Genomic DNA, 56,348 nt, shown 5'->3' with positions numbered 1-56,348 from the left:
TGGCGGTGGCGAACTCGGCGTAGCACATGATGGCGAGGGCGCAGGTCACGGCGGCGATGGCGAAAGACAACGTCACGGCAGGGCCGGAGAAGTTGGCTGCAGCCTTGGCGCCCACGGAGAAGATACCGGCGCCCACGGCCACCGCAACGCCCATGATCATCAGGTCCCACGTGCTGAGGGACCGCTTGAGCTTGCGTCCGGGTTCATCGGCGTCGGCGATGGACTGCTCGATTGATTTGGTCCGGAGGAGGTTCATAGGGGGATCACAATCCTGATTTCTGATGGAAACAGACCTATCAACGATAGTGTCCATCCACTGGACGGTCCCAATTGTTCCGGATGGTGAGACGGGAAAAGCCCGGCCAGTTGTTCGGGCCGGGCTTCTCCCTACGAAATTTTTGCTCCTAAACCGGCCAATCCATCAGTGTGGACCTGATCAGGAAGCGCTTGCCTTCGGGAGCTTCCACCGAGAAGCCGCTGCCCCGTCCCGGCACCACATCAACAGTCAGGTGTGTGTGGCTCCAGTAGTTGAACTGCTCCCGGGACATCCAGAACTCCAACGGCTGCGGCTCCAGTCCCTCGGACACGTCGAACAGGCCCAGCAGAACGTCCGCGTCGCCCGTCAGGAAGTCCCCTGCCGGATAGCACATGGGTGAGGACCCGTCGCAGCACCCGCCGGACTGGTGGAACATGAGCGGCCCGTGCCGGTCCCACAGCACCCGCAGCAGGTCCACGGCCGCCGGCGTGAGCGCCACCCGGGAGAAGTCCTCCCCGGGCAGCGTCACTGCAGCATCGATGCTGTCGGCGGTCATCAGAACCTCAGGACCACGCGGCCGTCGATCTTGGCGTGCTTCATCTCGTCAAACACGGCGTTGACCTCGGAGAGCTCCCGGACGGAGACCGTGGGATGGATCTTGCCTTGGGCGTAGAAATCCAAGGCCTCCTCCATGTCCTGCCGGGTCCCCACGATCGAGCCGCGGACCGTCAGGCCCTTGAGCACAATCTCGAAGATCGGCGCCGGGAAGTCCCCCGGCGGCAGCCCGTTGAACACGATGGTGCCGCCACGGCGGACCATCCCGATAGCCTGCCCGAATGCCGACGGGTGCACTGCCGTAACCAGGACTCCATGGCAACCTCCGGTTTCACGCTGGATGACTTCCACGGGGTCCTCGTGCAGGGCGTTCACTGTCAGTTCCGCCCCGTGGGCTTTGGCGAGGGCGAGCTTGTCGTCGGCGATGTCGACCGCGGCCACCCGCAGGCCCATGGCGACGGCGTACTGCACCGCAATGTGCCCCAGCCCGCCGATGCCGGAGATCGTGACCCACTGGCCGGGCCTGGCCTCTGTCATCTTCAGGCCCTTGTAGACGGTGACACCGGCGCAGAGCACCGGCGCCACCTCGACGGGGTCGGATCCCGCCGGTATCCGGGCGGCGAAGCGGGTATCGACGAGCATGTACTCGCCAAAGGACCCATCCACGCTGTAGCCGCCGTTCTTCTGCGCCTCGCACAGGGTTTCCCAGCCGGTGCGGCAGTACTGGCAGTCGCCGCAGGCGGACCACAGCCAGGCGTTGCCCACCAGGTCCCCGACAGCGAGGTCGGTGACGCCGGCCCCCAGTGCCACCACTTCACCCACTCCCTCGTGCCCCGGAACAAAGGGGGGGCGAGGGCTTGACCGGCCAGTCGCCTTCGGCGGCGTGCAGGTCGGTGTGGCACACCCCCGTGGTGAGTACCTTGACCAGCGCCTCCCCGGCACCGGGGGTCGGGATGGGGAGGTTCTGGACCTGGAGGTCGGTGCCGAATTCGTTTACTACTGCTGCTTGCATTGTCGTCGTCATTGGCGAAATCCTTGCGTCGTTGTAGCGGCGGTGCGGGTTAGAAGAAGCCGAGCTTGTTTTCGTTGTAGCTGACCAGCAGGTTCTTGGTCTGCTGGTAGTGGTCCAGCATCATGGCGTGGTTCTCGCGCCCGATGCCCGAGGACTTGTAGCCGCCGAACGCGGCTCCCGCCGGGTAGGCGTGGTAGTTGTTGACCCAGACGCGGCCGGCCTGGATTTCGCGGCCGGCCCGGTAGGCGATGTTGCCGTTGCGGGACCATACGCCGGCGCCCAGGCCGTACAGGGTGTCGTTGGCCAGGCCCATGGCGTCGTTGTAGTCGCTGAATTTCGTAACTGCCACCACCGGGCCGAAGATCTCCTCCTGGAAGATCCGCATCTTGTTGTGGCCCTCAAACACCGTGGGCTGGACGTAGTAGCCGCCGGCCAAATCGCCGGGCAGTTCGGCCCGTGCGCCGCCGGTGAGCACCTTGGCGCCCTCCTGCTTTCCGATGTCGATGTAGGACAGGATCTTCTCCAACTGGTCGTTGGAGGCCTGGGCACCAACCTGTGTCTCGGTGTCCAGCGGGTTGCCCTGCACCATTTTCTCCACCCTTGCCACGGCGTCGGCCATGAAGGACTCGTAAATGTCTTCCTGGACCAGTGCACGGGACGGGCAGGTGCAGACTTCGCCCTGGTTGAAGGCGAACAGTGCGAAGCCCTCCTGGGCTTTGTCGTAGAAGGCGTCGTTGTCCTGTGCGACGTCATTGAAGAAGATGTTGGGGCTCTTGCCTCCCAGTTCCAGCGTGACGGGGATGAGGTTCTGGCTGGCGTACTGGCTGATCAGGCGGCCCGTGGTGGTCTCGCCAGTGAAGGCGATCTTGCGGATCCGGGGGCTGGAGGCGAGCGGCTTGCCGGCTTCCACGCCGAAGCCGTTGACGATGTTCAGCACGCCTGCGGGCAGCAGGTCGCCGATGAGTTCCACGAGGACCAGGATGGACGAGGGCGTCTGCTCGGCCGGCTTGAGCACCACCGCGTTGCCGGCGGCGAGCGCCGGTGCCAGCTTCCAGACGGCCATGAGGATGGGGAAGTTCCACGGGATGATCTGTCCCACGACGCCGAGCGGCTCGTGGAAGTGGTAGGCGGTGGTGTCGTCGTCGAGCTGGGAGAGCCGGCCTTCCTGTGCACGGACGGCAGAGGCGAAGTAGCGGAAGTGGTCGGCGGCCAGCGGGAGGTCGGCGTTGAGGGTTTCGCGGATGGGCTTGCCGTTGTCCCACGTTTCGGCGACGGCGAGCATTTCCAGGTTTTCGTCGATGCGGTCGGCGATCTTGTTGAGGACGGCGGCGCGCTCGGCCACGGACGTCTTGCCCCAGGAGGGTGCCGCCTTGTGGGCAGCGTCCAGCGCCAGGTCGATGTCTTCAGCGGTTCCGCGGGCTACCTCGCAGAAGGCCTTGCCGGTGACAGGAGTGATGTTTTCGAAGTACTGGCCTTTGACCGGGGCCACCCATTCGCCGCCGATCCAGTTTTCGTAGCGGTCCTTGAAGGTGACCTTCGAGCCCTCGGTTCCGGGCTGGGCGTAAACAGTCATTGCTAGCTCCTTTGCTGTGCAGTGGGCGGCGCTTGCTGCTGGCGGCCGCCGTTGGAAACAGCGTAGGAGCGGGGAGGTTGCAGTCAGGTTGCGCCCCGATTTCAAGTTAGGCGCGCAGTTCGGCCTCCAGCCGTTCGAGGTGCGCGACGACGGCGGCCCGCTTGGGTGAGCGGGCTGGAAGGAGACGCAGGGCGGCGCGGCGGACCTCGACGTCGTCCCTTGCCTCGGGAAGCCCGGCGTACTTGAGCAGGGCTTCGGCGCTGCCGTCGGTGAGGACCGCCTCCCGCAGCAGCGTCGAGACGTTGTTGCGCAGCTCCACGACGCCGGGCGCCTCGGACCTGGGCAGGACTGCCCCCCGGTAGATTTCAAGGGCGATGCGGTGCGCGCCGCGTTGCAGGCAGCTCAGGACTTGCCCGCTGTCCGGCACTACATCCACGGGAAGCCTGTAGGGCCGGGATCCGGGCACGGCGCCAGGGTTGAGCTGCTGGAGGACCTTACGGAGGCGGACCATTTCGGCCCGCAGGGTCATGGTGGAGCCGTCGCCGGGGTAGAGCAGCGCGCTCAGCTCTTCGGCGCTGAGCCCGTCGGGGTGGGTGCTGAGCAGCGCCAGGATTTCGCTGTGCCGGGCGGAAAGAACAACGGTTTTGCCTTCCAGGCTGAGCAGTGCCTGGTCGCGTCCCAGCAGCTGCAGGCTGTTCCGGTAGAGGCTGCCTTCCTTGACCGCCTGTCCCGGTGCGCGGGAAGAAGAAGCCGCGGCCCGGCGTCGTACGGGCCTCTGCGCAAGCTCCGCGGCAAGCTGGAGGCGCTCCACACGCAGCTGTGCCTGGGCGGCCGCTACTGTTGCCTCCACCAGCGAGAGGGTATGCGGCGCCACCGCCGTGGCCGTGCCGGTAATGTCCACCACGCCGAGGACGGCACCGGAATCCGGGTCATGGAAGGGCACTGCGGTGCAGCTCCAGGGATGCACCGCCCGCTGGTAATGCTCAGCTCCGGCGATCTGGATGCCACGGCCCAGGGCAAGGGCGGTGCCGGGCGCACTGGTGCCCACCGTGGCCTCGGACCAGTCGGCCCCGGCAACGAACATCATGCCTTCGGCCCGGCGCTGCAAGGCGGGGTCACCTTCCACCCAGAGCAGCCGGCCCACTTCATCGCCCACCGCCACCAGCAGTCCGCTGTCGTGGCTGGGCTGGACCAGGAGTTTGTTGATGACCGGCATGATGGCGGCCAGGGGGTGCTGGCTGCGGTAATCCTCGAGCTCATCCCGGTCCATCGCCAGCGGGGCGGCGGGATTGTCCGGGTTCGCCTTGAAGCCGGCGGAACGCTGCCACGACTCGCGGATCAGGCTGCGCAGCCCGGGAAGCTCCGGCGTTTCCACCGGCACGGCGCTGTCCGTCAGGCTGTTGTCCAGGTATTCATGTCCGGTAAGGGCGGCGCGCTGGCGCGGTTCAGCGCCGACGGTAACGCCGGGCTGGATCAGGTTCTTCATCGAACTCCTGCTGCTGCCTGCAGGCACGGCGTTGCTCAGCCGGCCAAGGGGTGGTCGCCATTCTAACGCGGCCCTCCTCCCCCACCTAGCGGAAGAGTTTTTGTCCAGATATGCCGATTTCAAGGGCTTTAAGTCGGCATATCTGGACAAAAACTCCCGGGCGGGGTGGAAGCGGGAGGTCAGCCGCGCGAGATGCGGATCATCTCCTCGCGCGGCACCACCTTGATCCGTTCCCGCACTACGTGGTCCAGGCCCTCGGGGCCGGTCCACGCTGCACCCAGGCCCGCTTCGTGGGCATCGAGCTTGTTCCAGCCTTCCCAGGTGGTGTATTCGATGCCGCGTTCTTCCAGCAGGTCGATGATGGCCTGCGGGTCGGGATTCTTGGCGGGCGGCAGGGTGAGCCGGTCCTCAAGCAGGAAGCCGATGGTCTCCAGCGCGTCACCCTTGGTGTGGCCGATCAGGCCCACGGGTCCGCGTTTGATCCATCCGGTGGCATAGATCCCAGGTACCGGGGTGCCTTCGGCGTCCAGCACACGCCCGCCCTCATTGGGGATGACACCGCGCTTCGCGTCGTATTCCAGTTCGTCCAGGGGCGAGCCGTGGTAGCCGATGGCGCGGTATACGGCCTGGACGGGGTAGTCGATGAACTCGCCCGTGCCCTTGGCGTTGCCCGTGCCATCAAGCTGCATGCGCTCAAACTTGATCCCGCCCACTTTGCCCGTGCCGTCGTCGAGCACCTCCACCGGGCTGTACAGGAAATGCAAGTGCAGACGGCGGGAGGAGGGATTCTCAGACTCGGCGTGCTCCTCCACCAGCCAGTTGGTGAGCGTGTTCACCATGGTCTTGATCTGGTTGTTGCTCCGGATCGCCTCGTCCGAGGCCTCATCAAACTCGAAGTCCTCCGGGTAGAGCACAATGTCCACATCGTTCATGTGGCTGAGCTCGCGCAGTTCCAGCGGCGTGAACTTCACCTGCGCGGGGCCGCGGCGCCCGAACACGTGCACATCGGTGACAGGCGAGGCCTTCAGGCCCTGGTAGACATTGTCCGGGATCTCGGTGCTGAGGAGCTCTTCCGGATGCTTGACCAGCATGCGCGCCACATCCAGCGCCACGTTCCCGTTGCCGATGACGGCGATTTCCTTCGCCTCCAGCGGCCAGTCCCGCGGCACGTCCGGGTGCCCGTCGTACCAGGAGACAAAATCAGCACCGCCGAAGGACCCCTGCAGATCGATGCCCGGGATGGCCAGGTCCGCATCCTTGACGGCACCGGTGGAGAAGATCACGGCATCGTAGAAGGCCCGGAAATCGTGGAGGGTCAGGTCCCGGCCGTAGGTGACGTTGCCCAGGAACCGGATGTCGCCGCGGTCCAGGACCTTGTGCAGGGCGTTGACGATGCCCTTGATGCGGGGGTGGTCCGGCGCAACGCCGTACCGGATCAGTCCGTAGGGCGCGGGGTAGGCCTCAAAAAGGTCGATGCTGACTTCGAAGTCGCCGTCCTTCACGCCGCTGGACTTGGTGAGGATATCCGCAGCGTAGACTCCTGCCGGTCCCGCGCCCACAATGGCTACCCGGAGGGGACGTGTGGGGGTGGTTTCGCCGTGGTTGGACACTCGGAGCCCTTCTGACCGATGAGGGTGCGCGGTAAGAGCAGCGCACAATCACTTATTCTAAATGGCCCCGGACCCCCGGCGGCGGAACGGAAACCCGGCCTCAGCCGCTTTTCGCCAGCGGAACCACATCGCCTTCGCGGTAAAGCAGCGCGCGCAATTCTGCTTCTGCGGAGTCCGGCCGCTTGGGGTCGATGGTTTCGCCCTCGTGGTAGTGGTCCACCACCCGGGGGTCCACATAGCTTTTCCGGGCGATCGACGGCGTGTTCCCCAGCACGTCGGCGGCGTCGTACATGGCGCGGCTGATGGCCCGCTTCCGCTTTGCGGCCGTTCTCTGCGGACCGGTCCTGGCCAGGCTCGCGGCTGCCGCCACCGTCCCATGCAGGGTCCGGAAATCCTTGGCCGTAAAGTCAGAGCCGGTCCGCTCCTTCACGTACGCATTGATATCGGCGCTGGTGATGGGCCGCCATTGCCGGCCCTCCTTGTACGCCAGGAGCCGGGCGTTGGGGCCCCGCCGCTTGAGCAGGCGCAGCAGGGCGGCAAGGTCGGCGTCGCGGATTTCCGACTCCCAGTCCTTGCCGCTCTTGGCCGGGAACCTCAGCAGGATCCGGTCCTTGCGGACCTGGACGTGCGCGCAGAGCAGCGTAGCCAGGCCGCGGCTGCCGTTTTCGTTCGTGTACCGCTCGGACCCCACCCGCAGGGATCCGCTGTCCAGCATCCGGAAGGCGGCTGCAAGGACGCGGTCCCGCGTGAACCCTTCGCTTCGCAGGTCCATGGTCACCCGGCGGCGGGCCACAGGCAGTGATTCGGCCAACTGGAGGGACCGGTCGAACTTCACCCGGTCCTTCCGCTCCCGCCACTCCGGGTGGTAGATGTACTGCCGCCGGCCCACGGCGTCCACACCCGTGGCCTGGATATGCCCGTTCTCGAACGGGGCGATCCACACGTCCGTCCAGGCAGGCGGTATCCCGATGCTATCCAGCCGGTCCCGGACCGGGCCCGGGGGCAGGGTGGAGCCGTCCAGGTCCCGGTAACTGAACCCCTTGCCCGCTGCCACCCGGCGGTAACCGCGGCCCGAAGCGTTGCTGCGCCGGAGCCTCATCAGGAAACCTCCGGCCGGTCGGCAATTATCATAAAAGCAAGCCTACTGACTATTTGCTGGAATACCTGCCCCGGAACTGATGTTATGGATGTCGTGCCCTCTCCCGATGGATATTCCGCTCCTGCCCGTGTGCCCGCCCCGTCAGCGGCAACATTCGCACCGGGACCGGCAGCCGCAGCCGGCACCAAGGGCGCGCCGCTGAAGCCGGTGGACAAGGAGACGACGGCGGGAATCCTCTTCGGCATCGGCGCCTACGGGCTGTGGGGGCTGCTCCCGCTGTACTTCTTTGTGCTGATGCCCGCGGGCGCCGTCGAAATTGTGGCCAACCGGGTGGTGTGGTCGCTGCTGTTCTGCGCGCTCCTCATCACGGTGACCCGTTCGTGGGGTGCCTTGGCCAGGGCGCTTCGGGACCGTTCCGTTTTTGGCACGCTTGCCGTGGCCGCCCTCCTCATCGCCGTCAACTGGCTGACCTACACCTACGGGGTCACCACCGGACAGGCCGTGGAGGCGTCGCTGGGCTACTTCATTAACCCCCTGGTCTCCGTCCTGCTGGGAGTCTTTGTCCTGAAGGAGAAGCTGCGACCGCTCCAGTGGGCGGCCGTGGGCATCGGTTTCATCGCCGTGGGGGTGCTTACCTATTCCTACGGCAAGCTGCCGTGGATCGCGCTGACCCTGGCCTTCAGTTTCGGCCTGTACGGCTTTGTCAAGAAGCGGGTGGGACCCAGGGTGGACGCCGTCACCAGCCTCAGCGTGGAAACGATGGTGCTGGCTCCGTTTGCTGCCGCCACCATGATTTACCTCGCAGCGGCCGGAACGGCCACCCTCACCACCCAGGGTCCCGGCCATTTCTGGCTCCTGCTGTCCTCCGGCGTGATCACCGCCGTGCCCCTGGTGTTCTTCGGGGCGGCGGCGCGCAGGCTCCCCATGACCACCATCGGGCTGCTCCAGTATGCCGCACCGTTGCTGCAGTTCATCCTGGCGCTGCTGGTGTTCAAGGAAGTGATGACCACGGACCGGTGGATCGGTTTTGGTGTGGTGTGGGTGGCGCTGCTGGTCCTGACGGTGGATATACTGCGCACCGCCCGCGAAACGTCGGTGGCCCGGCGGCGCGGAAAAGCTTCCGTGAAATCCTCCTAGGCCCCTGTTGCCGGGAACCCCGGTGGAGTAGGTTGCTCGGATGGAGGACTCATATCAGGTCATCGTGATTGGCGCCGGGTTCGCCGGCATCGCCGCAGCCAAGGAACTAGGCCGCAAGGGCGTTCGGTTATTGCTGATCGACTCGAACAACTACCACCAGTTCCAGCCCCTGCTGTACCAGGTGGCAACGTCGCAGATCGGTGTCTCAGCCATTGCCCGGCCGATCAGATCTGTCTTCCGGCGGCGCAGGAACGTGCGCGTCCTGACCGCCGAGGTGGCCGCCGTAGACGCGGCGGACCACACCGTCACCACCGCCGAGGGCGAGACGTTCCGCGCCCAAATCCTGGTCCTTGCCGTGGGCGCCGTCCCCAACTTCTTTAATACCCCCGGCGCCGAGGAGCACGCTTTTCCGCTGTACTCCGTCACGGACGCTACCAGTCTCGGAACCAGCGTGACCCGGCTGCTGGACCGGGCGGACAGGGAGCCCGGGGCAGCAGTGGACATGGTGGTGGTGGGCGGCGGGCCAACCGGCGTGGAAACGGCAGGCGCCCTGGCGGAAAACATCAAATTCGTGGTGGCCAAGTACTTTTCCCCCGACCTCGCGGCGCGGTGCCGGGTGCACCTGGTGGACATGGTCCCGAACGTCCTCACCATGTTTTCCGCCAAGTCGCAGGAATACACGCGGAAACGCCTGGCCAAAATTGGCGTCCAGCTCCACATGGGCGTGAGCGTCAGCCAGGTCCGGGTCGATGGCGTGACACTGGCTGACGGGACGGACATCCCTGGCGGGATAGTGGTCTGGGCCGGTGGCCTGAAGGGTGGCAGCCTGCTGGCCGGCTCCGGGCTGCCGCAGGGAAAGGGCGGGCGGATCGACGTCCGCACCGACCTGACCGTTCCCGACGTCGAGGGCGTCTACGTCATCGGCGACGCCGCCAACATCACCGATTCAACCGGGGCAAAACTGCCCCAGCTCGGCTCCGTGGCCCAGCAGGCCGGCAAGTGGGCGGCCCGCAACATCTACGCCGACCTCAACGGCGGTGCCCGGCAGCCTTTCCGTTACGTGGACAAGGGGTACATGGCGATGATCGGGCGGGGCGCCGCCGTCGCCGAACTCGGCCGCAAACGCCTGCAGCTACAGGGCCCGCTGGCGTTTGTGTCCTGGCTGCTGGTGCACCTGGCGCTCCTCTCCGGATTCCAGCAGAAGGTCCGCGCCCTGTTCTCCTGGCTCAACGGATACGTCCTGCACAGTCCGGCGCAGGTGGTCATCGGCGGGCCGGACAACGGCAACAGACTGCTGCCTTAAAACCCCCGGGCCCCGGAACGGTAGTTCCGGGGCCCGGGTTTTGTTCGCGCCGTTGCGAGGGGACGCTAACTCTGTGCAGTGCTACGCGTTGGCCTTGATGGCCGCGGCCAGGACCTCCAGGCCGTCGTTCAGCAGGTCATCGGTGATGACCAGCGGGGGCAGGAGGCGGATCACGTTGCCATAGGTGCCGCAGGTGAGGATGATGACGCCTTCCTTGAGGCAGGCGGCGGCGACGGCCTTGGTCAGCTCAGGGTTCGGTTCCTTCGAACCTGCCTGCACCAGTTCGATGGCCAGCATCGCGCCACGGCCCCGGACGTCCCCGATCACTGCGGATCCGGCTCCGGCCAGTTCCTCCTGCAGGTCCCGCAGCCGGGAGGTGGCGAGGGCTTCGATGTGGCGGGCGCGGCCGGCCAGGTCGTATTCCTCCATGGTGCCGATGGAGGCAAGTGCGGCGGCGCAGGCCACCGGGTTGCCGCCGTAGGTGCCGCCCAGGCCGCCGGGGTGGACGGCGTCGAGCAGGTCTGCCCGGCCGGTGATCGCGGACAGCGGCATACCGCCGGCGATGCCCTTGGCCAGGGTCATGATGTCCGGGATGACGCCTTCGTGGTTGACGGCGAACCATTCACCGGTGCGGCAGAAACCGGACTGGACCTCGTCAGCGATGAAGACGATGCCCTTTTCCTTGGCCCACGCTGCCAGCGCCGGGAGGAAGCCTTCGGCCGGGACGATGAAGCCGCCCTCACCCTGGATGGGTTCGATGATGATCGCGGCAACCTGGTCGCCGCCGATCTGCTTTTCGATCATGGTGATGGCCCGCTTGGCGGCCTCGGCACCGGTGATCTCCGGGTTTTCCTCGCGGTACGGGTAGCTCATGGGCATGCGGTAGACCTCGGGCGCGAACGGGCCGAAGTTGGTCTTGTACGGCATGGCCTTGGCGGTCAGTGCCATGGTGAGGTTGGTGCGGCCGTGGTAGGCGTGGTCGAAAGCCACGACGGCGTCGCGTCCGGTGGCGAGGCGGGCCACCTTGATGGCGTTCTCCACTGCCTCGGCGCCGGAGTTGAACAGGACGGTGCGCTTCTCGTGGTCGCCGGGGGTGAGTCGGTTCAGCTGCTCGGCGACGGCCACGTAGCCTTCGTACGGCGTCACCATAAAGCAGGTGTGCGTGAAGTGCTCCACGGCTTCCTTCACGGCACCGACGACGGCGGGATCGGAGGCGCCGACGCTGGTCACGGCGATGCCTGAGCCGAGGTCGATGAAGGAGTTGCCGTCCACGTCGTGGATGATGCCGCCGTCGGCGTCGGCAACGTAAACCGGGACGCCGGAGGCGACGCCGGCGGCGACGACGGCCTTGCGGCGCTCGGCCAGGGCCAGCGACTTGGGGCCGGGGAAGTCGGCCTGGACGCGGCGCTTCTGCTCGAGGCGGTAAGTGATGTCTGATGCGGTGGCAGTCATGGGAAAGCCTTTCTTGCTTATTGGGCCCACACCGGCAGGGTTCCCTGGCCGAAGCGGAGCGAGGTGAGGGGGCCGGTGGGGAGGGTTCCCTGGCCGAGCGGAGCGAGGTGAGGGTGCCGGTGGGGACTAGGAGTCGAGTGCGGACATCACGTGCTTGATGCGCGTGTAGTCCTCGACGCCGTACATGGAGAGGTCCTTGCCGTAGCCGGACTGCTTGAAGCCGCCGTGCGGCATTTCGGCGGTCAGCAGGATGTGCGTGTTGATCCAGACGGCGCCGAAGTCCAGGTCGCGGCTCAGTCGCATCGCGGTGCCGTGGTTGGAGGTCCACACACTGGAGGCCAGCGCGTAGTCCACATCGTTGGCCAACTCCACGGCTTCCTGCTCGGTGCTGAACTTCTGGACAGTGATCACGGGGCCGAACGTTTCCTGCTGGACGATGCTGTCCGTCTGCCTGGCGCCGGTGACGATGGTGGGCTCGAAGAAGAAGCCCTTCTCCCCCGCCCGGTGCCCGCCGGTTTCGATCCGGCAGTGGTCTGGCAGGTTCTCCACCACGGAGGTGACCTGCTTGAAGTGGTTGATGTTGTTCAGCGGGCCGAAGTAGTTGTCTTCGTCGTTCTGCGAGCCGGTGTGCAGGGTCTTGGTGTGCTCCACCATGGCAGCCACCACGTCGTCGTGCACTGATTCCTCCACGAGCACGCGGGTGATGGCGGTGCAGTCCTGGCCGGCGTTGAAGAAGGCGAACTCGGCGATGGCCGCGGCACTCTTCTTGATGTCGGCGTCCTTGAACACAATGGCCGGCGCCTTGCCGCCGAGCTCCAGGTGGGCGCGCTTGAGGCTCTTCGCGGCACCGGAAGCGACGGCGATGCCGGCGCGGACGGAGCCGGTGATGGACACCAGGCCGGGGACCTTGTGGTCCACCATCATGGCGCCGGTCTGGCCGGTGCCCAGCACAACGTTCAGGACGCCGGCGGGCAGGATCTCACCGGCCAGGCGGGCCAGGACCAGGGTGGACTCCGGTGTGGTGTCCGAGGGTTTCAGGACAATGGTGTTGCCGGCGGCGAGCGCGGGGCCGATCTTCCAGATGGCCATCAGGAACGGGTAGTTCCAGGGGGCCACCTGGGCCACAACGCCGATGGGTTCGCGGCGGACGTAGGAGGTGTGTCCCTCAAAGTACTCACCGGCGGACTTGCCCTCGAGGATACGGGCGGCTCCGGCGAAGAAGCGCAGCTGGTCGGCGCCGGCGGCAACTTCCTCAGAGGCGATCAGGGAGCGCACCTGGCCCGTGTTGCGGTGCTGCGCCTCCACCAGTTCGTCGCTGTTGGCCTCGACGGCGTCGGCAAGCTTGAGCAGCATCAGCTGGCGCTGGCCGGGCGTGACGTGCTTCCAGCTCTTGAAGGCTTCCTTGGCTGCGGCCATGGCCGCGTCCACATCCTCCTGGTTGGAGATGGGCGAACGGGCCACCACTTCACCGTTAGTGGGGTTCACGATGTCCAGCGTGCCGCTGCCGGCAGGCGTGACAAAAGAACCGTTGATGAAGTTCTGCAAGGTTTGGACCACGGTGTGCAACCTCTTTCCTGGGGGCCATCGGCGTCGAAACTGATGGATCTGACTGCTCTGAGCCTATGCCAGCACCCCTGCCCCGTGAATAGCCACCTGCACACCCTTCCTGCTGCTTTTTAGTGCGGTTGACTAGCGCCCGTTTATCCTTGGTGCATGGCCATTTCCCTTGCTGCGCTCCTGGGTGTCAAATCCCTGAACCTGTCCAAAGTGGGGGTCGCCGAGACCACCTGGCACCAGGACATCAACTGGGTGGCAGTGACCGAGCTGGAAGACCCGCAGCGCTTCATCAATGGCGGCGAGCTCATCCTCACCACCGGCCTGCGGCTGAAATCGGCGCCCGAGCAGCGGCGTTTCGTCCGGCAGGTGCAGCGCGCCGGTGCCGTGGGCATCGGCTTCGGCGTAGGGCTTTCGCACGAGGCGGTGCCGCCGGCCCTGCTCGCCGAGGCCAACCGCTGGGGCCTTCCCGTGGTGGAAGTTCCCTACGAGACACCGTTCATCGCCATCGGCAAGCTGGTGGCGGATGCGCAGTCGGCGGACCACTACGCCAAGCTGGAACGCCTGATCGCCGGGCACCAGGTGCTGGCCCGCGCGCTGCTGACCGGCGGCGGCCTGGCCGAGCTGCTGAAACATCTGGGCGGCATGCTTCGGGCGGACATCGCGCTCACCCAGTTCACCGCACAGCTGTACAACAGCACCAAGGACAATCCGCAGGCCGACACCTGGGCCTCCTACCCCATCCCCACCGGCCGCCGGGATGCCTGCACCCTCTGGGTCCGCAAGCCCTTTGAGGACTCCGGCATCATCGGCTACGCCCAGAACCTGATCAGCGTGGAGCTGAACAACATGGTCAAGCAGCGCCAGGCGGAACGCGCCCTGTGCGGGCAGGTACTGGAGGACGTGATCCACGGGGCGCTGGAAACCAGTGAGGCCCAGCGCCGCCTGGCCGGCGTGGGCATCAACAGCACGCGCAAGAACGTGGTGCTGCTGGCCGTCTCAGCCGCCCATCACAAGGCCCTGGTGAGCACCTCGGTGCCGCGGGAACTGGAGAAGTCCGTTGCCGCCGTCGTGGGCAAGGACCTGGTGCTGGTGATGAACGACGACGGCGGGGCGGCGCCGTCGCTGGCGCGGAAGTTGAGCGACCACCTGGCTGAGGCGGGGATCCATGCGACGATCGGGATCGGCGGCGCGTACACCAAGCCGAACGGCCTGCGCTGGAGCTACTTCGAGGCGCGGGACGCGGCCAGCCACGGACTTCCGGTCAATGAGCCGGAGCGGCTGAGCCTGACGTCGCTGCTGCTGGCCAGTGAGGACGTGCCGCTGGCGGACATGGCCCACGAGTCCCTGAATCCGCTGCGGACCTTCGACGCCGCCCATGGCGCGGAGCTGATGACCACGCTGGAGAGCTACCTGAACAACAACGGTTCCGTGGCCGCCGTCGCCGAGGAACTCACCCTGCACCGGAACACGGTCAGGTACCGGCTGGCGCAGATCACAGAACTGACCGGGTACGACCCCGCGGTCACCACGGACCGGGTTCAGCTCTGGCTTGCCCTGGCGGTGGCCCGGCTGTCCGCCCGGCAGGGCAAGTAGCCCCAACGCGGGGTCAGGAAACGCCCAATAATTGGCGCTGATTGGGCGTCATCTGACCCCGCGTTGCCTTGTGGCCCCTTAGATGACCCCGCGCCGCAGCAGGTCTCGGGACTTCTTCCGGGTTTTGCGGTACTTGGCTTCCGCCTCGCCCATCAGGTCGGCCTGGCGCTTCCCCAGCGCGGCCAGCGCCTCGGCGGTCGACTGGGGCAGGGCGGGGCCGGATTCGAGGTCCTGCAGCAGGTTCCGGGCCATCACGGCGTCGTGGTAATCGCCCAAAACCTTCTGCTGTTTGTGGGCAGCCTTGGCCACCTTCCCCGCGCGTTTGCCCGTCACCAGCGCGGCCGACTCGGCCACATGGCGCAGCCGCTTGGCGTCCTTGCGTACCTGGTGGAGTGCGTTTTCGTGGTCCGTGCCCCGCCGGGCGTGACGGGCGGCCTTGTGCGAGCGACGCAGCCGGCTCGCAGACTTGTCCACGGCCTTGGCCGCCAGCCTCCGGCCCGGCGCCACCGCGTCCGCCCGCACCGGCGGGCGGTCCCGGAAGTCTTCCAGGTTGTCCAGCAGCCGGAAGTAGCGCTCGGACTGCAACGCCTCCTGCACACGGCGGTACCCGGCGTCGAACGCGTCCTTTGCCTTGCGCTCCACCAGGGCCCGGGCGGCGTCCGTACCCTCCCCCGGCGGCAGCTCGTCAAGGTGCCCGCGCAGCCTCTCCAGCGCCACCTCGGCGTCCCGCGGATCACCAAGTACCAGGCCCAGCCAGTCAAGCTCATCGCGCAGGCGCCGCACCGGCATGGCACGGTAAAGCTTCCGGTACGCTGCCAGCACCGAGCGGAGGCGCCGGATGGCAGACCTCATGTTGTGGATTCCCTCGCCTTCCTCCAGCCTCACGGCCGCGTCCTCGGCGAGGAGCCTGCGCAGTTGCTCCCCCAGGTAGACGGTAACGACGGCGGCCGCCGGGGCCTTCTTGCCGGCAATCAGTGCCGGCGCGGTTTCCTGCTCCTGCGCCGCGGCGCCTGATTCCCGGCCGAGGGCGCGGGCGAGCTTGGAGGCGTGGCCGGCGGGCCGGGCGCCCGCGGCGACGAGGAGTTCGGCGGCGGGGGCAAACAGATCCGGCCCGCCGTGGACGAGCTCGAGCTCCCACTCGCGCCAGCTCTGCGACTGTTCCGCAGCCTCCCCCTGGCGCAGGCGGGTGGCTTCCACCTGGTCGTCGGCCAGGTCCGCAAGATGCACTCCGTCCCCGCCGTACAGGGCATGGGTGGTGCGCCGGGTGTGGAGCCGGACAACAGGCTTCACTTCGGCTCCTCGGAGATACCCCTGCACGTGTGCCAGCAGGCTGTCAGGCACGACGCCGGGCTGGCCCAGCGGCGCGTGCACCTCGCGGCGCTGGTGGGGTTCTGTTGCCGCGCCGGCTTCGGGCGGCAACTTGAGGTGCCAGCCGGCATCGGCTCCGCCGGTGCGGCGGCGCAGGGTGATGCGGCGGGAGGCCAGCGTGTGCTTGTCCGTATCGAAATAGACGGCCTCGAGGACGGCAGAGTGGGGAGTCCCGACCCGGGCCACTCCCGGCAGTTGCTCCAGCGCGGGCACTGCGGCGTCATCGCCGACGTCGTACTTCTCTTCGATCTCGATTCCCTGGGAAGCCATCACAGCTGTCCTTCCGTGTTGGTCCTGCACGGGCCGGACGGATTGACGTCCCGGCCCCCGCTGGAAGTCTATTGCCCCGGCCCGGGCAGCCGGGAGAGCTTGCCCACAAAACTGGAAACATCAAACGTCTAACCTTTAGCCTTGAAAAATGCCCGCCACTCCCCCTTCCCCTGCCACCGCCCCCGCCGTCCCGTTCACTGCACCCGCTTCGGCGCGTGCCGCTGCCCCCGCTCCGGCCCGTCCCGCTGCGTCCGCGCCCGCTGCTGCACCCGCCCAGGTGCAGGGCGCAACGAGGCCGCGCTCCGCCGTCGTTTTCGGCGTCATTGCGCTGGTGCTGATCGGGCTCAACCTGCGCGCGGGCATCACGGGGGCCTCCGCACTGCTGCATGACCTGCAGACCGTTCTGGGTTACGGGACGCTCGTGGCCGCAATCATCCCTTCCATCCCCACGCTGTGCTTTGCCGTGGCGGGCGCGGCCACATCCTGGCTGACGGGCAAGCTGGGCGTGGAGAAGGCAATCCTGCTGTCCCTCTCCATGCTGGCCGGCGGCCTCCTGCTCCGCGGCATCCCCGCCACCGGGATGCTGGTGCTGGGCAGCGTGGTGGGAATGTCCGGACTGGCAGTGTGCAACGTGGCCATGCCGTCCTTCATCCGGGAGCACTTCGCGCACCGGACTTCGCTGATGACGGCCGTATATACGGTGACGATGACCACGGGAGCCACCGTGACGGCCGTCGCCGTTGTTCCGCTGGCGCAGGCCCTCGGATCGCCGTCCGCCGCCGTGGGCGCCATTGGTATCACCGCCGTGGCCGCCTTCCTCGGCTTCCTCCCCGTGGCCCTGCACGCACACCGCAACGGCCCCCGCTCCGCCGCCCGGCAAGTGTCCCCTTGGCCGCTGCTGCGGACCCGGAAAGGGCTGCTCCTGACTGCCATCTTCACGCTCCAGGCCCTGCTGGCCTATGCGCTGCTGAGCTGGTTCCCGTACATGCTCACCACCATGGGCATGAATGCTTCGGACAGCGGGCTGATGTTCGGGCTGATGCAGCTGGTGTCCGTCCCCGCCGGCATGTTGCTCATCGCCATCGGCTCCCGGCCCGGCATGCTGCGCCCGGCGTTTTACCTCGTGAGCATCACCATGGCCGTGGGACTGGCCCTGCTCCTGGTCCTGCCCGTGGGGCTGGCTGTTGTTCCGGCCATCCTGCTGGGGTTCGGCCTGGGCATCTTCCCGCTGGTGATGGTGATGATCAGCCGGAGCGGCGCGAGCACGGCCGAAACCACGGCGCTGTCCACGCTGGCGCAGTCCACCGGCTACCTGCTCGCCACCGCCGGCCCCTTTGGCATGGGACTGCTGCACAGCGCCACCGGCGGCTGGGTGCTGCCCCTTGCTCTGCTGCTGGCCCTGTCGCTGGCCCAGATTGTGGTGGCGCACCTGATTACCGGCAGCGCGATGACACGCAGCGTGGCAGGCGCCGCCGTCCGCACGGCCGCTCCGCCGGCCGGCACTTCCGGCGCCGCAGAGAGGAAGTAGGACGCCATGGCCCTCAGCACCTCCCACCGCCCGCCGCTTGCCGAGGAAGTCACCGCCAAGCTGCGCACCATGATCCAGTCCGGCGAATGGCCCCTCCACCAGCGGATCCCCTCCGAGACCGGCCTGATGACCGATTTGGGCGTTTCACGCGGCACCCTTCGCGAGGCCATCAAGGCACTGGCGCACAGCGGCATGCTGGAAGTCCGCCGCGGCGACGGCACCTACGTCCGGGCCACCAGCGAGATCTCCGGCGCCGCCCGCCGCATGTACCAGGATCACACCGAGGCGCACATTTTGGAGGTCCGGCTTGGCCTGGATACCCAGGCGGCAAGGCTGGCGGCGCGGAATGCCACGGCCGACGACGTCACGGCCCTGCGTGCCCTCCTCGCCGAGCGCGTCCACGCCTGGAACAGCAAAGACTTTGAGGCCTGGGCGCGGGCCGACTGGGGCTTCCACGAGCGGGTGGCCCAGGCGTCCGGCAACCCGCTGCTGCACGAGCTCTACATCAGCTTCGGCGCCGTGGTCCACGAGGACATGCTCCAGCAGCTCCGCCGGCCGGGATTCGACGGACTCCAGCACGAGGGGCACGATCTCCTGCTGGTGGCGATCGAGCAGCGTGATGAGGATGCGGCGGTGGCCACCGTGAACCGAAACCTCAACTCGTGCGCAGAGTGGCTCGCCGGCTAGCTCCTCCCCCTTTCGAGTTTTTGTCCATATATGCAGGCTTATTGGCAGGTGAAGTCTGCATATCTGGACAAAAACTCCCCGCACCTGGGGAAGTCAGGCGGCCACGGGGTTTCATCCCTCCCCAATCGGTCAGTAGGCTTACTATCTGACGAAGGTTGTCTCCCTGGGTGCGCACCGCGCTTAGGGCATCCGCCGACGAACGAGGAGTCCCCATGGCGCGAATACGCCTGACCGAACAGGTGCCGGGCACCGACAGCCCGCAGCCGGGACCGGCGCCAGTCGACGGCGGGCAGGGGCCTGCCGCCGCCGTCGAACGATCCCCGCGTGACCCTGCCACGGGCATAAAGAAGCTGGCAGCCAAGCAGCCCAGCGCACTCTGGACGGACGGGCTGGGCAGGGTGGGTACCCGCGCGGCCCAGGTGCTGTTGATCCTCACGGTTGCCGTGGTGTCCGTCTACGCCCTGATGCAGATCAAGCTTCTGGTCATCCCGGTCCTGATCGCGTTGATCCTGGCCGCGGCGATCGGGCCGTTTGTCAACATGCTCCGGCGCCGCGGGGTTCCGGGCGGAGTGGCTACCGGCATCGCCTTCGTCGCACTGCTGGCGTTGCTCGCCGGCATTTCCACCGTGATCTACTTTTCGGTCCGCAACCAGTGGGGCGAGCTGGCGGCACAGGCTTCCTCAGGACTGGACGAGCTGGAGCAGTTCCTGCTGACCGGTCCGATTCCCATCGAGCAGGAACAGCTGAACCAGGCGCGCGAGGGAATCGTACAGTTCGCCACCAGCAGCCAGGTCCGCTCCGGCGCCATCACCGGCTTGTCGGTGGTCACCGAATTCATCGCCGGTGCCAGCCTCATGGTGGTCATCCTGTTCTTCTTCCTTAAGGACGGCGCCAAAATCTGGAACTTCTTCCTCCGGCCCTTCACCGGGCAGCGGGAAGCGAAGCTGCGCCGGGTGGGCAGCCGCACCCTGGAGGTACTGGGCGGGTACGTGCGCGGCACCGCCATCGTGGCACTGGTGGATGCGGTGGCCATCGGCGCGGCACTGCTGATCATGCAGGTTCCGCTGGCCTTTCCGCTGGCCATCATCGTGTTCATTACCGCTTTCATCCCGCTCGTGGGCGCCACCGTGGCCGGCATCCTGGCCGCCCTGGTGGCACTGGTGGCGAACGGCCCGGTGGTCGCACTGATCGTGGTGGCCGTGGTGGTGGCGGTCAACCAGCTCGAAGGCGACCTCCTGCAGCCGGTCGTCATGGGCAAGTCCCTGCAGCTCCATGCCCTCGTGATCCTGATGGCACTGACCGCCGGCACCATCCTGGCCGGCATCATAGGTGCGGTGCTTTCGGTGCCGTTGGCCGCCGTCGCCTGGGCCATCATCCAGGTGTGGACAGCGGAGGATCCCAACCTGCAGGACATGAACCCGGACCTGCCTCCGGCGGGAACCAAACCCGTTTAGCCGCCTCCAAGGGAGGGCACGTACGACGACGGTCCGGCACCTGGGTGCCGGACCGTCGTCGTACGTCTGTGGTTGCGTCAGCTGTAGTTGCGTCAGCTCCGCAGGCCGGCGAATACGTTCTTGGGCCGCTGCATCTCCCCGTGCTTGGCACCGAGGATGACCACCAGGCCGGCGAACGCGGGGATGACCCACTGCAGGACTTTGAGCTGCTGCTGCGCCGCCTTCAGCTCATCCGACGCGTCCGGCCGCGGCTCCGTGGCGCCCTCAGCTCCCTGGTCTGCAAGCTTCTCGACCTTCTTGCCCAGGATGCCGGAGTACAGTGTCACGGCAGCGCCCGCAACTGTGACTGCAGTCTTGATGACAGTGTCCCGTGCAACACCCTCCTGCTTGGCGATGCGTTCCTTGTTCTCCCAGGCGATGGCGAGGTCCGCCACCAGGTGCGAGGCGAAAGCAGCCGTCTGGAAGGGTGCCCACTTCATCCACCCTGCGCTCGAAAGCCGGGTACGTTCCGAAGGATCCTTGGCTGCCGCCGCTGCACCGTTCAGGCCGATCGCGCCCATCAGGGATCCACCGAACCATGCCGCTGCCGTCAGGTCGTGAACTGACCGGGCAATGAGATTTCCTGCCATGTTGTGCATTCCTAACGTTGAACTGAATTCAGATGCCGTGCCTGCGGACGTCACTCGCGGTGTCCCGCCAAGGTCATGGTCCGCCCATACTAAGCACACTTACTAATGTTACGAAAGCCCGTCTTGCGCGGGCAGACCGCGTAATATCGACGGCATGGGTACTACTGGGAGTTTGTTCGGCTGGGCCTTTGGTGACCCCGCCCGTGAAGATGACGGCAACTACGTAAAAGGGCTGCAGCGCGAAGCGTTCGGAAATGCCCGGGAGACCGCCGAAGCCAAGGGCGTGGCCGTAGTGCCAGGCTCGGAAGTCTTCACGGTGCTCAGCGGTCACGATTCCCTGGTGGAGCTGGAGAACGCTCCCGGCCAACTGGTGGTCCGGTGCACAGTTCACGTTGAGGGACCCGGGGCGGAGAAGATCCGCGCCGAAGGACCCATGAACGGCTAAGCGATGTCGGACAGCGAATCCACCATCAGCCAGGCTGCCGACGCCGTCGAGGAGGCCTCGAACCACCCGGCGCTTGATGTCCTGGCCCGGGCCGGGTTCGCCGTGATGGCCCTGCTGCACGTCATCATCGGGGCCATCGCCATCACTGTCGCGTTCGGCCAGCCCGGAGAAGCTGAACCCACCGGCGCCATCGAACAGCTCGCTGCCAACGCGTGGGGACCGGCGGTGATGTGGGCCTGCGTGGCTGCGTGTCTTGGACTGGCACTGTGGCAGGCCAGCGAAGCAACGCTGCGGGTCCGCCGCAAGGCCCGCAAGGAACGGGTGTCCAAGCTGATCTCCTCGGGATTCCTGGCTATCGCCTACGGCAGTGTGGGCTTCAGCTTCGCCGGATTTGCCGTGGGCCTGCGGGGCGACTCCAGCGAGAGCACCAAGGACTTCAGCGCCTCGCTGATGGGAACCCCGTGGGGGCTGTGGGCACTGGTGGCCCTGGGCCTGACCACCATCGGGATCGGTATCTACTTCGTTTTCAAGGGCGTCCGCCGCGGCTTCAAGGAAGAGCTTTTCCACTTCGACGGGACCCGGCGCGGCCGGCTCATCGACAGCCTGGGCGTCTCGGGCCATATCGCCAAAGGGGTTGCCCTCGGCCTCACCGGGCTGCTCTTTGTGATCGCTGCCGCCAAGCACGACCCCAACGAATCAACCGGACTGGACGGCGGCCTTAAGGCCCTGCGCGACCACCCGTTCGGCCCCACCCTGCTGATAGCCATCGGGGCAGGATTCATCGCGTACGGAATTTTCGCCCTGATCCGCTCGCGGTTCGGACGGATGTAGCACCAGGGTTTTCTGGGTAGGAAGGAAGCATGTCGCACTTGCTGCAGGACCACCCGGCACCCGGCGGCCCCGGGCCCCAGGATGCAGCCCCCGGAGTTTCGGAGGCGGCGGGCCATGTCTTTGCGGGCCTGTTCCGGATCCTCAAAGTGGCCCGGCCTGACCGGCCAATCCATCCCAAGGGCATGGGCCTCACCGGGGAGCTGACCCGGACGGGGAATACCGGCGGGCCAATCGGTGTGGACTGGCTCGATGCGCCGGGGACGGACTACGTCCAGGCCCGCTTCTCGCGTTCGGTGGGGCTGCCTTCCAGGCTTCCGGACGTCCTGGGCCTGGCCCTGCGCATCACGCCGTCCGGCGGCGCAACTTCCGGCAAGTCCGACGGCGGGGCGCGCGGCAGTGCGCCCGACGGCAAGGCTTCCGGTGGATCCGACGTGGCGGACATATTGTTTGCCTCCACCGGCTGGCAGCTTCCCGGAAGGTTCCTGCTCCAGCCCAAACTCGACGTCTCCACCGCAACCCTGACCACGCTGATGCCCTACCGCGGCCGGAACGGGCCGGTGCTGCTGGGGCTGCGGACCATCAGCCTGCCCGGCAGATCGGTAACGTCCGGCCACTGGGTCCTCGGACTGTACTGGGCCAAACCCGCAGGTCCATGGCACCAATGCGGCGAACTCCGCCTGACGGCAGACCCGCAAGGAGCCGACACTTCCCTGCGGTTCAATCCGCTCGAGAACCAGCCGCCCGGCGCCCAGGCCTACGCCTGGACCCGCCGGCTGCGGGAGCGTTCTTACCAAACCGCCCAGCAGCCGGCGCCGCCCGCTGCCGTCCGCGCCGCCGTCACGCAGGCCGCCGTCGGACGCCCGGAAACTCGAAGTAACCAGCCCGGCCCAGCCGCAACAGGAAGGAACGCCATGTCCACCGTGTCACAGCTGTTCAACACCCCCGCCGCGGACGTCTGGCGTGTCATTGCCGACGGTTGGCTGTACTCCGGCTGGGTGGTGGGCGCCTCGCGGATCCGCGCGGTGGACGACACCTGGCCGGAGGCCGGATCACGACTCCACCACTCCGTGGGCGCCTGGCCGCTGGTGATCAACGACAGCACCCGAGTGACCGCCGCCGAACCGGGGAAGTCGCTGGAACTGGTGGCACGGGGCTGGCCTCTTGGTGAAGCCAAGGTGGTGATCACCCTCCAGGACCAGGGAAACCAGTGCCTCGTCACCATGGCGGAGGACGCCATCCGCGGGCCGGGCAAGAGGGTGCCAAAGGCACTGCGGGATCCCATGATCACCGTGCGCAACCGCGAGACACTCAAGCGGCTGGAGCTGATGGCGGCAGGCGGAGCCGGGAAGTAGCCCGGCCGGGTTAACTGAACCTGGCCCCCGGAGCAGCGGAACCGGCTTCCAATAAATGCCCGCGGCATCATGCGATGCCGCGGGCATTTATTGTGCTCGATTACTGGGCAGTCAGGGTGAAGGTCGATGCCTGGTCGCCATAGTCATCGGTGACCACCACCTTGACCGGCCCCTTCTTGACGTCAAAGGCGATGAGTCCCTGGCGGAGGTCCCCGGCGCCCACTTCCTCCGTGGGCAGGCCGCCGAGGCCATCCTCAAGGTAGATCCGCTCGCCCTCGTTACCCTCGGCGTCATAGACCTCGAAGGCGGCCGGGGCGGCGGTGCTGGTTCCGGTCAGCGTCTCCCATGAGACCTCGAACACCAGGAACCCTCCGTTCGCCGGTTTAAGGTAGGACATGGCCGGGATTTCGGTGGTGTACAGGGAATCGAGGACACCGATCTTAACGGTGTTGCCCTCGGACACCGTGGCCACGAGTGTGTTTTCATCGGCGGCGCTTCCGGACGGCGGCGGCCCTGCGTTCGAGGCGGAGGGAAGAGACGGCTGATCGGGAACATTCCTGCCCTCGAGGGCTGCAGCTGTAATGCTGATGGACACGATGGTGAGCAGGATTGCGGTGATCATGCTGGCGAGCCAGACGATTCCGGTGATGATCCATGCCTTCTTTTTGTTCTCCGGGTAGCCCTCCAGGGGACCACCGTCCTTGTCCCTGGCGTTCCCCGTCAGGATGATAATCAGGTCAACGAGGGCCCAGATACCAAATCCGCCCAGCGTCACCAGCTTCGCGACGCCGCTGCCAATCTTGCCGAGGTAGAAACGGTCCACACCAAGGGTGCCCAGCAGGAGGGACAGGATCCAGGTGGTGACGAAGGATTTACCCGGGCCGCCGGCATAGGGAACCTGCCCGTAGGGCTCAGGCTGGTACCCGCCCGGGTAGGGTCCGGCAAAACTGGACGGAGCGGGCGGAACAGGCGGAACGGACGCGCTGTTTTCGGGCGCGTGCGGGTGACTGGGGTGACTCATGGAAGGTCCTTCGGTGAGGGCAGGCGGGACTGGGAACGGCTGACCGGAGCCGCGAAGTGTTTGTCCAATGAATTTACTTTATGGGCCAAAAAAGTGGGATGGGCAGAAATGCCCATCCCACTGATTTGACTTCGAAAAGCGCTAGACCTGCGCGGCGACACCGTCGCGGGAGATGGCAACCATGTCCTCGCGCGGCACCACCTTGATGCGCTCACGCTTGACCTCAACACCGTGCGAGCCGCCGGCTTCCGTGGCGGCTGCGCCGAGGGCAAGCTCGTGAGCGTCCAGGGCCAGCCAGCCTTCCCAGCTGGTGAACTTCACGCCGCGGGCGTCCAGGAGTTCTACGACGGCGTCAGCCTCGGGAACGCTGGCCACCGGAAGGTTCTCGCGGTCTTCCAGCAGGTAGGTCACTGTCTCAAGGGCATCGCCCTTGGTGTGGCCGATCAGGCCGACGGGTCCGCGCTTGATCCAGCCCGTGGCGTAGACGCCCGGCACGTGGGTGCCGGAGGCGTCCAGGACGCGGCCGCCGTCATTCGGGATGACACCCTTCTTGTGGTCGAACTCGATCTCCGGCAGGGCGGAGCCGAAGTAGCCGATGGCGCGGTAGACGGCCTGGACCGGGTAGTCCACGAACTCGCCGGTGCCGCGGGCGTTGCCCGTGCCGTCGAGCTCGGTGCGCTCGAACTTGATGCCGGCCACCTTGCCCGGCGTCTCGGCGTCGTCGTAGATCTCCACCGGGCTGTGCAGGAAGTGCAGGTGCAGGCGGCGGGACGCCTTGAGCTCGGAGAGGTCCTCGGGCTGCTCGGCGATCCAGTTGGTGAGCGTGCCCACCATGGTCTTGGTCTGGTTGTTCGTCTGGATCTGGCGGTCCGATTCCTCGTCGAACTCGAAGTCCTCCGGGTACAGGATGATGTCCACGTCCTTGGAGTGGGACAGCTCGCGCAGCTCCAGCGGGGTGAACTTGACCTGGGCCGGGCCGCGGCGGCCGAAGACGTGCACGTCGGTGACCGGCGATGCCTTCAGTCCGGCGTAGACGTTGTCCGGGATTTCGGAGACAAGCAGGTCATCGGCGTGCTTGGACAGGACACGGGCCACGTCCAGTGCCACGTTGCCGTTGCCGATCACCGCGATTTCCTTGGCCTCCAGGGGCCATTCGCGGGGAACGTCCGGGTGGCCGTCGTACCAGGAGACGAAGTCCGCGCCGCCGTAGGAGCCGTCCAGCTCGATGCCCGGGATGTTCAGGTCCGCGTCCTTGATGGCGCCTGTGGCGAAGATGACGGCATCGTAGTGGGTGCGCAGGTCCTCGATGGTGAGGTCCGTGCCGTAGTCCACGTTGCCGAAGAAGCGGATGTCACCGCGGTCCAGAACCTTGTGCAGGGCGTTGACGATGCCCTTGATGCGGGGGTGGTCCGGGGCCACGCCGTAGCGGATCAGGCCGTAGGGTGCCGGGTAGCGGTCAAAGAGGTCGATGCTTACGGTCAGCTCGCCGCTCTTGACAGCTTCACTCTTGGTGAGGATGTCCGCGGCGTAGACGCCTGCCGGGCCGGAGCCCACGACGGCGACGCGCAGCGGACGGTCGGCAGAACCTACGGAGGTGCTTGATGACACGGCTGTGTTCCTTTTCTTCGGTCCGTCCCAACCAGGTTGCACTAACTGTCGTTTTGACGGCTCATAACGACACTTCGCGCTGCCCGGTTGGGTGGGGGCTAGGTGGTGACGGAGGTCTTGCGGGGGCTGTTCGGGGTGGTGGTTCCGTAATCAGCGGTTTTGAAGTGCGACGGCGCGAACGGGCTCACGCGCACCACGTCACCGATGACTATGACTGCCGGGTTGGCCACACCGGCGGCTTCCGCCTGGTCCGCGATGGAACCGAGGGTGCCGATGGTGACGCGCTGGTTGGGCAGGTAACCGTTCTCCACGATACCAACCGGGGTGTCCGCCGGCATGCCGGCTTTGCCCAGGGCGGACGCGGATTCGCGCAGCTGGCCCACACCCATGAGCAGCACCACGGTGTGGTCAGGGCGGGCCGGAACTTCGGACAGTTCCTCGTGGCCGGTCACCACGCTGAAGCCCTTGGCGAGGCCGCGGTGAGTTACCGGGATGCCGGCTGCGGCGGGGACGGAGATGGCGGACGTGACGCCGGAAACCACTTCCACCTCGACGCCGCGCCGGCGGCAGTATTCGGCTTCCTCGCCGCCGCGGCCCAGGACGTACGGGTCGCCGCCCTTGAGCCGGACCACGCGGTGGCCTTTGAGGGCTTCCTCGACAAGAATGCGGTTGATCTCTGACTGCGGAACGGGATGGTGGCCGGGAGTCTTGCCCACCTCGATGACGCGGACATCCGGGGCCAGTTCATTGAGCAGTTCACGCGGGCCGAGGCGGTCTGCGACCACCACGTCCGCCTGGCCCAGCAGACGGCGGCCGCGGACGGTGATGAGGCCGGTATCACCGGGACCACCGCCCACCAGGGCAACGGAACCGTTGCGGGCGGCACGGCGGCGGCGCAGCGGCAGGTCCCCGGTTTCGAGGGCGGTAGCGACGGCGTCACGCACGGCCATGGCGCGGCGCGGGTCTCCCCCGGCGTTCACGGCGATCTTGACGTCGTCCACTTCTGCAACGGCAGGGGTCCAGGCGGCAGAGGCTTCATGGTCGGAGGCGTTCACGCACCAGATGCGCTGCGCCTCGGCGTCGGCGGAAACCCGGGCGTCCACGGCGGAATCACCGGTGGCGGTCTGGACGAACCAGACGCCGTCGACGTCGGAGGAAGAGTAGGTGCGCGGCTCCCAGGTGAGGAGTCCGGCGTCGGCCAGTTCCCGGAGGGCGGCGGAGGCAACGGGAGCCACGACGGTGACACGGGCACCGGCGTCGAGCAGCCCCTTGGCGCGGCGCGCAGCAACGGGGCCGCCGCCCACCACCAGCACGGGGCGGCCGAGGAGGCGCAGTGCTGTGGGGTAGATATCCTGAATTGCCATGAATCAACGGTAGGGCCGCGTCACAATCGCCCACAAAGGCCGAGCAACAACAGTTCACGTAAGGTAACGCTGCGTCACATTGCTCGGGTACGGGAAAGTGGCGGAACGACGGACGGGGAGGGTGGGGTATCCACCCTCCCCTGGGCCCTTCCTTCAGCCCTACTTCACGGCGATGAGTTCGATCGGCTTGATGTCGGGATCCTTCGCGAGCAAGGCCGGGCCGTGTTCAGCGAGTGCGGCCGGAATGGCGCCGTTGAGGTGGGCCTGCCTGTCCTCCTCGGTATCAAAGGTGTCGAAAATCCCGAACGTGTTATCACTGAGGCGGAAGGCATACCAGGTCCGGGTACCCGGCTCGTTGTCCACAATCTCCCGGCCTCCGTTGAGGAAGTCCCACACTTCCTGTTCCTTGCCCGGCTTCGCCTCGACCGTAGCGAGTAGTCCAAGTTTCGGTGCCATGGCGGTCTCCTCAAATTGTCGGAACCGGGCCCTACCGGCGTACCCGCGAGTCTAGGCAGGTGGCCCGGGGGTGGCAAGGGTCCGCCGGTTCCGCGGCCGCAAACCAAACAGCACAGCCCGACGCCGGGACTCGCCGTCGGGCTGTGCTGTTTGGTTCTGTGCGGTCGGACTGGAGCGGCGGACCCTAGCGGGTGCTCCCCGAAAGGAGGCCGCGGCTGCGCAGGAGACGCTTCTCGATCGGCGCGAACACCAGCAGCTCGATCAGGATGCCGACGGCAAGGATCAGCAGGATTGCCGCCATCACCACGGACATGTCGGACAGCTGCCGGCCCTGGTCCAGCAGCGATCCCAGGCCGAAGCCGATGGTGCCGCCCACGGCGATGATTTCCGCAGCCATGAGCGAGCGCCAGGAAAAGGCCCACCCCTGCTTGAGGCCGCTCAGGTATCCGGGCAGCGCGGCGGGGAGGATGATCTGCAGCGCCATCTGGAGCCGGGACGCACCCAGGACAGTACCCACGCGGCGGTATTGCGGCGGGATCTGGTCCACGCCCGAAATGAGCCCGTTAATGATGGAGGGGATGGCGCCCATAAAGATTACGAAGTACACGGTGGCGTCGGTCAGGCCGAACCAGATGATGGCCGCCGGAACCCACGCCACGGACGGCAGTACCTGCAGGCCGGAAATCAGCGGCCCGAAAGCCCGGCGCAGCGGAGCCACCTGGGCCAGCAGCAAACCTACAGGGGTTGCGATGGCAACACTGATCACAAAGCCAACAATGCCGCGCTGCATGGAGGTCCAGAGGGATTCCTGCAGCTTGCCCTCGTTCCAGAGCACGCCCATCTGGGTCACCACGTCCAACGGGCCCGGCACCAGGTCGCGGCGCTTCACCCCGAGCGAGACATAAAACTGCCAGATGAGCACCAAAGCCACCAGCGCGGCTATGGGCAGGAGCACGCGGCTCCAGTCGATCCGGTGTTTCCGGTCGGCGTCGGACTGCAACGAGTCGAGCCCGGACTCAAGTTCCCGCAGATCCTCGTGCCCGGTGGATGTCCGCGTCAAAGCGGCATGGACGTGAGGGGTTTCGACAGGCTCAACCAACGGATCAGACACGGAGTTACTTGGCATGGCGGCGAATCTCCTCACGCAGCCGGGCGGTGATGACCCCGGTCAGCTGGCCGGCAAGCCCGGCGTCGGTTCGGTGTTCCTCGGTGACTGCCCATTCCTGGACAACGCGGCCCGGGCGGGAGGACAGCAACAGCACGCGCTGTCCCAGCCGGACGGCCTCGCGGACGTTGTGGGTCACGAAGACGATGGTGCGCCCGGTTTCCTTCCAGATGCGCTCGAGTTCGTCGTGCAGGAGGTCGCGGGTGATGGCGTCCAGGGCGGCGAACGGCTCGTCCATGAGCAGCAACTGCCGGTCCTGTGCCAACGAACGGGCCAGGGAAACGCGCTGGCGCATACCGCCGGACAGCTCGTGCGGCCGCTTGTCCCCCGCGGTGCCGAGGTGCACCAGCTCAAGGAGCTCCTGCGCCTTCGCCTTGCGTTCAGCCTTGCCCATGCCGCGCAGTTTGAGTGCCAGTTCGATGTTCTCCCGGGCAGTGAGCCAGGGGAACAGCGCGGCGTCCTGGAACATAAATGCGGCACCGTCGCTGGGCACTTCGAGGGCGCCCGACGTCGGCGCTTCGAGTCCCGCGATGATGTTCAGCAGGGTGGATTTGCCGCAGCCGGAGGCACCGAGGAGGGCGACGAACTCGCCCTGTCCGATGTTGGCGTTGACGTCGTCCAGCACCGGGGCGCCGTCGCCGAAGCGCTTGCCCAGGTTTTCCAGTACGACTGGCATGGTGCCGTCCTTAGGTAGGTGGTGGGGATGGATCAGTTCTGGCCGAGGCCGGCGGCGGAAATCCTGGTGGTGCTGCCTGTGGCGGCGGTGACCTCGTTCAGCGCGCGGAGGTCGAAGAGTCCGTTGAGGTCGGCCTGCTTGGTGGTTCCGGCCTCCACGCCGTCCTGCAGCAGCCGGGGGTAGCTTCCGGCCAGCGGGTCCAGGGTGTACGTGATGTTGGCCAGGGACCGGGCGAGGACGTCTTCAGGAAGTGCCGCGCCTGCTGATTCCTGCAGGGCCGCATTGATGACGGAGGCCTTCTGCGCGGCGGGCGCTTCGTTCAGCCATGCCACCGACTTCGCGTGGCCGGCCAGGAGCGCCTTCACGGTGTCCGGGTGGTCGGCGGCGAACTTCTGGTTCACGATCAGGATGGTGGTGGGGAACTCGCCCGGCTTGCCGGTGCCCGTTCCGTCCCACAGGTCCTTTTCGTCCACCAGCACCTTCGCTCCGGCCTGGAGCACCAGGCGTGACGCCCACGGCTCAGGCAACCAGGCGCCGTCGAGCTTTCCGTCCTGGAACAGTTTCAGGGCCTGGGCGTTTTCGGTGGGGTTGATGGTGACGTCGCCGCTGCCGTCCACGTTGGTTTTATACCCCTGGTCCGCGAGCCAGGCGCGCAGGGCCACGTCCTGGGTGCCGCCCAGCTGCGGGGAAGCCAAGGTCTTGCCCTCGAGGTCCGGAGCCGAGTTGATCTCCGGTTTGACCACCAGCTGGGCGCCGCCGGCTGCAGCGCCGGCAATGACCCGGACGGACTCCCCCTGGCTCTTGACGAACGAGTTGATGGCCGGGTTGGGGCCGATGTAGGCGGCATCGATGGCGCCGGCATTCAGCGCCTCGATGGCGGCAGGACCGGCGTTGAAGGTCTCGGTGCTGAGCGCGGTGCTGCCCAGGGCTTCGGCCAGGAAACCCTGCTTGATGCCCACCAGGGCGGGCGCGTGCGTGACGTTGCCGAAATAGCCCAGCTTCAGTTCCGCCGCGGGCGTGGGTTCAACCGCCTGGGCCTCGGTATTGCGGGAAACAGTGGATGCCACCACGGCGCCGAGAGCGATCAGCAGGACCAGCCCGATGGCCAGGGCAGCCTCGATGGCACGCTTGCGCTGGGGAACCGCGCTTTCGCCTGCCACGATGCGGGTCATCCCGGGCTTGGAACTAGTCATTGTTTCACCATAGGGAGTGACCCAAACCCGTTCAATGACGCGGAAACGGGGGGTCACGAAGGTTCATCTAGCGTCATATTCCGCTGCACCACTTGGAGCCCGTGCTGCCCCCTGGCCGCAGATTCGAGTACTCACTACTCGTGCTTCCCGCTCCCCTCCCACGTAGCGTCCATAAAAGTCCTGCTGGGGAGGCTCATAAGCGAATTGACTTATAGGGGCAGGTCATGGGTATCGAGCTATGCAGGAATGTGCGTCATCCGGTTCTGTCCGCCATCGTGGTTGACCGCGGGTGGCGGCCGTGACACAGGCCGACGGTTATGCACCGCTCCTGGACCCGTCCGTGCTCGAAAGGCTGCGCGAAGAACTCGACGATGATGAAGGCGTCTGGAAAGTATTCGTGCAAAACTTCATCGCCCACCTGCCCGAACGGAACGAGAAGCTGAGGCAGACCCTGACCACCGGCGATGTCACCGGAGCCATGGATGCCGTCCTCAGCCTCAAGACGTCAAGCCAGATGGTGGGCGCGGAACGGCTGGCTGGCCTGGCCATCGACCTGGAGCAGGCCATGCGCCACGACATCCTCGGTGCCGATCCGGCCGTGGCCCTGCCCCAGTTGGCGGCGGCCCACCTCCGCCGGATTAAGCAGTGCAGCCGGCAGACCACCTACCTGCTCCAGGCAACCTTGACGAAGAAGCCGGACCTTGACTGAGCAGGACTCAGTTGCCCTTGACGTTGATCAATTGCCGCAGCTTGTGCCGGACCTTGACGAGGTCTGCGGCGTCCTGCATCACCTGGTCGATGGGTTTGTAGGCAGCGGGGATTTCGTCGATGAACGCCTCCGAGGCCCGGAACTCGATCCCGCGCATGGCCTTCTTCAGCTCGTCCAGGCTGAAGGTCCTGCGGGCCGCGTTGCGTGAGTACTCCCGGCCGGCCCCGTGCGGGGAGGAGTTCAGGGATGCGGGGTTGCCAAGGCCTTCCACCACGTACGACGCCGTTCCCATGGAACCGGGGATCAGTCCGGCATCGCCCGGGCCGGCTTGGATTGCGCCTTTCCGTGACACCCAGACGGACCGGCCGTAGTGGGTCTCCTGCTGGGTGAAGTTGTGATGGCAGTTGATCCTTTCGCGTTCCTGCACCTTGCCGCCCACCCAGCGGCTGAACTGGGTGATGACGCGGTCCATCATTTCCTCCCGGTTCAGGAGCGCGAAGTGCTGGGCCCAGCGCAACTCCGCCATGTAGCGGTCGAATTGCGGCGTGCCCTCGTCGAGGTAGGCGAGGTCCGGGTGGGGCAGATGGATCTGGTGCTTCCGCGATATTTGCTGGGCGACGCCGATGTGATGCTGGGCGATCTTGTTGCCGATGCCGCGTGAACCGGAGTGCAGGAACAGCCAGACGGCATCAGCCTCATCGGCACAGACCTCGATGAAGTGGTTGCCCGAGCCCAGGGAGCCCAGCTGCAACTCCCACTTGGCCACGTACTGGGCGGGGATGAACCCCGCTTTTGAGGCCAGCCGCTTCAGCTCCGCGATCCGCGGCTCGGCGGTGGGCTGTACCGTCCTGTTGTTGTGGCCCGCAGAGAGGGGAATGACCCGCTCGATGTCTTCGCGGAGTTTCTTCCGGTCCCTTGGCAGGTCCGCCAGCGAGTACTGCGTCTGGACTGCAATCATCCCGCAGCCGATATCCACGCCCACTGCGGCCGGGATGATCGCGTGCAGTGTGGGGATCACGGAGCCCACGGTGGCACCCTTGCCCAGGTGGGCGTCGGGCATCAGCGCCAGGTGCGGGTAAATGAAGGGCAGTCCGGCCGTCATTACGGCCTGTTCCCGGGTCTTGTCATCCAGGATGGACGCCCAGTTGAGCAGCTTGCTGTTGATGGTTTCCATGTGCCGCCTCCCACTGCCGGATGAGGACTAACGTGAGTCCTAGGCTACCGCCGGTCCCCGCGACAGCCCTTGCAACCGACTCCCGGAAGGAGATGCACCATGGTGAACGTCCAGACCGAGATCCTCATCAGCCGGCCCAGGGCGGAGGTGGCGGAGTATGCCGCCAACCCGGACAACGCGCCGAAGTGGTACGTGAACATCCACAAGTCCCAGCGCCTGACCGCAGGGCCGGTGGGGCCCGGCTCCAAGGTCGCGTTCACGGCGAAGTTCCTGGGCCGGGAGCTGAACTACACCTACGAATTTGTTGAGTACATGCCCGGCGAGAAGCTGGTGATGCGCACCGCCCAGGGCCCTTTCCCCATGCAGACCACTTACACCTGGAGCGACGCCGGCGGCGGGACCAGGATGACCCTGGGCAACGCGGGCAAGCCGTCAGGGTTTTCGAAGCTCGCAGGACTGGTCATGGCCCCGATGATCCGGCGGGAGACCCGGAAGGACCTGCAGAAGCTCAAAGGGATCCTCGAAGCGGGGCGCGAAGCGCACCGTTAACCACGAAATCGCCGGAACGGTGCGGGGTAGCCGTAGCGCTACGGCTACCCCGCACCATTCCGGCGAATTTGGGCGAAGACTAGATGCTGTAGCGCTCGTCCTCGTGGTCGCCCGGGTGGTCCTTGACCAGGCCGGCGGCGAGGGTGTTGCCGTCGAGCGGGTCAATCACCAGGAACGCGCCGGTGCGGCGGTGGTGCAGGTAGTTCTCAAGCGGCAGCGGTGCGGCGAGCCGGAGCTGCGCGTGGCCGATGTCGTTCAGCTCAAGGTTGGAGGCGGGCTCCAGCTTGAAGGACGCCAGATCCAGCTTGCCGGACACGTTGCGGACCAGCGCCTGCACCGTGCGGGTGCCGTGCTTTACCAGCACCTTCTGGCCTTCGCGGAGCGGCTTCGGGGACAGCCAGCACAGCGCTGCATAGAGGTCGGCCGAGGCTTCGCGGACGGTGCCGGCAGCAGCAATGGTGTCACCGCGGGCCACGTCGAATTCCTCCGCCAGGCGGATGGCCACGGACTGCGGCGCGGCGGCTTCCTCCAGGGAGGCGCCGGCGAAGTCGATGCCCACCACTGTGGTGGTGCGCGGATCCTGGCCGGGCGTCAGTACGGAGACCTTGTCCCCCACCTTGACGGAGCCTTCGGTGATCTGGCCGGCGTACGCGCGGTAGTCACGGTAGGCCTCCGCATCCAGGCCGGCGGCCACGGCGTCGGGAGCCAGCGCGCCCTGCGGCCGGATGACCAGCTGCACCGGGAAGCGGAAGCTCTCCAGGTGGCTTTCGAGTTCGTCGGCGGCCGGAAGGGTTTCGAGGACCTCGAGCAGCGCGGGGCCGGTGTACCAGGGGGTCCGCTCGGAGCGCTCCACCACGTTGTCGCCGTCGAGCGCAGACACGGGCACCACCAGCAGGTCGGCGATGCCGTCGGAGCCGAGGCCCAGCTCGCGCCCAACCTGCTGCACGTCGGCTTCGATCTCGCGGAACACGGACTCGCTGAAGTCCACCAGGTCGATCTTGTTCACGGCCACAATCACGTGTGCCACGCGCAGCAGCTGCAGCACGGACAGGTGCCGGCGGGTCTGCTCCAGCACACCCTTGCGGGCGTCAATGAGTACGACGACGGCGTCCGCAGTGGACGCGCCGGTCACCGTGTTCTTGGTGTACTGGACGTGCCCGGGGCAGTCGGCCAGGATGAAGCTGCGCCGGTCGGTGGCGAAGTAGCGGTAGGCCACGTCGATGGTGATGCCCTGTTCACGCTCTGCACGCAGGCCGTCGGTCAGCAGCGCGAGGTCGATGCCGCCCTTTTCGCCGCCGAAGCCGCGGTCAGCTGAGGTGCGGGCAACGGCGTCGAGCGTGTCAGCCAGGATGGCCTTGGAATCGTGAAGGAGGCGGCCCACCAAAGTGGACTTTCCGTCGTCGACCGATCCTGCGGTGGCAAACCGGAACAGGGTGGTGGGCAGGGCTGTTTCCAGGTCCGAAGCCAAAGTGTCGGTGCTCATTTAGAAATACCCGTCCTTCTTGCGGTCTTCCATGGCTGCCTCGGAGATGCGGTCATCTGCACGGGTGGCGCCACGTTCGGTCAGGGTGGAGGCGGCAACTTCAACCACGACGTCGGACACGGTGTACGCGTCGGACTCCACGGCGCCGGTGCAGGACATGTCCCCCACGGTGCGGTAGCGGACGGTCTTGGTGATGACTTCCTCGTGCGGCAGCGGCTGGGAGACCTCGCCCACTGCGCGCCACATGCCGTCGCGGGCAAAAACCTCGCGCTCGTGGGCGTAGTACAGGCCCGGAAGCTCGATGTTCTCGCGCTCGATGTAGCGCCAGATGTCCAGCTCGGTCCAGTTGCTGATGGGGAACGCGCGGACGTGCTGGCCCACCGTGTGGCGGCCGTTGTAGAGGTTCCACAGCTCGGGGCGCTGGTTGCGGGGGTCCCACTGCCCGAACTCGTCACGCAGGCTCAGGATGCGCTCCTTGGCCCGGGCCTTGTCCTCGTCGCGGCGGCCGCCGCCAAAGACGGCGTCGAACTTGTTCCGCTGGATGGCGTCCAGCAGCGGGACGGTCTGCAGCGGGTTGCGGGTGCCGTCGGCGCGCTCGGCCAGTTCACCGCGGTCGATGAATTCCTGCACGGAGCCGACGACGAGCTTCAGGCCCAGCCGCTCAACGGTCCGGTCGCGGAAGTCGATGACCTCGGGGAAGTTGTGGCCGGTGTCCACGTGCAGCACGGGGAACGGGACCTTGCCGGGCCAGAATGCCTTGGTGGCCAGGTGCAGCATCACCACGGAGTCCTTGCCGCCGGAGAACAGCAGCGCGGGCTTCTCGAACTCGGCAACAACCTCGCGGATGATGTGGATGGCCTCGGACTCGAGGGTGTCCAGGCTGGAGAGGCGCGTGGATACGGCAGCTTCAGTCACCTGGGTGGTCTCCTCGGATAGGTAAGTGCTCATACGTGTAGTCCGCATTCTGTCTTGTCGGTCCCTGCCCAGCGGCCGGCGCGGGGGTCGTCGCCGGGCGCCACCTTCCGGGTGCAGGGCTGGCAGCCAATGGAGGGGTACCCCTGGGAAAGCAGCGGGTTGACGGGCAGGAGGTTGTCGTCCGAGTACTGGACCAGCTGGTCGAACGTCCACGCGGCCACCGGGTTGACCTTGACCAGGCCGTTGGCCTCGTCCCAGGTCACCAGCGGGGTGTTGGTGCGGGTGGGTGCCTCGTCGCGGCGGACCCCGGTGAACCAGACTTCGTAGCCGGACAGCGTGCGGCGCAGCGGGGCCACCTTGCGCAGGGCGCAGCACTGGGCGGCGTCGCGGGCGAAGAGATCTTTGCCCAGGAGCCGGTCCTGCTGCTCCACGGTGTTCTCGGGGAGCACGTCCACCACGTTGACGCGGAGGTTCGCGGCCACCTCGTCACGCGTGGCGTAGGTTTCCGGGAAGTGGTAGCCGGTCTCCAGGAACAGGACGTCGACGCCGGGCAGCTGGTCCGCGACCAGGGCCGGCAGGACGGCGTCGGCCATGGAGCAGGCAACGGCGACGGCGGGCAGCTCAAAGTTCCGCTCCACCCAGGCGATCACGTCGCGGGCGGGGGCGTCCCAGCCGAGCTCTGCAGCGCCGGCTTCGGCGAGGGCCTTCAGTTCGTCCTTGCTGCGGAGCCTGGGGGCGGCTGCTGCCGCAACGGTGGTGTCAACCTCGGCAGAGGCAACCGCCGGCGCAACGACCGGGTCTACTCCGAGTGCATGCTTGCTCATTACTGGAGTGCCTCCTCTTCTGCTGCGTGGGCCCACTCGGCGAAGGTCTGGCCTTCGGCGCGCTGGGCCACGAAGGTGCGGACTACGCGCTCCACGTAGTCGGGCAGGTCGTCGACGTACACCTTGAGGCCACGGACGGTGCGTCCCAGCCCGGCCTCCTCGCGGTCGTTGGAAGCCAGCCCGCCGCCCAGGTGGACCTGGAAACCCGGGGAGGGGTCACCGTCGGGCGTGGGAAGCATCATTCCCTTGAGGCCGATGTCCGCGGTCTGGATGCGGGCGCAGGAGTTCGGGCAGCCGTTGATGTGCAGGGACAGTGCGTGCGGCAGTTCGCCGGAGGCGGCAAGGTCGGCCAGGCGGCGTTCCAGCTCGGCCACGGCGGTGGCGGCCGTGTGCTTGGTCTCCACGATGGCCAGCTTGCAGTACTCGATGCCGGTGCAGGCGATGGTGCCGCGGCGGAACACGGACGGGCGGGCGGACAGGCCCAGTGCGTCCAGCTCGGCCACGAGCGGCTCCACCTGGTCCTTCTCGACGTCCAGGACCACCAGCTTCTGGTGCGGCGTGGTGCGCAGCCGGTACGAGCCGCGGGCCTCGAGGGTGTCCGCGAGCTTGACCAGCGCGGCGCCGGACAGGCGGCCGGCCAGCGGGGTGGCGCCGATGAAGAACTTGCCGTCCTTCTGCTCGTGCACGCCGATGTGGTCGCCGGGGGTGGTGGGCTTGGGCGCGGCCGGACCATCGGCCAGCTTGTAACCGAGGTATTCGTCCTCAAGGATCTGGCGGAACTTCTCCGGACCCCAGTCGGCCATCAGGAATTTCAGGCGCGCCTTGGTGCGCATGCGGCGGTAGCCGTAGTCGCGGAAGATGCTGGTGACGCCGAGCCATACATCCGCGGCCTGCTCCGGCTTCACGAATGCGCCGAGGCGCTTGCCGAGCATGGGGTTGGTGGACAGCGCGCCGCCGGCCCAGAGGTCGTAGCCGACACCGAGTTCGGGGTGGCGCACACCGACGAGGGCGAAGTCGTTGATCTCGTGAACCACGTCCTGGCTGGGGTGGCCGGTGATTGCCGTCTTGTACTTGCGGGGCAGGTTGGACAGCAGCGGGTTGCCGATGAACCGCTCGCCCAGTTCCGCAATGAGCGGGGTGGGGTCGATGATCTCGTCCTTGGCGATGCCGGCCACGGGCGAGCCCAGGATGACGCGGGGAACGTCGCCGCAGGCCTCGGTGGTGGACAGGCCAACACCTTCCAGGCGGGTCCAGATCTCGGGGATGTCCTCCACGCGGATCCAGTGCAGCTGGATGTTCTGGCGGTCCGTGAGGTCGGCCGAATCGCGGGCGAAGTCCACGGAGATCTGGCCGATAACGCGCAGCTGCTCAGTGGTGAGCGCGCCGCCGTCGATCCTCACACGAAGCATGAAGTACTTGTCCTCAAGCTCGTGCGGCTCAAGGGTTGCGGTCTTGCCGCCGTCGATCCCGGGCTTGCGCTGGGTGTACAGGCCCCACCAGCGGAACCGGCCGTGCAGGTCCTGGCCGGGGATGGCGTCGAAGCCCTCTTTGGAGTAGATGGTCTCGATACGCTCGCGCACGTTAAGGCCGTCGTCTTCCTGTTTCCAGGTTTCGTTGGCGTTCAGGGGCGTTTTGCCGTCCACTTTCCACTGACCGTGCGGTTTCGCAGCGGGTCGGGACGGGCGGGCCGGGCGCTTCGGGGCGGCGCTGTCCGCGGACGCTCCGGCTAGAGCTGTATCAGTCATGCATCGACTGTAGGTCCCGTTCGAATAGCGTCACAAAGGGCCGGAAACGCTAAGTCACCTAGGGAAATATTTCGTCACGAAACGCCGGACGGCCTTGAACAAGCCACCCTCCTGTGTATCTGACTGCGCTCCGCCTGATGCTTCAACGGGCGGTTCGGCAGCTGCTTTGGCGGGCGACGCCGCAGCGGCTTCCCGTGCCTTCGCGACGGCGGCGTCGTACCGTTCCAGCGCGATCTCGGCCAGTACCGGTGAGGGCAGCAGGGGTTCTGTCACGACGTCGGCGCCCGCCTTGGCGAGCTGATCGTGGAAGTAGCCCGGCGCCAGGAGGTAGGAGGCAATCACCACGCGGCCGCCGACGTCGACAGCCCCCGCGGACTCCCCCGCACCGGCACCTCCCTCCAGTTCCTCGCGAAGCATCGCAACGGCGTCGGGCACGGACGGCTTGGCGGAGGCACCATAGGCGGCCACCATCCGGTTTGACCGCAGCTCCCGAAGCTGGCCGAGCAGTTCCTCAACGCTCACGGCGGCCTTGGGGTTGGATGAGCCCGCGGCGGCGAGCACAATCACGTCGTTGTCCGTGACCCCTGCTTCGCGCAGCCGCTGGTCCAGCAGCGCGGCAAGGCGCGGGTCCGGGCCCAGCGGAGCGGCCGCTGCACTGCCCGGCCGGCTCTTCACCGCCCGGGCGATGTCCACCTTGACGTGGTAGCCCACGCTGAGCAACAGCGGAACCACGACGGCGGACTCCCCCGCCGGCAGCCCCGCCACCACGTCCACCAGATCGGGCTGCTGGACGTCCACGTAGGCTTCCCGGACGTCGAGGCCCGGGCGGAGCGCGGCGATGGCATCGCGCAGGGCGTTGACCTCCGCGGCGCCTTGTGTGTTGGACGTCCCATGGGCGCAGGCGATCATGATGGGGCTGTTCATAGGGGCTAGCGTAACGTTGGAGCCGCCCTGTCCGCCCTCTTTGATACCGCCGGGACGCTCCATGACATTCCCCTTTGACAACGCGCCCGTGTGGCTGGATTTGCTGGGCGTCTTCTTCTTTGCTGTCTCGGGTTCACTGCTCGCCGCGCGCAAGCAGATCGACATTGTGGGATCCCTGTTGCTGGCTTCCCTGGTGGGCCTTGGCGGCGGCGTAATCCGGGACATCATCCTTGCGGTTGTCCCGGCGGCCTTCACCAACCCGGCCTACCTGGTGCCGCCGCTGCTGTCCACCGTCCTGGTGTATTTCCTGTTTTCCAGCGTCCAGCGGTACACGTCACTGCTGACCCTGTTCGACGCCGCCGGGCTGGCCTTGTTCTGCATGACCGGCACCCTCAAGGCCCTGTCCACCGGCCTGAATCCGGTTGCTTCCGTGCTCCTGGGAGTGACGTCGGCGGTGGGCGGGGGCCTGCTGCGGGACGTGGTCGCCAACGAGGTTCCGGAGCTCTTTAATCCCAAAGACATCTACGCGCTGCCAGCCTTCCTGGGGGCTGCCTTGACCGCTGCCCTGTGGGTGCTGGGCGTCTTCAATGTGTTGACAGCGGCCGTGATCGCGGCCCTGGTGTTCACGTTCCGGGTCCTGGCCTGGCGGCGCTCCTGGCAGGCCCCGCTCGCCGTTCGCGGGTGGCACCGGGCAGGGTCCGGCAGCGGCGAATCGCAGGGCCGCGATTAGCTAGGATATGAGCATGACTGACATGTTCCTCGAGAAATTCCGCTCGCTTGTTCCAAAGTATCTCGAGGATGAATGGCAGGAAGAGGACGGCCTGTCCCCGGAAGAACTGGACAAGGCCCTCGCCGACCACCAGTTCCAGATTCCCCTGGTCCTGCGCGAGTTCTACCTGGCCATTGGCGGCTGCGAGGACCTGATGGAGGCCTACCACTACTTCTGGGACCCGGACGAGCTCGAAGTTGATGACGAGGGCTTCCTGATGTTCCTCGAGGATGAGGAAGAGGAATACACCTGGGGTTTCCGGGTGGGCGACCTCAGCGTCCCCGATCCCATCGTGTACCGCCGCAACAATGCCCGCGGCCAATGGAAATCCGAAGAGGGCACCTTCTCCGAGTTCGTGTTCGACATGTTCGAGTGGGCCTTCGAGGACGACGAAGACTAGGTTCTGCTGCCGCTGGCTGCTCGTCTTGCTCTTAGGCCCCGCTGAGTCTCCCCAGGTTTTGGGCTTCCGACCGGCGTGTCCCCTAGTTTTGGCGGCGTTTCTGCCCGGTTCGGATTGAAACATGGGGAATCTCAGCGGACCACCCTGCCCCGGAGCACCTGCCAGACCTCGTTTACGATCTTTTGCGGGTTGTAGACCACGTCCGCGTAGCCGTACCGGAGCACCGCATAGCCGGAGAGCGTGCTCGCGTTGTTCCTGCCCCTGTCCTTCTTGACCTGCCGCGGCTCAAGGTGCGTGCCGCCGTCGATCTCCACAATGAGAAATCCTTCCAGGAGGAAATCCACGATCCCGATCCCCGCCAGCTCCACCTGCGTCTCGGTATGGATTCCCTCACTGCGGAAAAGGATGCGTGCCAGTACCTCGACGGGCGAGTCGGCCGTCCCGTCCACCAGCTCCAGCACCCTTCGGGCAGCGCCATTCCGCCTGCCCGCCAACCGTTCATGCAGATAGCCAAGAGTTGTCACCCCTTGCCGCGCGGCGCTTTCCACCATGACCGCAGCTTCCACCGGCGGAAGGCAGCGCAGGCAATGTAGAAGGACGTCGGTGGTACTGGCCACCGGGCGCGGACCGTCGGGAGGAACGAGGGATTCCCGGTGGACCACCGCGTCCTTGGGTCCTCCGTGGCGGCACAACAGGTGGAGGTCCTGAGGTTCATGCAGGATCCAGAGCCGGCGGTGGACCGCAGCAGAGGCGCAGGTCAGCAATCCGTTGCCAAGGACGGCGCCCGTCATGTCGGCAGCAGCGTCCGGCAATGCCACCACGCCATGCCGAAGACGGCGTATTTCGCCCCCTGCCACAGCATTGCGGATGCTGCGGTCAGTGAAACCGGCCTGGAGGATCGTGGACGTGCGGGCAACCGAGCCGGCGTGTTTGAGGAATCGGGTGAGGTCCATGCAGCCAGCAGACCCGAACTTCGGCATCGGCGGCAGGGCGGCTGGGTCCTATGTGGACAAAGACCCCGCTGGATCTCCCCGGGTTATGACGAACGCGCCTGCGTGTCTTCGAGACATGCCGGGATATGGACAGGTCTCAACCTGAAAAGTGGGGAAATCCAGCGGGAGAAAGTTTTGACACCGCCCGTAACAAGAGACTTGCATCTTGTGACAAGACTGTCATAGACTGTTCCCGGATCCGCTAAACGCCTCCGGCGGGTCTGATGCGAACGGAGAGATAGCCTCGGTTCACAGCAACATATGACTCGTATTGTTGCTGCGGACCGGGGCTGTCCCGTTTAACCAGGCACCGCTCAACAGAGTCACCCCCGCAACGAAGAAGCCCGGCCCCCGTCCACGGAGCCGGGCTTCCACGAAACAAAACTAGCTGGCGCGGTCCACCACAGCCACGGCGAAGTTGGACAGCGATTCCTTGACCACACCGTCCGGCAGCGGAGCCAGGGCTGCGATGGCTTCATTGGCCCACTGCCGCGCCACCACCCAGGATTCGGCGGTGACCGGGTGTTCGCGCAGACCAGCAACGGCCTCGGCGAGGGCTTCGTCCGAGGTGAGGTCGCCGTCAATCAGTTTCAGAAGTTCGACGGCGGACTGGTCACCATCCGCGGCCGCCCTACGCAGGAGCAGCACCGGCAGGGTGGGTACACCTTCGCGCAGATCGGTGCCCGGGGACTTGCCGGACTTGACCTTGATACCGGTCACGTCGATGACGTCGTCCGCGAGCTGGAACGCCACGCCAACCTTCTCGCCGTACTCCACCAGTACGTCCTCGTAGGCCTCGTCGGCGCCGGAGAAGATGGCACCGAACTGCCCGGAGGCCGCCACCAGCGAGCCGGTCTTGTCCGCAATCACGGAAAGGTAGTGCTCTACCGGATCCTCGTCCGGGCGGGGGCCCACGGTTTCGTGCAGCTGGCCCAGGCAAAGCCGCTCAAACGTGCGGGCCTGGATTCCCAGCGCCCGTCCACCAAGTTCAGACACGAGGATGGACGCGCGCGCAAAGATCAGGTCGCCGGTGAGGACGGCCACCGAGTTGCCCCACACCTCATGGGCTGTGGGAGCACCGCGGCGGAACGGGGCTGAGTCCATCACGTCGTCGTGGTAGAGGGTGGCCAGGTGCGTCAGTTCAACCACGACGGCGGCCTGCACCACGGCGGGAAGCGAGGCGTCGCCAAGGTGTGCACAGAGAAGTGTCAGCAGCGGCCGGATGCGTTTGCCGCCGGCTTCCACCAGGTGGCGCGACGTTGCGTCAGCCAGCGGATCCGAGTTGGCGATGGCTTCCCGGAGCTTCTTCTCGACCCGGGCCAGGTTGTTGGTGATGGCCGGCCCGAGCTCAGCGTCGCCGGCGATCGCGGCGAACCCCGCAGGCAGCTGCAGTCCGGTGGCAATGGCGGTGGTGTTCAGGCTGGGTTCAGAGTCCGGCAGGCCGTGTCCGGCGTGCGTCCAGCTGTGGTCTGCGGGTTTGGTCACGGGTTAACCCTAACTTTTTGTTGCGGATACCGCTGGTTCGTAGCCGCGGAGGTATTGGATGTGGCCGGGACAAGCAGCTCAAGGACCCGGATAGCCCGGTCCTCGAAGCCCTTGGCGGACGGGTCGGTGAGGTTCGCGAGGAGCCTGACCACGAACCGCATGAGGACGGGGATTGGCATCCCGGTCCGGAGCGCAAGCTTCATAACTGCCGGCTTGCCGATCAGTGCGGCGAACGCCCGGCCCAGGGTGAAGTGCGATCCCCACTGTTCGCGCACGTAGTCCCCGTACCGCGAAAGGTGCGCGTCGGCGTCGTACGTTCCGCCCGAGGAGGCACTGCGCGAGGAGGCGTCGATGATGAACTCGGCGGCGAACCGGGCGGATTCCATGGCGTAGGAGATCCCCTCGCCGTTGAACGGGGAAACCATGCCGCCGGCGTCGCCCAGGAGGAGCAGGCCTGGTGAGTAGTGCGGGGTGCGGTTGAAGCCCATGGGCAGCGCGGCGCCGCGGATTTCGCCCACCTGGTTCTCCGGCGTGAACCCCCATTCGGCGGGCATCCCTGCAGTCCATTCGCGCAGGACCTGCTTGTAGTCGAGCTTGCCGAATTCCCTGGAGGAGTTCAGGATGCCGAGGCCCACGTTGGAAGTGCCGTCGCCCACGCCGAACACCCAGCCGTAGCCGGGCAGCAGTTTCCCGTCGCGGCCGGGGAGCTCCAGCCAGCCTTCCATCCAGTCGTCATCAGTGCGCGGGCTGGTGAAGTAGGTGCGCACGGCCACGCCGAGGGGGCGGTCGTCGCGTTTCTGGATGCCGAGCGAAACAGCTGTGCGGGTGGAGTTGCCGTCGGCGGCGAGTACGACGTCGGCACTGAACTCGCGCGTCTCCCCCGTCTTGCGCCCGGATTCGTCCAGGAGCGCTGCGCGGACGCCGGTGACCCGGCCGCTTTCGGCGCGGATGGCGTCGGTGACGCTGTGCCGCTCAAGGATGGCGGCGCCGGCGGCCTTGGCGTGGCGGGCCAGTTCCTCGTCGAAGCCCAGGCGGGTGCGGATGAGGCCGTACTGCGGGAAGTCGGACACCTCGGGCCATGGGAGCTCGATGGTGCGGCCGCCGGCGATCAGGCGCAGGCCCTTGTTGCGCCGCCAGCCGTCGTTTTCAGGGTGGGGCAGGCCCAGCTTCTGGATTTCACGGACTGCCCGGGGCGTGAGGCCGTCACCGCAGACCTTTTCCCGCGGGAAGCTCGTCTTTTCCAAAACGGTGACATCGATGCCCGCCTTGGCAAGGTAGTACGCAGCGGTGGAGCCGGCCGGCCCCGCGCCGACAATCAGTACCTTCACAGGTCAGCGTGTAATGTTGCGACGCAGCTTGGCCACCGGGCCCTTGTGCGCGGCGATGGCGGCAGCACCGTTCTCCGAAGTTACCGGCTTGAAGGCGCGGTGGACCGCCACAATGCCGCCGGTGAGGTTGCGGTAGGTGACGTTGTCCCAGCCGGCATCCTGAAGCCAGGCAGCCAGGTGGTCCTGGTCCGGCCAGGCGCGGATGGATTCGGCGAGGTACACGTAGGCGTCCGGGTTGGAGGCAACTTTCACGGCGATGGCCGGCAGGGCGCGCATGAGGTATTCGGTGTACATGGTGCGCCAGAGCGGGACCACGGGCTGCGAGAACTCGGCGATGACCAGCCGGCCGCCGGGCTTGGTGACGCGGAGCATCTCCTGCAGCGCCTTCTTCGGTTCGTTAACGTTGCGCAGGCCGAAGGAGATGGTGGTGGCGTCGAACGTGTTGTCCGCGAACGGCAGGTTGGTGGCATCACCGGCGATGAAGTCAATGTCAGGGCGGCGGCGCTTGCCTACCTTGAGCATTCCGAGGGAGAAGTCGCAGGCGACAACGTCTATGCCCGCATCGGCATATGGCTCGCTGGAGGTGCCGGTGCCGGCCGCCAGATCCAGGACGCGCTGGCCCTTGGAAACTTCCATGGCTTCCACCACAACCTTGCGCCAGCGGCGGGTCTGCCCCATCGACAGGACATCGTTGACGACGTCGTATTTCGGTGCGACGTCGTCAAACATCGTGGCTACTTCGTCCGGACGCTTATCCAAGGATGCTCGGTTCACCATGACATTGTCTCAAATGTTCAGGTGCGTCCGGACCAAGGCGGACACCGGGACGCAGTTGCCCCATCTGGTACTTATTCGGTACTCGGTAAGCCCAGTACCTATAAGTACTAGTGTTGTCTCATCATGACGAGCACGTTCCGTACCTTGACAGTCCCCCTGGATGGCAAAGCGTTCCCCGGGGGGCTGCCGTCGTTTTTGGTCCGGGACGACGTCCTCTGCTGGACACGCCGCGAAGCCGGACTGGTGGGTTTCGGCGAGATCGCCCGCTTCACGGCCACCGGCCCAGAGCGCTTCCTCGAGGCGGACATCTGGTGGCGCCACCTCGTCCTCGAGGCCGAGATTTCAGACTCCGTTGAGCTGCCCGGCACAGGTCCGGTGGCCTTCGGCTCCTTCGCCTTTTCCAAGACCTCCGCCCACGAGTCCCGGTTGATCGTGCCCGAGATTGTGGTGGGCGTCCGCGACGGCCGCGTCTGGCTCACCCAGCTGACGTTCGACGACGCGCCCCTCACCAAAACTGGCGCACTTGCCGCGCTGGACCGCTGGCTCGGCAGCCGCTCCCCAGCTCAAAGCACGACGGCGGCAGCGGACCCTGCCGGGGACGGCACCCCAGGTGCGGCACCCGCCCGGGCGGGTGGCGCCGTCGTCCGTCCCCTGCCCCTGGCCGCCGGGGCAACCCTGCACACGGGCTCGCTGGGCGAGGAGGACTGGAAGGCCGCGGTGGCCGCCGGAGTAGCGGAGATCCGGACCGGGGCCTTGGAGAAGCTGGTGCTTGCGCGGGACATCGTGGCGACTGTTCCCACCGGCGTCAACGCTGCGAAAGTGCTGCGGGAGCTCGCCGGGCGGTACCGCGAATGCTGGACCTACGGCGTGGACGGTCTGGTGGGCGCGACGCCGGAGATGCTGATTCAGGTGGAGGGGCGCACTGCGCAGGCACGGGTGCTGGCCGGAACGCTGGACCGCCGCGACGCCCACGGGGAGGACGGACTTCCCATGGATTACGCCACCCGGGTACTGGCGGGGTCGGAGAAGCAGCGGCACGAACACGAGATCGCCATCCAGTCGCTGACCACCCAGCTCGCGCCATTCTCCGAGGCCATGAACGCCCATGACGAGCCGTTCATCCTGGAACTGCCCAACGTGTGGCATCTGGCCTCGGATGTGAAGGCTGAGCTGGCCGAGGTGGAAGGCCACGTGCCCACCTGCCTGGCCCTGATCAACGCACTGCATCCCACGGCCGCCGTCTGCGGAACACCAACGCAGGTGGCCGGGGCCCTGATCCGCAAGCTGGAGCACCTGGACCGTGGGCCCTACGCAGGACCCGTCGGCTGGCTGGACGCGGCAGGAAATGGGGAATGGGGTATCGCGTTGCGCGGCGCGGTTATCGAAAGCCCCACCACCGTGCGGCTGTATGCCGGCTGCGGAATAGTGGACGGGTCCCAGCCCGAAGCCGAGCTCGCCGAGACCTGGGCGAAGTTCCGGCCGATGCTGGAATCCCTCGGAATCAAGAACTAGGCCGCGAGTCCGGTATCTGAGACATCGCTGCTTCGCCTAGGCTTGAAAACAGGAGTAATTTAGTTATCCAATAGTGAAACTAAGTTTCCTGTGATGCACATCTCTTATTCGGCGCTACACTATGAACCGATTTAGTACCGCATACTCCTGCAACAAAAGGTAAGAAACATGCAGCTCAAGTCCCTGGCCACGGCCAAAATGACCGCCAAGGCAGCAGCACTCTTCGCCGTTGGCGCCCTCACCCTCACGGCCTGCGGCGGCGGAAGCTCAACCCCGGCAGCGTCCGAAGGCGGCATCCAGCTCATCAACTCCGGCAAGCTCACGGTCTGCTCGGACATCCCCTACGAGCCGTTCGAATTCGAAAAGGACGGCCAGACGGTCGGCTTCGACGTGGACATCGCCAAGGAGCTCGCCAAGGACTTCGGTGCCGAACTGAGCATCGTGGACAGCTCTTTCGAGGCCATCGAGACCGGCACCGCCCTCACCCAGTGCGACCTGGGCATCTCCTCGATTTCCATCACGGACACCCGCAAATCCGTCATGGACTTCTCCACCCCGTACCTGGATGACGACCTGGCGCTCGTAGCCAGCGACACGTCGGGCATCAAGAGCCTGGACGACGCCAAGGGCAAGAAGGTGGGCGTACAGCAGGCCACCACCGGCGCCGACTACGCACAGGAGAAGGGCATCGACGCGCAGCAGTTCGAGGACACCGGCCTCCTGGTGCAGGCACTGGAAGCCGGCACCATCGACGCCGCCCTGGGCAACCAGTCCGTCCTGGGCTACGCCATCAAGGACCAGCCCAAGTTCAAGAGCGTTGAGGACTTTGCCACCGGCGAGCAGCTGGGCATCTCCATCAAGAAGGGCAACACCGCCATGGCGGACAAGGTCAACGCCACTCTCAAGCGGCTGACCGGCGACGGCTCACTGGAGAAGTTCAAGACCACCTGGTTCGGCGAAACCGCCAAGTAGCCACCGCCCTGTAGTCGCCGTGCAGGGCCCGGGGCTCCCCCGCCTCGGCTCTTTCACGGCCCAAAGAACTACGCAGCAGGGGCCCCGGACGGGCTGTACCGCAGTCCGTCCGGGGCCTCTGCCACGCACAACGAATGTGAGCAACCCATGGCAATGACCGCACGTCAGCGAGCCAGAGTAAGCCTGTATGTCCAGGCCGGAATCTTTGTAGTGGCCATCGCCGCCCTGATCCTGGCCACCGACTGGAAGACCATCGGCAACAGCGTCTTCAACTTCGGCAAGATCGGGCCGATGTTCCCCGGCATCTTCACCACCGGCCTGGTGAACACCCTGATCTATACGTTCCTCGGCTTTGCGGTGGGCCTCTCCGGCGGCCTGCTGCTGGCCCTGATGAAGCTCTCCAGCTTCCCCCTGTACCGCTGGATCGCCACCGGCTACATCGAGTTCTTCCGCGGAATCCCCGCCCTGCTGGTCTTCATCGCCTTCGGCTACGGTGTTCCCCTGGCCTTCGGTGTCTCCTGGAACATCACCCTGGTGGTGATGCTGTCCCTCGGCATCGTGGCCTCCGCCTACATCGCCGAAACACTCCGCGCCGGCCTGCAGGCTGTGCCGAAGGGCCAGCTCGAGGCCGCCCGCTCCCTGGGCATGCCGCAGTGGCGGGCCATGGTGACCATCGTGATACCGCAGGCTTTCAAGATCGTCCTGCCGCCGCTGACCAACGAGGTCATCCTGCTCACCAAGGACTCCTCGCTGATCTACGTCCTGGGCCTCACCGCCTCGCAGTATGAGCTCACGAAGTTCGGCCGTGACGGCATCTCCAGCCTGGGTGCCGGCCTCACCCCGCTGCTGGTGGCGGGCGCCTTCTACCTGGTGATCACCATCCCGCTGAGCCTTCTGGCCCGGAAGTTCGAAAGCCGCTCCGCGCGGACCAAGCGATAGGCAGGCAAGACCATGAACGACGTCGCAAACAACTCCCGTGGCGGCACCGCCACCGTGCACGCCGCCGGGGTGTCCATCAAGGACCTGCGCAAGTCCTACGGCTCCAACGAGGTGCTGAAGGGCATCAGCCTGGACGTGGCTCCGGGCGCGGTGGTGTGCCTGATCGGTCCGTCCGGTTCCGGCAAGTCCACCCTGCTGCGCTGCGTGAACCTGCTGGAGCAGCCCAACGAAGGCAGCATCCATGTGGGCGGCTTTGAAGCCACCGACCCTGACGTGGACATCGACAAGATGCGCCGCAAGGTGGGCATGGTGTTCCAGCAGTTCAACCTCTTCCCGCACCTGGATGCCAAGCGCAACTGCTCCATCGCCCAGGTCAAGGTCCTGAAGCGTTCGCAGGCCGAGGCGGACAAGGTGTCCATGCATAACCTTGAGCGCGTGGGGCTGGGACACCTGGCGGACCGGTTCCCGGACCAGCTTTCCGGCGGCCAGCAGCAGCGCGTGGCCATCGCCCGGGCGCTCAGCATGGACCCCGAGCTGATGCTTTTTGACGAGCCCACCTCCGCCCTGGATCCCGAAACCGTGGGTGATGTCCTTTCCGTGATGCGCAACCTCGCCAAGGAAGGCATGACCATGCTGGTGGTGACCCACGAGATGGGCTTCGCCCGCGAAGTGGCGGACCGGGTGGTGTTTATGGACGGCGGCGTTGTGGTCGAGGAAGGCGTGGCCGAGCAGGTCATTTCCGCCCCCACGCAGCCGCGCACCAAGGAGTTCCTGCGCCGCGTGCTGGATCCGACCCACATCGAGATCGAAGAGTAGCGCTTCTCCAGTTTCGACCCGCAAATTCAGAATCGGCACGCAGATTCCCTGGCGCCCGGATATATCCGGAGCGCCGGGGAATTTCTGCGTCACAGGGTAAGTTGCGCGTCGACTTACAAGGCTTACGACGGCGGCACGCACCCTGTGACCGGCATTTACTTCCGCGGTGCCGCAGCACACAATAGGTCCCACGCAACCCTGCCTCGGCAGCCTTGCGACCATCCTACTGCCTCCCATCTCCGGTTGGCCCCTTTGAGGAGCGCTGGCAGGGACAGATCCGACAGGAGTAAAGCATGCGGCAACGGACCTACCCGCACGGTGTCCCCTGCTGGGTGGACACCGAGCAACCGGACGTTGAAGCCGCCGCCCAGTTCTACGCGGGCCTCTTTGGCTGGACTTTCGAGGACGTGATGCCGCCGGGAGCACCGGGCCGGTATCTGATAGCACGGCTCGGCGGACAGGACGTCGCAGGCCTGGGCAGCGGGGAGGAAGGAACCACTGCCTGGAACACCTATGTATCCGTGGACGACGCCGACGCTGCGGTTCATCAGCTCGTCGCAGCAGGTGCCAGCCTCCTGTCAGCGCCGGCGGACGCGGGAGAAGGCGGCCGCAGCGCGGCCTTGGTCGACCCGGAAGGGGCGCGCTTCCGCCTCTGGCAGGCGAAGCGTCGGTTAGGGGCCCAGGTGGCAAATCAACCGGGTGCGTGGAATTTCAGTGATCTCCACACCCCGAATCCAGACGCAGCAATAGCCTTCTACGGACAGGCGTTCGGCTGGCAGGTGGACAACATTGGCTACGGACTGATGGTCCGCAGCCCCGGTTACGGCGACCATCTTGCGGCGACAAGCGACCCGGAAATCCGGACGCGGCAGGCCGGAATTGCTGCCCCGCCCGGTTTCGAGGACTCGATCGCCTGGATCGTGGCCAGCGCCTCAGATAAACCACCGCGGTGGCACGTCACGTTCACCGTCGCCGACCGGGACCAGACTGTGGCGGACGCCGAGCGGCTGGGCGGCCAGGTCCTGGCGCAGGCCGACACCGCGTGGACGCGCGAGGCACTGATCCGGGACCCGCAAGGCGCGGAATTCAGTGCCAGCCAGTTCACGCCCCCAACCGGCTAGCGCTTCCTGCGCGCGCGGGCAGGTCGGGACTAACGCGCCAGGACTCCTGCCACTGCCACTGCAACGGCTTCCTTGATGCGGGCATGCAGGGCACGGAGGCTGCTGCGGTCGGTCCGGACTTCGATGATGCTGCGGCTCTCCACCGGCAGGGCCAGCGCCTCGGCGAGTGCCGCCGTCGTACTCACCGCGCTATGGCCGACGCCGTACGCTGCAGCAAGTGCCGCAATGTCCACTGAGTGCGGGGTAGCGAAGAGGCGTTCGACGGCGTCGCCGTACGTTCCAGCCTCACGCACTGCCCCGTGTTCCAGGAGGTCGAAGATCGCCCCGCCGGAGTCGTTGAGAACCACGATCCGCAGCTGCGGATACTCCTCCCCTGGCCCGATCAGCAGGCCCCCGGCATCATGCAGGAACGTGACATCGCCCAGGAGCACCGTGGTTTCCTGCCGGCCGCCGAGGGCGATGCCGGTGGCAGTGGAGATAGTGCCGTCAATTCCGGCCAGGCCCCTGTTGGCATAGACGGTGGCTGCGGGTTCGGGGGCGGGCAGCCCGGCCAGGTCCACGTCCCGGATGCCGTTCGAGGAGCCGAGCAGCAGCTGGCCGCGGGTGTGCTTCCAGACGAGCGACCCCACGGACGGGCCGGTGGCCGGTGTGTTCTCCGCCAGGACAAGATCCATTGCGTGCTGGGCGGCCGACCCCGCGAGCAGCCAGGTGTCCAGCCAGTCGGACGGGCCGCGGCCGGCGAAATCTGCGAGGTCGGCGAGGCTTTCCAGGGGCAGTTCGGTGCGCCGGCCGGGCTCGTACCAGGCGACTGGAACCGGCTGGTACAAGGCGGACGGGACGTCCGCGCGGGCCAGGAGGGCGGCCACTGGCCGGGACAGGGTGGGCCGGCCAAACAGCACCACTCGTTCGATATGCTGCGCGGCGCCGGACCCGAAATGCTCCAGCAGCAGCCGGTACGGCCCTACCGCGTTTGGGCCGAAACGCGCGTTCGACGACGGCTCCGCCAGCAGCGGCAGGCCGTGGGCGCGGGCAAAGGCCTCGGCGACCGGACCGGCGTCGTGCCCGGCCAAAACTACGGTCCGGCGCTCGGCCAGGTCGGTTGACGCGGGCGGGAGGTTCATGATCAGCGGCTCGGTGCCGATGCGGTAGCGCTGCCGCTCGGCGGGCACGGGCAGTTGGTCGGAAGCGTCCGGAACCAGCGGATCACGGAAGGCAAGGTTGAGCTGCACCGGCCCCGGGGCGAGGTCCGGAAACGCCCCGCTGGCGGCAGAGAGGCCCGTCTGGACGGCCCGTTCCGGGTTGGAGCCCGCGGGGATATCGGCGGCGAACCGCACCTGTTCACCGAAAAGGTCGGGCTGGACAGTGGTCTGGTTGGCGCCGGTGCCGCGAAGTTCGTCCGGCCGGTCCGCAGAGAGGACAATCAGCGGAACCGCCGCGTGGTTGGCCTCCATCACCGCCGGCATCAGGTTTCCGACGGCGGTACCGGACGTGGTGAGCACAGCCGCGGGTGAGCCCGTGGACAGGGCCAGCCCCAGCGCGGTGAAGCCGGCGGAACGCTCGTCAATGCGGACCAGCACCTCCACCCGGCCCTGCGCCGACGCCTCTGCAAGGGCATATGCCATAGGTGCAGACCGGGAACCCGGCGATACCACCACGTGCTGCACCCCGCCGTCGAGCAGCACCCCGACCGCGATCCGCGCCGCTGCCAGCGCGCTCAAGGAGGAGGCGGCGTCGGAAGTGTTGGCTGCGTCGGGGGAAGGTTCGTTCAGCGAAGTCACCAATCCAGTCTGCCACCCCCGACGCCCGCTCACTTGTTGCCGTCTTCAACCCGACGCTCTCTCACTTGATGCGCCTTAACCCGGAACGCTCTATCACTCTCCTGAAGAGAGTGATAGAGCGTCTTGGATTTTCCCGCGTTAAGTGAGAGAGCGTTGCCGAAAAACCCGCGTTAAGTGAGAGAGCGTTGGACTTCAGCGGGCGCAAACACCGGCGGGGAGTCAGGCGCGGAATACCTGGATCACCGAAGGACGGGGCGCGCGCACCTGGCCCGCTGCCGGCGTCGCGCCTGCCGGGACGTAATCCGGGAAGAATGACACCTGCGCGTCGAACGAGCCGTCCTCGCCCGGGTGCTGCACGGAGACGAAAACGCTGCGCTCGTCGTCGTGGATGATGGGGCCGCAGGTCTCAGCGTCGCGCGGCACGGCCAGGAACTGCTCCACCTTGCCGCGCTCGGCACCTTCCAGCGTGACCTTGAACAAGCCATCTGCCCGGCCGATGCCGGAGGGGGCGCCGTCGGTGGAGATCCAGAGGTTGCCCACGGAGTCGAACGCGAGGTTGTCCGGGCAGGAGATAGGCGAGACCTTGTCCGTCGGGAAGCCGGAGAAGTAGGTGACGTCACCCTGGGCCGGATCCCCGCAGACCATCAGCAGGTTCCAGGTGAACGTGGTGGAGGTCTGGTCGCCGGTCTCGGTGATTTCGACGATGTGGCCGTCGCGGTTCTGGTTGCGAGGGTTGACCTCGGTGGCCTTTTCGTTGGAGCCGGTGCCGCGGTTGGAGTTGTTGGTGCAGGCAACGTAGACCTTGCCGGTGTGGAGGCTGGGCTGCACGTCCTCGCAGCGGTCCATCTTGGTGGGGCCCACCTTGTCCGCGGCCAGGCGGGTGTAGACCAGGACCTCTTCCACGGACATGCCGGGAACGGCGGAAGCCCCGTCCACCACCAGCGGCAGCCACTCGCCGATGCCGTCGAAGGCTCCGTCCTGGGGGACAACACCGGTGCCGGTGATCTCGGCCGCCGGGGAGTTGCCGGTGAACTTCGCGACGTAGAGATTACCGGCGGAGAGCAGGGTCATGTTGTGCTTGCGGTCGCCCTCCCGGTACTTGTCCTTGGAGACAAACTTGTAGAGGTAGTCGAAGCGCTCGTCGTCGCCCGAGTAGGCCACCACATGCCCGGAGTCGGCCACAATCACGTTGGCGCCCTCGTGCTTGAAACGGCCCAGCGAGGAGTGCTTCTTGGGCGTGGAGGCGGGATCGAACGGATCGACTTCCACGATCCAGCCGAAGCGGTTGGTCTCATTTTCGTACCCGGCATTGCGGGAGTCCCAGCGCGGCTCGTCCAGTTCCCACTTGCGGGCCGTGGCGTTGGAAGTCAGCCCGTAGCGCTTGTCCGAGGCGGAGGTGCCGGGCGCCACGAAGTAGCCGTTGAAGTTCTCCTCCCCTGAGAGGATGGTGCCCCACGGCGTGGTGCCGCCGGCGCAGTTGCCCAGCGTGCCCTTGATGAGGCGGCCCGAGGGATCGGCAACGGTCTTGACCAGGGCGGATCCGGCCACCGGGCCGGTCAGTTCGTAGACCGTGTTGTTCAGGAAGCGGCGGTTCAGCGGCGCGCCCTTGACGTAGGTCCAGGGCTGGTTCTTGTTCTTACGCTCCAGTTCCACCACGCTGAGCCCGTGCGCGGCTGCCCCCACAGCCCGCACCTGGTCCGCAGGCATGGTTGCCGGGAACATGATGTTCTCGTTGGTGTACTCGTGGTTGGCGAACAGCAGCGCGCGGCGGCCCTTGCTGCCCGGAATTTCCAGGATGTCCGTGTAGTCGTTGTTGTAGCCGAACTGCTTTTCCTGCGCGGCGGCCGTCTGGTTGTCCAGGTTGAAATCCGGGGCGTCGCTGAAGATCGGGTCGCCCCAGCGGATGACGGGCTTCCAGGTGAAGCCCTGCGGCACGGTGACCGCGTCCATGGAGGCGTCGATGGACGGGATGGCCGTGAACTGCAGCTTGGATTGGCCGAAGCCTTCCTTCGCAGCCTTGGACAGCCCCGCGGCCCTGGCAGGTTCGGCGGAGGCAACGGCAGAACCGAGGACGACGGCGAGCGCACCGGCGGCGCCGAAGCCCAGGGCGGCGCGGCGGGACATGGTGGCGGAGGCGATGTCCCGGAAGTAGCTGTTGGAGCTGTTGTTGCAGACGTCGCCGGCGCAGGCGTTGTCGCACTTCAGCGCGCAGGTGACGGCACTGCGCTTGCCCTTGGTATGGCCGAGCATCGGCAACAGCGGAAATTTGCGGGCAGTCGTTTCAGACATGGGGGCCTTCCAAGGTGTTTCTATGAGGTCCCGCCCACCCTGTCAGCCGATTTCTACATCAAGTAGTCACTAGGGTGAAGTTCCGGTGAACCGCATGTGACCTGCAGGAATGTGATGGCGCGTCCGGGAAAAAGCCCCGTTAAGTGATAGAGCGTCACAGGAAAACCCGCGTTAAGTGATAGAGCGTCCGGGGAAAACCCGCGTTAAGTGCGAGAGCGTCCGGGGAAAAGCCTCGTTAAGTGAGAGAGCGTCGCTGGGGGGCGAGGTGGGCGTGGACGCGGCGGAGCCGGGCCAGCCACCAGTCGCGGCGTTCGGCGGAAGCCGCATACTGCTCGAGCATCCCGGCGTCGGCGGAGACATCGCGGAGGCGGATGGCGCCGTCGTCGGCCACCAGAGGATCCATGGTGACGTCCGATTCGAACAGGGACACCGTCCCCAGCCCGCACGCGTAGGGCAGTTCGGGCAGCGCGGCGGCCAGGGCCAGGCCGGCACGGATCCCCACCGAGGTGTCCAGCGCCGAACTGACGACGGCGGGCAGCCCGGCCTGCGCCACGATGTCCAGGGCGCGCCGCACTCCCCCGAGCGGCGCCACCTTGACCACGATCAGGTCCGCCGCGCCGGCCCGCGCCACCTTCAGCGGATCTGATTCCTTGCGGACGCTTTCATCGGCAGCGACCAGCACCGGAACGCCTGCAGACTGCAAAGCCCGGCGTACCTCTGCCAGGCCCTCAATCGTGGGGACGGGCTGCTCAGCATATTCGAGTCCGACGTCGGCCAGCCGGGTGAGCGCCGCAATGGCAGCGGGCGCGTCCCAGCCTCCGTTCGCGTCCACGCGGATGGCGGCATCCGGAAGAGCGGAGCGGACGGCGGCGAGGCGGGCAGCGTCGTCGTCGAGGGTCTGGCCCTGCTCGGCCACCTTCACCTTGACCGCGTCCACCCTGCCAAAGCGGGCCAGGACCTCCGGCACACGTTCGGCAGCAACGGCGGGGACGGTTGCGTTGACAGGGATCACTGTCCGCAGCGGAGCCGGAAATCCCTCCCACCCTGCCTCGATCGCGGAGGCCAGCCAGCGGGAGGCTTCGGCGTCGCCATACTCAGGGAAGGGGCAGAACTCTCCCCAGCCCGCTGGTCCGCGCAGCAGCAGGGATTCGCGCTCCATGATGCCGCGGAACTTCACGCGCATGGGCAGACTCACTACGTGTGCACCGGCCAGCAGTTCGTCAAGGGCGGGCACGGCAGGAGTAGGCATGGACCCACTGTACAAGCGCGCGTTTGCCGTTAGATCCACTTGTTGTGCCGGAACGTCCAGTAGAGCGCCAGCCCCATCGCGAGCATCAGGCCCAGGGCGAACGGGTAGCCGAACACCCAGTCCAGTTCCGGCATGGAGCGGAAGTTCATGCCGTAGATGGTCCCCACGAGGGTCGGGGCGAACAGGATGGCGGCCCAGGACGAGATCCTTTTGACCTGCTCGCTCTGCGCGAAGCTGGACTCGCTGAGACGGCGCATTTCGTCGTTCTGCCGCTGGGCCACCAGGGCTGCGTTGACGGCGAGCGCGTTCTGCAGCAGCGCCCGGAAGGACGCCACGCGCTCGTTCAGCCGCAGGACATGGTCCAGCACGTCACGGAAATGGTCCTGGAGTTCCGGGTCGGGTACCCGTTCCGCCGTCGGAGCCGTCAGGACCTGCAGAATTCCCGCCAGCGGGCTGGTGGCGCGCTGGAAGGTGATGACCTGCCGGGACAGCTCGTAGATCCGGCGGGAAACGTCCGGGTCGGCGCCGAAAAGGTCGTCCTCGATCTCGTCGATGTCGTTCTCGAGTCCGGCCGCCACCGGCTCGTACTCGTCCACCACCTGGTCCAGGATCCCGTAGAGGACGGCATCCGGACCCAGCGCGAGGAACTCCGGCATGGCCTCCATCCGCCGCCGGACCCGGGCGAGGTCCGGGGACTCGGCGTGCCGGACGGTCACCACGTAGTCCTGGCCTACAAAGACGTGAATCTCGCCGAAGTCCACCTTTTCGACGTCGTCCAGGTAGCGGGCTGGCCGCAGGACCAGGAACAGACATTCGCCGTAGTGCTCCAGTTTGGCCCGCTGGTGCCCGGCAAGGGCATCCTCCACGGCCAGGGGATTGAGGCCGAATTCCTCAGCCACGGACTGCAGTTCCTCGGCA

49 protein-coding genes and 1 pseudogene (2 of these 50 only partly in view) are annotated in these 56,348 nt (G+C 66.5%); 18 read left to right on the top strand and 32 right to left on the bottom strand.

Going from position 1 to position 56,348, the window contains the following annotated elements; genetic code table 11:
• The 7 genes and pseudogenes from AC3A4Z_RS04095 to AC3A4Z_RS04065 all read right to left on the bottom strand — a co-directional run.
• Positions 1–256, bottom strand: partial view of an amino acid permease gene (locus AC3A4Z_RS04095; protein WP_498710278.1) — the beginning only. The gene continues 1,310 nt to the left of window position 1, outside the view; only the first 256 of its 1,566 coding nucleotides appear in the window; the start codon lies at positions 254–256; its stop codon lies off the left edge, out of view.
• Positions 257–404: 148 nt separating this feature from the next.
• Entirely contained in the window at positions 405–812 is a 408-nt protein-coding gene (locus AC3A4Z_RS04090; protein ID WP_498710276.1) for a DUF779 domain-containing protein, read from the bottom strand.
• Positions 812–1,835: pseudogene (gene adhP / locus AC3A4Z_RS04085) on the bottom strand (alcohol dehydrogenase AdhP). The gene AC3A4Z_RS04090 and the pseudogene adhP overlap by 1 nt, the downstream one beginning before the upstream one ends.
• A gap of 37 nt (positions 1,836–1,872) precedes the next feature.
• Positions 1,873–3,396 carry an acetaldehyde dehydrogenase ExaC gene (gene exaC / locus AC3A4Z_RS04080; RefSeq protein WP_498710275.1) on the bottom strand — a complete coding sequence of 508 codons (1,524 nt, stop codon included), beginning with the start codon at positions 3,394–3,396 and terminating at the stop codon, positions 1,873–1,875.
• A 106-nt stretch (positions 3,397–3,502) separates the two neighbouring features.
• Entirely contained in the window at positions 3,503–4,882 is a 1,380-nt protein-coding gene (locus tag AC3A4Z_RS04075; protein ID WP_498710273.1) for a helix-turn-helix domain-containing protein, read from the bottom strand.
• 179 nt (positions 4,883–5,061) lie between these two features.
• Entirely contained in the window at positions 5,062–6,492 is a 1,431-nt protein-coding gene (locus AC3A4Z_RS04070) for an FAD-dependent oxidoreductase (protein WP_498710271.1), read from the bottom strand.
• Between the two features lie 100 nt (positions 6,493–6,592).
• Entirely contained in the window at positions 6,593–7,591 is a 999-nt protein-coding gene (locus AC3A4Z_RS04065; protein ID WP_498710268.1) for a DNA topoisomerase IB, read from the bottom strand.
• 84 nt (positions 7,592–7,675) lie between these two features.
• Between AC3A4Z_RS04065 and rarD the strand changes: the two genes are divergently transcribed.
• Positions 7,676–8,728 (top strand): EamA family transporter RarD, encoded by a 1,053-nt coding sequence (gene rarD, locus AC3A4Z_RS04060; protein ID WP_498710266.1) that lies wholly within the window; start codon positions 7,676–7,678, stop codon positions 8,726–8,728.
• A gap of 40 nt (positions 8,729–8,768) precedes the next feature.
• A complete protein-coding gene (locus AC3A4Z_RS04055; protein ID WP_498710265.1) occupies positions 8,769–10,031 on the top strand; it encodes an NAD(P)/FAD-dependent oxidoreductase in 1,263 nt (420 codons plus the stop codon).
• Between the two features lie 81 nt (positions 10,032–10,112).
• Here AC3A4Z_RS04055 and gabT read toward each other — a convergent pair whose 3' ends face one another.
• Together gabT and AC3A4Z_RS04045 are read right to left on the bottom strand one after the other, a co-directional pair.
• Positions 10,113–11,483 (bottom strand): 4-aminobutyrate--2-oxoglutarate transaminase, encoded by a 1,371-nt coding sequence (gabT, locus tag AC3A4Z_RS04050; protein WP_498710262.1) that lies wholly within the window; start codon positions 11,481–11,483, stop codon positions 10,113–10,115.
• 126 nt (positions 11,484–11,609) lie between these two features.
• Positions 11,610–13,040 carry a gamma-aminobutyraldehyde dehydrogenase gene (locus AC3A4Z_RS04045; RefSeq protein WP_498710261.1) on the bottom strand — a complete coding sequence of 477 codons (1,431 nt, stop codon included), beginning with the start codon at positions 13,038–13,040 and terminating at the stop codon, positions 11,610–11,612.
• A 156-nt stretch (positions 13,041–13,196) separates the two neighbouring features.
• Here AC3A4Z_RS04045 and AC3A4Z_RS04040 point away from each other — a divergent pair, with 156 nt between their 5' ends.
• Positions 13,197–14,633 carry a PucR family transcriptional regulator ligand-binding domain-containing protein gene (locus AC3A4Z_RS04040; protein ID WP_493970713.1) on the top strand — a complete coding sequence of 479 codons (1,437 nt, stop codon included), beginning with the start codon at positions 13,197–13,199 and terminating at the stop codon, positions 14,631–14,633.
• Between the two features lie 78 nt (positions 14,634–14,711).
• Here the strand turns inward: AC3A4Z_RS04040 and AC3A4Z_RS04035 are convergent, their stop codons facing one another.
• Entirely contained in the window at positions 14,712–16,271 is a 1,560-nt protein-coding gene (locus AC3A4Z_RS04035; RefSeq protein ID WP_498710260.1) for a CYTH and CHAD domain-containing protein, read from the bottom strand.
• Positions 16,272–16,419: 148 nt separating this feature from the next.
• On the opposite strand from AC3A4Z_RS04035, the gene AC3A4Z_RS04030 reads away from it, so the two are divergent.
• From AC3A4Z_RS04030 to AC3A4Z_RS04020, 3 genes are all read left to right on the top strand, one after another.
• Complete coding sequence (locus AC3A4Z_RS04030; protein ID WP_498710258.1) at positions 16,420–17,799, top strand: MFS transporter; 1,380 nt, start codon at positions 16,420–16,422, stop codon at positions 17,797–17,799.
• Positions 17,800–17,805: 6 nt separating this feature from the next.
• Positions 17,806–18,486, top strand: a complete 681-nt coding sequence (locus AC3A4Z_RS04025) for a FadR/GntR family transcriptional regulator (RefSeq protein ID WP_498710255.1) — start codon at positions 17,806–17,808, stop codon at positions 18,484–18,486.
• A 212-nt stretch (positions 18,487–18,698) separates the two neighbouring features.
• Positions 18,699–19,940 carry an AI-2E family transporter gene (locus tag AC3A4Z_RS04020; RefSeq protein WP_498710253.1) on the top strand — a complete coding sequence of 414 codons (1,242 nt, stop codon included), beginning with the start codon at positions 18,699–18,701 and terminating at the stop codon, positions 19,938–19,940.
• 92 nt (positions 19,941–20,032) lie between these two features.
• On the opposite strand, the gene AC3A4Z_RS04015 is transcribed toward AC3A4Z_RS04020, so the two are convergent.
• Positions 20,033–20,569, bottom strand: a complete 537-nt coding sequence (locus AC3A4Z_RS04015; protein WP_493970717.1) for a hypothetical protein — start codon at positions 20,567–20,569, stop codon at positions 20,033–20,035.
• 154 nt (positions 20,570–20,723) lie between these two features.
• Between AC3A4Z_RS04015 and AC3A4Z_RS04010 the strand changes: the two genes are divergently transcribed.
• From AC3A4Z_RS04010 to AC3A4Z_RS04000, 3 genes are read left to right on the top strand one after another with little or no spacing between them, the layout of a single operon-like run.
• Positions 20,724–21,014 (top strand): hypothetical protein, encoded by a 291-nt coding sequence (locus AC3A4Z_RS04010; protein ID WP_050054187.1) that lies wholly within the window; start codon positions 20,724–20,726, stop codon positions 21,012–21,014.
• A 3-nt stretch (positions 21,015–21,017) separates the two neighbouring features.
• Positions 21,018–21,845 (top strand): DUF1206 domain-containing protein, encoded by an 828-nt coding sequence (locus tag AC3A4Z_RS04005; RefSeq protein ID WP_498710251.1) that lies wholly within the window; start codon positions 21,018–21,020, stop codon positions 21,843–21,845.
• A gap of 29 nt (positions 21,846–21,874) precedes the next feature.
• A complete protein-coding gene (locus tag AC3A4Z_RS04000; protein ID WP_498710249.1) occupies positions 21,875–23,197 on the top strand; it encodes an SRPBCC family protein in 1,323 nt (440 codons plus the stop codon).
• A 100-nt stretch (positions 23,198–23,297) separates the two neighbouring features.
• On the opposite strand, the gene AC3A4Z_RS03995 is transcribed toward AC3A4Z_RS04000, so the two are convergent.
• The 7 genes from AC3A4Z_RS03995 to AC3A4Z_RS03965 all read right to left on the bottom strand — a co-directional run bounded on the left by AC3A4Z_RS03995 (position 23,298) and on the right by AC3A4Z_RS03965 (position 30,659).
• A complete protein-coding gene (locus AC3A4Z_RS03995) occupies positions 23,298–24,218 on the bottom strand; it encodes a TM2 domain-containing protein (protein WP_498710247.1) in 921 nt (306 codons plus the stop codon).
• A gap of 141 nt (positions 24,219–24,359) precedes the next feature.
• Positions 24,360–25,826: an FAD-dependent oxidoreductase gene (locus tag AC3A4Z_RS03990; RefSeq protein WP_498710246.1), complete on the bottom strand. Its 1,467-nt coding sequence runs from the start codon at positions 25,824–25,826 to the stop codon at positions 24,360–24,362.
• A 98-nt stretch (positions 25,827–25,924) separates the two neighbouring features.
• Positions 25,925–27,190, bottom strand: a complete 1,266-nt coding sequence (cobA, locus tag AC3A4Z_RS03985) for a uroporphyrinogen-III C-methyltransferase (RefSeq protein ID WP_498710245.1) — start codon at positions 27,188–27,190, stop codon at positions 25,925–25,927.
• 159 nt (positions 27,191–27,349) lie between these two features.
• Entirely contained in the window at positions 27,350–27,646 is a 297-nt protein-coding gene (locus tag AC3A4Z_RS03980; protein ID WP_498710244.1) for a putative quinol monooxygenase, read from the bottom strand.
• 184 nt (positions 27,647–27,830) lie between these two features.
• Positions 27,831–28,772 (bottom strand): ABC transporter permease, encoded by a 942-nt coding sequence (locus AC3A4Z_RS03975; protein ID WP_498710242.1) that lies wholly within the window; start codon positions 28,770–28,772, stop codon positions 27,831–27,833.
• Positions 28,762–29,487, bottom strand: coding sequence for an ABC transporter ATP-binding protein (locus AC3A4Z_RS03970; RefSeq protein ID WP_050054183.1), 726 nt, complete (start codon positions 29,485–29,487; stop codon positions 28,762–28,764). The genes AC3A4Z_RS03975 and AC3A4Z_RS03970 overlap by 11 nt, the downstream gene beginning before the upstream one ends.
• Positions 29,488–29,519: 32 nt before the next feature.
• On the bottom strand, positions 29,520–30,659 hold the full coding sequence (locus AC3A4Z_RS03965; protein WP_498710780.1) for an ABC transporter substrate-binding protein: 1,140 nt from the start codon (positions 30,657–30,659) through the stop codon (positions 29,520–29,522).
• A 319-nt stretch (positions 30,660–30,978) separates the two neighbouring features.
• Here AC3A4Z_RS03965 and AC3A4Z_RS03960 point away from each other — a divergent pair, with 319 nt between their 5' ends.
• Positions 30,979–31,389 carry an Hpt domain-containing protein gene (locus tag AC3A4Z_RS03960; protein ID WP_498710241.1) on the top strand — a complete coding sequence of 137 codons (411 nt, stop codon included), beginning with the start codon at positions 30,979–30,981 and terminating at the stop codon, positions 31,387–31,389.
• A gap of 7 nt (positions 31,390–31,396) precedes the next feature.
• Here the strand turns inward: AC3A4Z_RS03960 and AC3A4Z_RS03955 are convergent, their stop codons facing one another.
• Positions 31,397–32,563 (bottom strand): RtcB family protein, encoded by a 1,167-nt coding sequence (locus AC3A4Z_RS03955; RefSeq protein WP_498710239.1) that lies wholly within the window; start codon positions 32,561–32,563, stop codon positions 31,397–31,399.
• Positions 32,564–32,662: 99 nt separating this feature from the next.
• On the opposite strand from AC3A4Z_RS03955, the gene AC3A4Z_RS03950 reads away from it, so the two are divergent.
• Positions 32,663–33,112: an SRPBCC family protein gene (locus AC3A4Z_RS03950; protein ID WP_498710237.1), complete on the top strand. Its 450-nt coding sequence runs from the start codon at positions 32,663–32,665 to the stop codon at positions 33,110–33,112.
• A 79-nt stretch (positions 33,113–33,191) separates the two neighbouring features.
• On the opposite strand, the gene AC3A4Z_RS03945 is transcribed toward AC3A4Z_RS03950, so the two are convergent.
• The 5 genes from AC3A4Z_RS03945 to AC3A4Z_RS03925 are packed head-to-tail and all read right to left on the bottom strand — an operon-like array spanning position 33,192 to position 39,003.
• Positions 33,192–34,595 carry a sulfate adenylyltransferase subunit 1 gene (locus AC3A4Z_RS03945; protein ID WP_498710236.1) on the bottom strand — a complete coding sequence of 468 codons (1,404 nt, stop codon included), beginning with the start codon at positions 34,593–34,595 and terminating at the stop codon, positions 33,192–33,194.
• Positions 34,596–35,543: a sulfate adenylyltransferase subunit CysD gene (cysD, locus tag AC3A4Z_RS03940; RefSeq protein ID WP_493970726.1), complete on the bottom strand. Its 948-nt coding sequence runs from the start codon at positions 35,541–35,543 to the stop codon at positions 34,596–34,598.
• Positions 35,540–36,334 (bottom strand): phosphoadenylyl-sulfate reductase, encoded by a 795-nt coding sequence (locus AC3A4Z_RS03935; RefSeq protein WP_493970727.1) that lies wholly within the window; start codon positions 36,332–36,334, stop codon positions 35,540–35,542. The genes cysD and AC3A4Z_RS03935 overlap by 4 nt, the downstream gene beginning before the upstream one ends.
• On the bottom strand, positions 36,334–38,079 hold the full coding sequence (locus tag AC3A4Z_RS03930; RefSeq protein WP_498710234.1) for a nitrite/sulfite reductase: 1,746 nt from the start codon (positions 38,077–38,079) through the stop codon (positions 36,334–36,336). Before AC3A4Z_RS03930 ends, AC3A4Z_RS03935 begins: the two co-directional genes overlap by 1 nt.
• A 54-nt stretch (positions 38,080–38,133) precedes the next feature.
• On the bottom strand, positions 38,134–39,003 hold the full coding sequence (locus AC3A4Z_RS03925; RefSeq protein ID WP_498710232.1) for a sirohydrochlorin chelatase: 870 nt from the start codon (positions 39,001–39,003) through the stop codon (positions 38,134–38,136).
• Between the two features lie 61 nt (positions 39,004–39,064).
• On the opposite strand from AC3A4Z_RS03925, the gene AC3A4Z_RS03920 reads away from it, so the two are divergent.
• Positions 39,065–39,733 (top strand): trimeric intracellular cation channel family protein, encoded by a 669-nt coding sequence (locus AC3A4Z_RS03920; protein WP_498710231.1) that lies wholly within the window; start codon positions 39,065–39,067, stop codon positions 39,731–39,733.
• 13 nt (positions 39,734–39,746) lie between these two features.
• Entirely contained in the window at positions 39,747–40,172 is a 426-nt protein-coding gene (locus tag AC3A4Z_RS03915) for a hypothetical protein (RefSeq protein ID WP_498710229.1), read from the top strand.
• A gap of 131 nt (positions 40,173–40,303) precedes the next feature.
• Here AC3A4Z_RS03915 and AC3A4Z_RS03910 read toward each other — a convergent pair whose 3' ends face one another.
• The 4 genes from AC3A4Z_RS03910 to AC3A4Z_RS03895 all read right to left on the bottom strand — a co-directional run bounded on the left by AC3A4Z_RS03910 (position 40,304) and on the right by AC3A4Z_RS03895 (position 44,751).
• Positions 40,304–41,125, bottom strand: a complete 822-nt coding sequence (locus tag AC3A4Z_RS03910) for a DUF559 domain-containing protein (protein WP_498710228.1) — start codon at positions 41,123–41,125, stop codon at positions 40,304–40,306.
• Positions 41,126–41,548: 423 nt separating this feature from the next.
• Complete coding sequence (locus tag AC3A4Z_RS03905; protein WP_493970733.1) at positions 41,549–42,649, bottom strand: polyprenyl synthetase family protein; 1,101 nt, start codon at positions 42,647–42,649, stop codon at positions 41,549–41,551.
• Positions 42,646–43,977, bottom strand: a complete 1,332-nt coding sequence (locus AC3A4Z_RS03900) for a geranylgeranyl reductase family protein (RefSeq protein ID WP_498710226.1) — start codon at positions 43,975–43,977, stop codon at positions 42,646–42,648. The genes AC3A4Z_RS03905 and AC3A4Z_RS03900 overlap by 4 nt, the downstream gene beginning before the upstream one ends.
• Before the next feature lie 3 nt (positions 43,978–43,980).
• Complete coding sequence (locus AC3A4Z_RS03895; protein WP_498710779.1) at positions 43,981–44,751, bottom strand: demethylmenaquinone methyltransferase; 771 nt, start codon at positions 44,749–44,751, stop codon at positions 43,981–43,983.
• 126 nt (positions 44,752–44,877) lie between these two features.
• Between AC3A4Z_RS03895 and AC3A4Z_RS03890 the strand changes: the two genes are divergently transcribed.
• The 5 genes from AC3A4Z_RS03890 (at position 44,878) to AC3A4Z_RS03870 (ending at position 50,114) form a co-directional block, all read left to right on the top strand.
• A complete protein-coding gene (locus AC3A4Z_RS03890) occupies positions 44,878–46,266 on the top strand; it encodes an isochorismate synthase (protein WP_498710225.1) in 1,389 nt (462 codons plus the stop codon).
• 168 nt (positions 46,267–46,434) lie between these two features.
• Positions 46,435–47,238 carry an ABC transporter substrate-binding protein gene (locus tag AC3A4Z_RS03885; RefSeq protein WP_498710224.1) on the top strand — a complete coding sequence of 268 codons (804 nt, stop codon included), beginning with the start codon at positions 46,435–46,437 and terminating at the stop codon, positions 47,236–47,238.
• A 147-nt stretch (positions 47,239–47,385) separates the two neighbouring features.
• Positions 47,386–48,177 carry an amino acid ABC transporter permease gene (locus AC3A4Z_RS03880; protein ID WP_050054168.1) on the top strand — a complete coding sequence of 264 codons (792 nt, stop codon included), beginning with the start codon at positions 47,386–47,388 and terminating at the stop codon, positions 48,175–48,177.
• Between the two features lie 12 nt (positions 48,178–48,189).
• Positions 48,190–48,993, top strand: coding sequence for an amino acid ABC transporter ATP-binding protein (locus AC3A4Z_RS03875; RefSeq protein WP_050054167.1), 804 nt, complete (start codon positions 48,190–48,192; stop codon positions 48,991–48,993).
• Between the two features lie 293 nt (positions 48,994–49,286).
• Positions 49,287–50,114 carry a VOC family protein gene (locus AC3A4Z_RS03870; protein WP_498710223.1) on the top strand — a complete coding sequence of 276 codons (828 nt, stop codon included), beginning with the start codon at positions 49,287–49,289 and terminating at the stop codon, positions 50,112–50,114.
• Between the two features lie 29 nt (positions 50,115–50,143).
• Here AC3A4Z_RS03870 and menD read toward each other — a convergent pair whose 3' ends face one another.
• From menD to AC3A4Z_RS03850, 4 genes are all read right to left on the bottom strand, one after another.
• Positions 50,144–51,892, bottom strand: a complete 1,749-nt coding sequence (gene menD, locus AC3A4Z_RS03865; RefSeq protein WP_498710221.1) for a 2-succinyl-5-enolpyruvyl-6-hydroxy-3-cyclohexene-1-carboxylic-acid synthase — start codon at positions 51,890–51,892, stop codon at positions 50,144–50,146.
• A 219-nt stretch (positions 51,893–52,111) separates the two neighbouring features.
• Positions 52,112–54,181 (bottom strand): PhoX family protein, encoded by a 2,070-nt coding sequence (locus tag AC3A4Z_RS03860; protein WP_498710219.1) that lies wholly within the window; start codon positions 54,179–54,181, stop codon positions 52,112–52,114.
• Between the two features lie 235 nt (positions 54,182–54,416).
• Positions 54,417–55,430, bottom strand: a complete 1,014-nt coding sequence (locus tag AC3A4Z_RS03855; RefSeq protein ID WP_498710218.1) for an o-succinylbenzoate synthase — start codon at positions 55,428–55,430, stop codon at positions 54,417–54,419.
• Positions 55,431–55,459: 29 nt separating this feature from the next.
• Positions 55,460–56,348: the 3' portion of a magnesium and cobalt transport protein CorA gene (locus tag AC3A4Z_RS03850; RefSeq protein WP_498710216.1), read on the bottom strand. Its footprint extends 128 nt past the window's final position; only the last 889 of its 1,017 coding nucleotides appear in the window; its start codon lies off the right edge, out of view; the stop codon is at positions 55,460–55,462.

This window comes from Arthrobacter sp. Soil_C_49, from assembly GCF_057656635.1.
The sequence above is the reverse complement of the archived record's forward strand: the minus strand, read 5'-3'. Positions and strand labels throughout refer to the sequence as shown.

What these genes read in the sequence shown, in the direction of transcription:
- AC3A4Z_RS04090 (WP_498710276.1), bottom strand. Translation starts at nt 812, where the DNA reads ATGACCGCCGACAGCATCGATGCTGCAGTGACGCTGCCCGGGGAGGAC.
- exaC (WP_498710275.1), bottom strand. Translation starts at nt 3,396, where the DNA reads ATGACTGTTTACGCCCAGCCCGGAACCGAGGGCTCGAAGGTCACCTTC.
- AC3A4Z_RS04075 (WP_498710273.1), bottom strand. Translation starts at nt 4,882, where the DNA reads ATGAAGAACCTGATCCAGCCCGGCGTTACCGTCGGCGCTGAACCGCGC.
- AC3A4Z_RS04065 (WP_498710268.1), bottom strand. Translation starts at nt 7,591, where the DNA reads ATGAGGCTCCGGCGCAGCAACGCTTCGGGCCGCGGTTACCGCCGGGTG.
- rarD (WP_498710266.1), top strand. Translation starts at nt 7,676, where the DNA reads ATGGATGTCGTGCCCTCTCCCGATGGATATTCCGCTCCTGCCCGTGTG.
- AC3A4Z_RS04055 (WP_498710265.1), top strand. Translation starts at nt 8,769, where the DNA reads ATGGAGGACTCATATCAGGTCATCGTGATTGGCGCCGGGTTCGCCGGC.
- gabT (WP_498710262.1), bottom strand. Translation starts at nt 11,483, where the DNA reads ATGACTGCCACCGCATCAGACATCACTTACCGCCTCGAGCAGAAGCGC.
- AC3A4Z_RS04040 (WP_493970713.1), top strand. Translation starts at nt 13,197, where the DNA reads ATGGCCATTTCCCTTGCTGCGCTCCTGGGTGTCAAATCCCTGAACCTG.
- AC3A4Z_RS04035 (WP_498710260.1), bottom strand. Translation starts at nt 16,271, where the DNA reads ATGGCTTCCCAGGGAATCGAGATCGAAGAGAAGTACGACGTCGGCGAT.
- AC3A4Z_RS04030 (WP_498710258.1), top strand. Translation starts at nt 16,420, where the DNA reads ATGCCCGCCACTCCCCCTTCCCCTGCCACCGCCCCCGCCGTCCCGTTC.
- AC3A4Z_RS04025 (WP_498710255.1), top strand. Translation starts at nt 17,806, where the DNA reads ATGGCCCTCAGCACCTCCCACCGCCCGCCGCTTGCCGAGGAAGTCACC.
- AC3A4Z_RS04020 (WP_498710253.1), top strand. Translation starts at nt 18,699, where the DNA reads ATGGCGCGAATACGCCTGACCGAACAGGTGCCGGGCACCGACAGCCCG.
- AC3A4Z_RS04015 (WP_493970717.1), bottom strand. Translation starts at nt 20,569, where the DNA reads ATGGCAGGAAATCTCATTGCCCGGTCAGTTCACGACCTGACGGCAGCG.
- AC3A4Z_RS04010 (WP_050054187.1), top strand. Translation starts at nt 20,724, where the DNA reads ATGGGTACTACTGGGAGTTTGTTCGGCTGGGCCTTTGGTGACCCCGCC.
- AC3A4Z_RS04005 (WP_498710251.1), top strand. Translation starts at nt 21,018, where the DNA reads ATGTCGGACAGCGAATCCACCATCAGCCAGGCTGCCGACGCCGTCGAG.
- AC3A4Z_RS04000 (WP_498710249.1), top strand. Translation starts at nt 21,875, where the DNA reads ATGTCGCACTTGCTGCAGGACCACCCGGCACCCGGCGGCCCCGGGCCC.
- AC3A4Z_RS03995 (WP_498710247.1), bottom strand. Translation starts at nt 24,218, where the DNA reads ATGAGTCACCCCAGTCACCCGCACGCGCCCGAAAACAGCGCGTCCGTT.
- cobA (WP_498710245.1), bottom strand. Translation starts at nt 27,190, where the DNA reads ATGGCAATTCAGGATATCTACCCCACAGCACTGCGCCTCCTCGGCCGC.
- AC3A4Z_RS03980 (WP_498710244.1), bottom strand. Translation starts at nt 27,646, where the DNA reads ATGGCACCGAAACTTGGACTACTCGCTACGGTCGAGGCGAAGCCGGGC.
- AC3A4Z_RS03975 (WP_498710242.1), bottom strand. Translation starts at nt 28,772, where the DNA reads ATGCCAAGTAACTCCGTGTCTGATCCGTTGGTTGAGCCTGTCGAAACC.
- AC3A4Z_RS03970 (WP_050054183.1), bottom strand. Translation starts at nt 29,487, where the DNA reads ATGCCAGTCGTACTGGAAAACCTGGGCAAGCGCTTCGGCGACGGCGCC.
- AC3A4Z_RS03965 (WP_498710780.1), bottom strand. Translation starts at nt 30,659, where the DNA reads ATGACCCGCATCGTGGCAGGCGAAAGCGCGGTTCCCCAGCGCAAGCGT.
- AC3A4Z_RS03955 (WP_498710239.1), bottom strand. Translation starts at nt 32,563, where the DNA reads ATGGAAACCATCAACAGCAAGCTGCTCAACTGGGCGTCCATCCTGGAT.
- AC3A4Z_RS03950 (WP_498710237.1), top strand. Translation starts at nt 32,663, where the DNA reads ATGGTGAACGTCCAGACCGAGATCCTCATCAGCCGGCCCAGGGCGGAG.
- AC3A4Z_RS03945 (WP_498710236.1), bottom strand. Translation starts at nt 34,595, where the DNA reads ATGAGCACCGACACTTTGGCTTCGGACCTGGAAACAGCCCTGCCCACC.
- cysD (WP_493970726.1), bottom strand. Translation starts at nt 35,543, where the DNA reads ATGAGCACTTACCTATCCGAGGAGACCACCCAGGTGACTGAAGCTGCC.
- AC3A4Z_RS03935 (WP_493970727.1), bottom strand. Translation starts at nt 36,334, where the DNA reads ATGAGCAAGCATGCACTCGGAGTAGACCCGGTCGTTGCGCCGGCGGTT.
- AC3A4Z_RS03930 (WP_498710234.1), bottom strand. Translation starts at nt 38,079, where the DNA reads ATGACTGATACAGCTCTAGCCGGAGCGTCCGCGGACAGCGCCGCCCCG.
- AC3A4Z_RS03925 (WP_498710232.1), bottom strand. Translation starts at nt 39,003, where the DNA reads ATGAACAGCCCCATCATGATCGCCTGCGCCCATGGGACGTCCAACACA.
- AC3A4Z_RS03920 (WP_498710231.1), top strand. Translation starts at nt 39,065, where the DNA reads ATGACATTCCCCTTTGACAACGCGCCCGTGTGGCTGGATTTGCTGGGC.
- AC3A4Z_RS03915 (WP_498710229.1), top strand. Translation starts at nt 39,747, where the DNA reads ATGACTGACATGTTCCTCGAGAAATTCCGCTCGCTTGTTCCAAAGTAT.
- AC3A4Z_RS03910 (WP_498710228.1), bottom strand. Translation starts at nt 41,125, where the DNA reads ATGGACCTCACCCGATTCCTCAAACACGCCGGCTCGGTTGCCCGCACG.
- AC3A4Z_RS03890 (WP_498710225.1), top strand. Translation starts at nt 44,878, where the DNA reads ATGACGAGCACGTTCCGTACCTTGACAGTCCCCCTGGATGGCAAAGCG.
- AC3A4Z_RS03885 (WP_498710224.1), top strand. Translation starts at nt 46,435, where the DNA reads ATGCAGCTCAAGTCCCTGGCCACGGCCAAAATGACCGCCAAGGCAGCA.
- AC3A4Z_RS03880 (WP_050054168.1), top strand. Translation starts at nt 47,386, where the DNA reads ATGGCAATGACCGCACGTCAGCGAGCCAGAGTAAGCCTGTATGTCCAG.
- AC3A4Z_RS03875 (WP_050054167.1), top strand. Translation starts at nt 48,190, where the DNA reads ATGAACGACGTCGCAAACAACTCCCGTGGCGGCACCGCCACCGTGCAC.
- AC3A4Z_RS03870 (WP_498710223.1), top strand. Translation starts at nt 49,287, where the DNA reads ATGCGGCAACGGACCTACCCGCACGGTGTCCCCTGCTGGGTGGACACC.
- AC3A4Z_RS03860 (WP_498710219.1), bottom strand. Translation starts at nt 54,181, where the DNA reads ATGTCTGAAACGACTGCCCGCAAATTTCCGCTGTTGCCGATGCTCGGC.
- AC3A4Z_RS03855 (WP_498710218.1), bottom strand. Translation starts at nt 55,430, where the DNA reads ATGCCTACTCCTGCCGTGCCCGCCCTTGACGAACTGCTGGCCGGTGCA.